Source organism: Streptomyces sp. NBC_00569 (assembly GCF_036345255.1).
Classification (GTDB): domain Bacteria; phylum Actinomycetota; class Actinomycetes; order Streptomycetales; family Streptomycetaceae; genus Streptomyces.
The window spans coordinates 2,513,107-2,570,777 of sequence record NZ_CP107783.1 but is presented as its reverse complement, the minus strand read 5'-3'; the positions used below and the strand labels follow the sequence as shown (position 1 = coordinate 2,570,777).

The 57,671-nt window shown below is 72.3% G+C and carries 45 protein-coding genes and 1 pseudogene (2 of these 46 only partly in view); 18 read left to right on the top strand and 28 right to left on the bottom strand.

Annotation, left to right across the window (positions count from 1 at the left end):
• The 6 genes from OHO83_RS11665 to fabG all read left to right on the top strand — a co-directional run.
• Positions 1–853, top strand: the 3' portion of a protein-coding gene (locus OHO83_RS11665) for an MFS transporter (RefSeq protein ID WP_330279410.1). The gene continues 449 nt to the left of window position 1, outside the view; only the last 853 of its 1,302 coding nucleotides appear in the window; its start codon lies beyond the left edge, outside the window; its stop codon occupies positions 851–853.
• 65 nt (positions 854–918) lie between these two features.
• Positions 919–2,067: an acyl-CoA dehydrogenase family protein gene (locus OHO83_RS11660; RefSeq protein WP_330279409.1), complete on the top strand. Its 1,149-nt coding sequence runs from the start codon at positions 919–921 to the stop codon at positions 2,065–2,067.
• The gene (locus OHO83_RS11655) at positions 2,064–4,217 is read left to right on the top strand and encodes an acetate--CoA ligase family protein (RefSeq protein ID WP_330279408.1); all 2,154 of its coding nucleotides are present in this window, start codon (positions 2,064–2,066) and stop codon (positions 4,215–4,217) included. The genes OHO83_RS11660 and OHO83_RS11655 overlap by 4 nt, the downstream gene beginning before the upstream one ends.
• Positions 4,214–4,615, top strand: a complete 402-nt coding sequence (locus OHO83_RS11650) for a Zn-ribbon domain-containing OB-fold protein (RefSeq protein WP_330279407.1) — start codon at positions 4,214–4,216, stop codon at positions 4,613–4,615. The genes OHO83_RS11655 and OHO83_RS11650 overlap by 4 nt, the downstream gene beginning before the upstream one ends.
• Positions 4,612–5,769 (top strand): thiolase, encoded by a 1,158-nt coding sequence (locus OHO83_RS11645; protein ID WP_266675427.1) that lies wholly within the window; start codon positions 4,612–4,614, stop codon positions 5,767–5,769. Before OHO83_RS11650 ends, OHO83_RS11645 begins: the two co-directional genes overlap by 4 nt.
• 25 nt (positions 5,770–5,794) lie before the next feature.
• On the top strand, positions 5,795–6,532 hold the full coding sequence (gene fabG, locus OHO83_RS11640; RefSeq protein ID WP_266675428.1) for a 3-oxoacyl-ACP reductase FabG: 738 nt from the start codon (positions 5,795–5,797) through the stop codon (positions 6,530–6,532).
• A 192-nt stretch (positions 6,533–6,724) separates the two neighbouring features.
• Here the strand turns inward: fabG and OHO83_RS11635 are convergent, their stop codons facing one another.
• From OHO83_RS11635 to OHO83_RS11615, 5 genes are all read right to left on the bottom strand, one after another.
• A complete protein-coding gene (locus OHO83_RS11635; RefSeq protein ID WP_330279406.1) occupies positions 6,725–8,614 on the bottom strand; it encodes an AMP-dependent synthetase/ligase in 1,890 nt (629 codons plus the stop codon).
• Between the two features lie 152 nt (positions 8,615–8,766).
• Positions 8,767–10,809, bottom strand: coding sequence for a hypothetical protein (locus tag OHO83_RS11630; RefSeq protein WP_330279405.1), 2,043 nt, complete (start codon positions 10,807–10,809; stop codon positions 8,767–8,769).
• Positions 10,810–10,820: 11 nt separating this feature from the next.
• Positions 10,821–12,173: an EsaB/YukD family protein gene (locus tag OHO83_RS11625; RefSeq protein ID WP_266675431.1), complete on the bottom strand. Its 1,353-nt coding sequence runs from the start codon at positions 12,171–12,173 to the stop codon at positions 10,821–10,823.
• A 13-nt stretch (positions 12,174–12,186) separates the two neighbouring features.
• Positions 12,187–12,936: a pentapeptide repeat-containing protein gene (locus tag OHO83_RS11620; protein ID WP_266675432.1), complete on the bottom strand. Its 750-nt coding sequence runs from the start codon at positions 12,934–12,936 to the stop codon at positions 12,187–12,189.
• A gap of 91 nt (positions 12,937–13,027) precedes the next feature.
• The gene (locus OHO83_RS11615) at positions 13,028–14,323 is read right to left on the bottom strand and encodes a CynX/NimT family MFS transporter (protein WP_330279404.1); all 1,296 of its coding nucleotides are present in this window, start codon (positions 14,321–14,323) and stop codon (positions 13,028–13,030) included.
• A gap of 138 nt (positions 14,324–14,461) precedes the next feature.
• Here OHO83_RS11615 and OHO83_RS11610 point away from each other — a divergent pair, with 138 nt between their 5' ends.
• Entirely contained in the window at positions 14,462–15,172 is a 711-nt protein-coding gene (locus tag OHO83_RS11610) for a FadR/GntR family transcriptional regulator (RefSeq protein ID WP_330279403.1), read from the top strand.
• Between the two features lie 72 nt (positions 15,173–15,244).
• Here the strand turns inward: OHO83_RS11610 and OHO83_RS11605 are convergent, their stop codons facing one another.
• The 5 genes from OHO83_RS11605 to OHO83_RS11585 all read right to left on the bottom strand — a co-directional run bounded on the left by OHO83_RS11605 (position 15,245) and on the right by OHO83_RS11585 (position 24,385).
• Positions 15,245–17,869: a glycoside hydrolase family 31 protein gene (locus OHO83_RS11605; protein ID WP_330279402.1), complete on the bottom strand. Its 2,625-nt coding sequence runs from the start codon at positions 17,867–17,869 to the stop codon at positions 15,245–15,247.
• Between the two features lie 283 nt (positions 17,870–18,152).
• Positions 18,153–20,945, bottom strand: coding sequence for an NHLP bacteriocin export ABC transporter permease/ATPase subunit (locus tag OHO83_RS11600; protein WP_266676772.1), 2,793 nt, complete (start codon positions 20,943–20,945; stop codon positions 18,153–18,155).
• A gap of 67 nt (positions 20,946–21,012) precedes the next feature.
• Complete coding sequence (locus tag OHO83_RS11595) at positions 21,013–23,268, bottom strand: NHLP family bacteriocin export ABC transporter peptidase/permease/ATPase subunit (RefSeq protein WP_330279401.1); 2,256 nt, start codon at positions 23,266–23,268, stop codon at positions 21,013–21,015.
• On the bottom strand, positions 23,253–24,056 hold the full coding sequence (locus OHO83_RS11590) for an HlyD family efflux transporter periplasmic adaptor subunit (protein WP_266675436.1): 804 nt from the start codon (positions 24,054–24,056) through the stop codon (positions 23,253–23,255). Before OHO83_RS11590 ends, OHO83_RS11595 begins: the two co-directional genes overlap by 16 nt.
• Positions 24,057–24,157: 101 nt before the next feature.
• A complete protein-coding gene (locus OHO83_RS11585) occupies positions 24,158–24,385 on the bottom strand; it encodes a type A2 lantipeptide (RefSeq protein ID WP_116507716.1) in 228 nt (75 codons plus the stop codon).
• 398 nt (positions 24,386–24,783) lie between these two features.
• On the opposite strand from OHO83_RS11585, the gene OHO83_RS11580 reads away from it, so the two are divergent.
• Positions 24,784–25,398, top strand: a complete 615-nt coding sequence (locus OHO83_RS11580; RefSeq protein WP_266675437.1) for a hypothetical protein — start codon at positions 24,784–24,786, stop codon at positions 25,396–25,398.
• A gap of 57 nt (positions 25,399–25,455) precedes the next feature.
• Positions 25,456–25,752, top strand: coding sequence for a hypothetical protein (locus tag OHO83_RS11575; RefSeq protein ID WP_266675438.1), 297 nt, complete (start codon positions 25,456–25,458; stop codon positions 25,750–25,752).
• A gap of 59 nt (positions 25,753–25,811) precedes the next feature.
• On the opposite strand, the pseudogene OHO83_RS11570 reads toward OHO83_RS11575, so the two are convergent.
• The 3 genes and pseudogenes from OHO83_RS11570 to OHO83_RS11560 form a co-directional block, all read right to left on the bottom strand.
• Positions 25,812–26,949 (bottom strand): annotated as a pseudogene (locus tag OHO83_RS11570) (lactonase family protein).
• A 102-nt stretch (positions 26,950–27,051) separates the two neighbouring features.
• Positions 27,052–28,395: an MFS transporter gene (locus OHO83_RS11565; protein WP_266675440.1), complete on the bottom strand. Its 1,344-nt coding sequence runs from the start codon at positions 28,393–28,395 to the stop codon at positions 27,052–27,054.
• A gap of 99 nt (positions 28,396–28,494) precedes the next feature.
• Positions 28,495–29,334: a hypothetical protein gene (locus OHO83_RS11560; RefSeq protein ID WP_330279400.1), complete on the bottom strand. Its 840-nt coding sequence runs from the start codon at positions 29,332–29,334 to the stop codon at positions 28,495–28,497.
• A gap of 56 nt (positions 29,335–29,390) precedes the next feature.
• Between OHO83_RS11560 and OHO83_RS11555 the strand changes: the two genes are divergently transcribed.
• From OHO83_RS11555 to OHO83_RS11540, 4 genes are all read left to right on the top strand, one after another.
• Positions 29,391–30,719 (top strand): 6-phospho-beta-glucosidase, encoded by a 1,329-nt coding sequence (locus OHO83_RS11555; RefSeq protein ID WP_266675442.1) that lies wholly within the window; start codon positions 29,391–29,393, stop codon positions 30,717–30,719.
• Between the two features lie 102 nt (positions 30,720–30,821).
• On the top strand, positions 30,822–33,905 hold the full coding sequence (locus tag OHO83_RS11550; protein WP_330279399.1) for an alpha-mannosidase: 3,084 nt from the start codon (positions 30,822–30,824) through the stop codon (positions 33,903–33,905).
• Between the two features lie 182 nt (positions 33,906–34,087).
• The gene (locus tag OHO83_RS11545) at positions 34,088–36,145 is read left to right on the top strand and encodes a phosphocholine-specific phospholipase C (RefSeq protein WP_330279398.1); all 2,058 of its coding nucleotides are present in this window, start codon (positions 34,088–34,090) and stop codon (positions 36,143–36,145) included.
• A gap of 134 nt (positions 36,146–36,279) precedes the next feature.
• Positions 36,280–37,260, top strand: coding sequence for a phospholipid scramblase-related protein (locus tag OHO83_RS11540; RefSeq protein WP_329433369.1), 981 nt, complete (start codon positions 36,280–36,282; stop codon positions 37,258–37,260).
• 29 nt (positions 37,261–37,289) lie between these two features.
• Here OHO83_RS11540 and OHO83_RS11535 read toward each other — a convergent pair whose 3' ends face one another.
• Positions 37,290–38,759, bottom strand: a complete 1,470-nt coding sequence (locus tag OHO83_RS11535; RefSeq protein ID WP_330279397.1) for an MFS transporter — start codon at positions 38,757–38,759, stop codon at positions 37,290–37,292.
• A gap of 334 nt (positions 38,760–39,093) precedes the next feature.
• On the opposite strand from OHO83_RS11535, the gene OHO83_RS11530 reads away from it, so the two are divergent.
• A complete protein-coding gene (locus OHO83_RS11530; RefSeq protein ID WP_266675447.1) occupies positions 39,094–39,684 on the top strand; it encodes a TetR/AcrR family transcriptional regulator in 591 nt (196 codons plus the stop codon).
• 68 nt (positions 39,685–39,752) lie between these two features.
• Here OHO83_RS11530 and OHO83_RS11525 read toward each other — a convergent pair whose 3' ends face one another.
• Complete coding sequence (locus OHO83_RS11525) at positions 39,753–40,784, bottom strand: hypothetical protein (RefSeq protein WP_330279396.1); 1,032 nt, start codon at positions 40,782–40,784, stop codon at positions 39,753–39,755.
• Positions 40,781–41,827 carry a phosphatase PAP2 family protein gene (locus tag OHO83_RS11520; protein WP_266675449.1) on the bottom strand — a complete coding sequence of 349 codons (1,047 nt, stop codon included), beginning with the start codon at positions 41,825–41,827 and terminating at the stop codon, positions 40,781–40,783. The genes OHO83_RS11525 and OHO83_RS11520 overlap by 4 nt, the downstream gene beginning before the upstream one ends.
• A 149-nt stretch (positions 41,828–41,976) precedes the next feature.
• Here OHO83_RS11520 and OHO83_RS11515 point away from each other — a divergent pair, with 149 nt between their 5' ends.
• A complete protein-coding gene (locus tag OHO83_RS11515; protein WP_330279395.1) occupies positions 41,977–42,597 on the top strand; it encodes a TetR/AcrR family transcriptional regulator in 621 nt (206 codons plus the stop codon).
• A gap of 194 nt (positions 42,598–42,791) precedes the next feature.
• Here OHO83_RS11515 and OHO83_RS11510 read toward each other — a convergent pair whose 3' ends face one another.
• Entirely contained in the window at positions 42,792–43,853 is a 1,062-nt protein-coding gene (locus tag OHO83_RS11510) for a DUF2510 domain-containing protein (RefSeq protein ID WP_266675451.1), read from the bottom strand.
• A gap of 174 nt (positions 43,854–44,027) precedes the next feature.
• Between OHO83_RS11510 and OHO83_RS11505 the strand changes: the two genes are divergently transcribed.
• Positions 44,028–46,700: an ATP-binding protein gene (locus OHO83_RS11505; RefSeq protein WP_266675452.1), complete on the top strand. Its 2,673-nt coding sequence runs from the start codon at positions 44,028–44,030 to the stop codon at positions 46,698–46,700.
• A 19-nt stretch (positions 46,701–46,719) separates the two neighbouring features.
• Here OHO83_RS11505 and pcaDC read toward each other — a convergent pair whose 3' ends face one another.
• Genes pcaDC through OHO83_RS11470 form a run of 7 tightly spaced genes read right to left on the bottom strand, consistent with a single transcriptional unit; the run spans position 46,720 to position 53,202 of the window.
• Positions 46,720–47,874: a bifunctional 3-oxoadipate enol-lactonase/4-carboxymuconolactone decarboxylase PcaDC gene (gene pcaDC / locus OHO83_RS11500; protein WP_266675453.1), complete on the bottom strand. Its 1,155-nt coding sequence runs from the start codon at positions 47,872–47,874 to the stop codon at positions 46,720–46,722.
• The gene (gene pcaB, locus OHO83_RS11495; protein ID WP_266675454.1) at positions 47,871–49,217 is read right to left on the bottom strand and encodes a 3-carboxy-cis,cis-muconate cycloisomerase; all 1,347 of its coding nucleotides are present in this window, start codon (positions 49,215–49,217) and stop codon (positions 47,871–47,873) included. The genes pcaDC and pcaB overlap by 4 nt, the downstream gene beginning before the upstream one ends.
• On the bottom strand, positions 49,214–49,792 hold the full coding sequence (gene pcaG, locus OHO83_RS11490; RefSeq protein ID WP_266675455.1) for a protocatechuate 3,4-dioxygenase subunit alpha: 579 nt from the start codon (positions 49,790–49,792) through the stop codon (positions 49,214–49,216). Before pcaG ends, pcaB begins: the two co-directional genes overlap by 4 nt.
• Entirely contained in the window at positions 49,789–50,559 is a 771-nt protein-coding gene (gene pcaH, locus OHO83_RS11485) for a protocatechuate 3,4-dioxygenase subunit beta (RefSeq protein ID WP_266675456.1), read from the bottom strand. Before pcaH ends, pcaG begins: the two co-directional genes overlap by 4 nt.
• Positions 50,560–50,576: 17 nt before the next feature.
• Positions 50,577–51,779, bottom strand: a complete 1,203-nt coding sequence (locus OHO83_RS11480) for a thiolase family protein (protein WP_330279394.1) — start codon at positions 51,777–51,779, stop codon at positions 50,577–50,579.
• Positions 51,776–52,420 carry a CoA transferase subunit B gene (locus tag OHO83_RS11475; protein ID WP_266675458.1) on the bottom strand — a complete coding sequence of 215 codons (645 nt, stop codon included), beginning with the start codon at positions 52,418–52,420 and terminating at the stop codon, positions 51,776–51,778. The genes OHO83_RS11480 and OHO83_RS11475 overlap by 4 nt, the downstream gene beginning before the upstream one ends.
• The gene (locus OHO83_RS11470; RefSeq protein ID WP_266675459.1) at positions 52,420–53,202 is read right to left on the bottom strand and encodes a CoA transferase subunit A; all 783 of its coding nucleotides are present in this window, start codon (positions 53,200–53,202) and stop codon (positions 52,420–52,422) included. The genes OHO83_RS11475 and OHO83_RS11470 overlap by 1 nt, the downstream gene beginning before the upstream one ends.
• Before the next feature lie 281 nt (positions 53,203–53,483).
• Between OHO83_RS11470 and OHO83_RS11465 the strand changes: the two genes are divergently transcribed.
• On the top strand, positions 53,484–53,945 hold the full coding sequence (locus OHO83_RS11465) for a MarR family winged helix-turn-helix transcriptional regulator (RefSeq protein ID WP_116507668.1): 462 nt from the start codon (positions 53,484–53,486) through the stop codon (positions 53,943–53,945).
• Between the two features lie 29 nt (positions 53,946–53,974).
• On the opposite strand, the gene OHO83_RS11460 is transcribed toward OHO83_RS11465, so the two are convergent.
• From OHO83_RS11460 to OHO83_RS11450, 3 genes are all read right to left on the bottom strand, one after another.
• Positions 53,975–54,922: a DUF3048 domain-containing protein gene (locus OHO83_RS11460; protein WP_266676774.1), complete on the bottom strand. Its 948-nt coding sequence runs from the start codon at positions 54,920–54,922 to the stop codon at positions 53,975–53,977.
• A gap of 79 nt (positions 54,923–55,001) precedes the next feature.
• Positions 55,002–55,145 (bottom strand): hypothetical protein, encoded by a 144-nt coding sequence (locus OHO83_RS11455; protein WP_266675460.1) that lies wholly within the window; start codon positions 55,143–55,145, stop codon positions 55,002–55,004.
• Positions 55,146–55,260: 115 nt separating this feature from the next.
• Positions 55,261–56,322 carry an ATP-dependent DNA ligase gene (locus tag OHO83_RS11450; RefSeq protein ID WP_330280761.1) on the bottom strand — a complete coding sequence of 354 codons (1,062 nt, stop codon included), beginning with the start codon at positions 56,320–56,322 and terminating at the stop codon, positions 55,261–55,263.
• An 80-nt stretch (positions 56,323–56,402) separates the two neighbouring features.
• Between OHO83_RS11450 and ligD the strand changes: the two genes are divergently transcribed.
• Positions 56,403–57,428, top strand: a complete 1,026-nt coding sequence (gene ligD, locus OHO83_RS11445) for a non-homologous end-joining DNA ligase (protein ID WP_266675461.1) — start codon at positions 56,403–56,405, stop codon at positions 57,426–57,428.
• Between the two features lie 40 nt (positions 57,429–57,468).
• Here ligD and OHO83_RS11440 read toward each other — a convergent pair whose 3' ends face one another.
• A protein-coding gene (locus tag OHO83_RS11440; protein WP_330279393.1) for an OmpL47-type beta-barrel domain-containing protein crosses the window boundary here: on the bottom strand, positions 57,469–57,671 show its 3' end. 1,999 nt of this gene lie beyond the right edge of the window; the window shows 203 of its 2,202 coding nt (coding positions 2,000–2,202); its start codon lies beyond the right edge, outside the window; its stop codon occupies positions 57,469–57,471.

Genomic DNA, 57,671 nt, shown 5'->3' with positions numbered 1-57,671 from the left:
GGGCTCGCCCACCGGCCAGATCCTCGCCGTCCTCGCCTTCACCGCCGTCTCGCAGCTCCCCGACGCCGCCTTCGTGACGTGGGGCTGGCGTCTGCCCTTCCTCGCCTCCGCGCTGCTCGTGATCGTCGGCCTGATCGTGCGGATGCGCATCCAGGAATCCCCCGAACTGCTGCGGCTCAAGCAGACCGAACAGGTCGCACGACTGCCCCTCGTCGAGCTGCTGCGCACCCACAGGACGACGGTCGCGCTCGGGCTCGCGGCCTCCGTCATCGCGTACGTCGCCTCGTACCTGAAGAACACCTTCGCCCTGTCCTGGGCCACCAACGACCTCGGCATGTCCCGCGACAGCATGCTCACGATCATCCTGCTCGCCACCGTCGCGCAGTTCGTCGCCCAGCCCTTCGGCGCCGTCCTCGGCAGCCGCTGGAACACCCGCAAGGTCGTCACCGTCCTGCTGATCCTCGAGATCCCGGCCATGCCCGTGCTGTTCTGGCTGATCTCGACCCGCAGCTTCGGCCTCACCCTGCTCGGCATGGTCATCGCGACGCTGCCGCACGTCATGTTCTACGCACTCCTCGCCGGCATGCTCGCCCAGGCGTTCCCCGCCCGCGTCCGCTACACCGGCATCTCGGTGTCGTACTCCGCGGCCGGGATGCTCTTCGGCGGCGGCACGCCCCTCATCGGGCAGGCGCTGCTCACCGCCACCGGATCGATCGTGCCCGTAGTGGCCTTCGCCGTCCTGATGGTGCTGCTCTCGCTCTTCGGCGCCCGCGCCCTGCTCGCGCGCACCGCGGCAGCCGAGGAGCGGGAGGCCACGACGGCAGACGCCACGCAACAGCCCGCCGCGCTCTGACGGTCAGCACGCTGACGGGCGGCCGAATACCGAGCCGGACACCCCCCGACACAAGGGAGACAGCCATGGATTCCGATGTCTTCGAGGACATCCTACGCACCGTGAAGGACTTCGTCCGCGGTGAAGTCGTGCCGCTGGAGGAGGAGATCGAGCAGAGCGACGCCATACCCGAGCGGCTGCGGAGCGGCGCCGCCGACATGGGCCTGTTCGGCTGGGCGCTGCCAGAGGAGTACGGAGGGCTCGGCCTCGACATGCGCCAGGACGTGCGCCTGGCCATCGAACTCGGCTGGACCACACCGGCGTTCCGCTCCATGCTCGGCACCAACAACGGCATCGCGGGCAAGGCCCTGGTGAACTTCGGCACGCCCGAGCAGCAGAAGCGCTGGCTGCCCGCGCTCGCCGCCGGTTCCGCGGTCGCCTCGTTCGCCCTCACCGAGGACGGCGCCGGCTCGGACCCCAGCGGCGTACGCACCCGCGCCGTCCGCGAGGGCGACGGCTGGGTCCTGTCCGGCGCCAAGCGGTTCATCACCAACGCCGACCACGCCGACCTGTTCGTCGTCTTCGCGCGGACCGACCCCGACGCCGAGGCCCACCGCGGGATCTCCGCCTTCCTCGTGGAAAGCACGGCGCCGGGCGTACGGATCGGGCCGCCGGACCGCAAGATGGGCCAGCGCGGCGCCCACACCGCACCGGTCTACTTCGACGACGCGCGGGTCCCCGCCGACGCCGTCCTCGGCGGCGAGCCCGGCACCGGATTCCGTGCCGCGATGGCCTCGCTCACGCGCGGCCGCCTGCACATCGCGGCCCTGTGCGTCGGCCTCGCGGCCCGCGCACTCGACGAGGCCGTGCGCTACGCCGTCACCGCCGAGCAGGGCGGCGAGTCCATCGGCCGCTTCCAGCTCGTCCAGGAACTCCTCGCCGAGTCGCACGCCGAACTCCTCGCGGGCCGCTCCCTGGTGCTTGCCGCCGCCGAGGCGTACGACGCGGGCACCGACACCCGCGTGGGGCCCTCCAGCGCCAAGCTGTTCTGCAGCGAGATGGTGTGCCGGGTCGTCGACCGCGCCGTCCAAGTGCACGGCGGCAGCGGCTATATGAGCGCCTCGACCGTCGAGCGCCTCTACCGTGACGCGCGCCTCTTCCGGATCTACGAGGGCACCAGCGAGATCCAGAAACTCATCATCGGCAAGGGGCTGCTGCGGGAGGCCGGGGCATGAGCGCGCAACCGTCCCGCACGGACCTCGTCGACACCCTTCTCCACCCCCGCTCCATCGCCGTACTCGGCGCCTCCGACAACCCTCGAAAACTGTCGGGCCGCCCCGTCGACTACCTCAAGCGCTTCGGATACGCGGGCCGCATCCTGCCGGTGAACTCCCGCCGAGCCACCGTCCAGGGCCTGCCCGCCCACGCCACCCTCGACGCGATCGACGGCGACATCGACCTCGCGATGGTCATGCTCGACGCCGCCCACGCGGCCGAGGGCATCCGAGCGTGCGGTCGCCGCGGCATCAAGGTGGCGATCGTCGCCGCGGCCGGCTACGCCGAGACCGGCGAACAAGGCGCGGTGCTGCAACGGGAGTTGAAGTCCGCCGCGGAGGAGAGCGGCGTCCGCGTCCTCGGGCCCAACTGCCTCGGCCTCATCAGCGTCCACGACCGGGCCGTGCCCACCTTCACGTCGGCGCTCGACGAGAACATCGAACTGCGCCCGGGCCCCGTCGCGTTCGTCAGCCAGAGCGGCGCCTTCGGCTCGTTCATCTTCAGCGAGGCGCGCCAGTACGGCATCGGCCTCGCCCACTACGTCAACACCGGCAACGAGGTCGACATCTCGGTGTCCGAACTCCTCGGCGCGTTCGCCGCGACCGACGAGTCGAAGGTCCTGCTCGCCTACCTCGAAGGCGTCAGCGACGGCCCCGGACTCCTCGACGCGGCCCGCGCCGCGCACGCGGCCGACAAACCCGTCATCGCCGTGAAGGTGGGCCGCTCCGCCGCCGGTGCCCGCGCCGCCCAGTCGCACACCGCGTCACTGGCCGGCGAGGACCGCGTCTTCGACGGCGCGGCACGCCAGTTCGGCCTCACCCGCGTGAGCGGCGTCGAACCCATGCTGGACGCCGCCCAGATCTTCGCCACCGGCCGCCGCGCCAGGGGCCGCCGTCTCACCACCCTCTCCCTGTCGGGCGGCGCCGGAGTCCTCATGGCCGACGAGGCCGCCACCCACGGCATCGCCGTCGACACCTGGGACGAGGAGTGGCAGCGGCGCATGGCCGGCGTCATCCCCCCGTTCGGTTCGCCCCGCAACCCCGTCGACCTGACCGCCGCGCTCGTCAGCGAACCCGACATGCTGCGCCGCGCCCTCGACGTCGCCCTCGAACACCCCGGCACCGACATGATCGGCGTGCTGCTCGGTAACGCCGACGGCGACATCGACGAGCTGACCGACGCCATCGCGAAGGCGCACGGCTCCACCGACCAGCCGCTCGTCGTCGTCTGGACCGGTGGCAACGGCAGGGCGCGGCAGCGGCTCCGCGAGGTGGGCGTGCCCTGCTACAGCGACCCGGGCCGGGCCGCCGCGGCCCTCGGGCACCTCGCCGACTTCAGTCTCCGCCCGCCCCTTCCGACGGGCGCACGCCCCACGGGCACCGACCCGCGGGCCGCCCGCGCGATCGTCGAAGAGGCCCGCGCCCACGGCCGTACCCGGCTCGACGAGTACGAGTCCGCCCGGCTCATCGCCGCCTACGGACTCCACTGCGCGCAGGCCCGCACCGCGCGCGACCCCGAGGAAGCCGTACGGGTCGCGGCGGACCTCGAAGGGCCCCTGGCCGTCAAGCTGCTGTCGGCGGACATCGCCCACAAGAGCGACATGGGGGGCGTGCGGCTCGGCCTGACCACGCCGGACGGCGTGCGTGACGCCGCGCGGGACATCCTCGCCGCCGCGGCCCGCGAGGGCGTCGGCGACGCGCGGCTCCTCGTGCAGCGCATGGCGGGCGGCGACCGCACCGAGCTGATCCTCGGCATCCAGCGCGACGCCGCGTTCGGGCCCGTCGTGGTCGCCGGGTTCGGCGGTGTCCTCGTCGACGTACTCGACGACAGCCAGGTCGCCGTGGCCCCCGTCGACCACGCGGGGGCGGTGCGCATGCTGCGCTCGCTGCGCGCGGCACGGGTCCTCGACGGGGTGCGCGGCGCGTCCGCTCGCGACGTCGACGCCGTGGCGGACGCCCTCGTCCGCCTGTCCTGGCTCGCCACCGACCTCGCCGACGACCTCCTCGAACTCGACGTGAACCCGCTGCTGTGCGGCGCGGACGGCGACGGCGCCGTCGCCGTGGACTGCCTCGCCCTGCTGAGCGCCCCTTCGGAACAGGACGCACGATGAACCCACCCGCCCCCCGTGGAGTCGCCGTGACGCCGGAGCACCGGTCCCCGGCCCTCGCCCACCGCGCCGGCCTTGGCCGCGGCGAACTGTGCTACCAGCGCTGCGCGCACTGCGCGGCCGCCGTCTTCCCGCCCCGCACCCTCTGCCCCGACTGCGGTACGCAGAAGCTGGGCTGGGAGCTCAGCACCGGTGACGGCACCGTGTACGCGACGACCGTCGTGCGCGGCCGCGACGGCGCCCACAACGTCGTACTCGTCGACCTCGACGACGGCTTCCGCATGATGTCGCGGGTCGAGGGGCCCGCTCCGGAGGACGTCGCGATCGGCGACCGCGTCCGGTTCCGCACGACAGCGGACGGCGACACCGCCGTCTTCGAGCCGAAGGAGGACGCCCGATGACCCAGTCGCTGCGCGGCAGGGCCGCCGTCGTCGGCGTGGCCGAGTCCGACCTCGGCGAGGTCGCCCCCGGACTCACCCACCTCGACCTCGTCGGCCAGGCCACCGCCCGCGCCCTCGAGGACGCCGGCATCGCCAAGTCGCAGGTCGACGGCCTGTTCACCGCCTCGTCATACCTGCCGATGGCCGCCATGGACACCGCCGAGTACCTCGGTATCCGCCCCCGCCACCTCGACGGCACGAACATCGGCGGCAGCTCCTTCGTCTCCCACCTCCTGCACGCCGCTGCCGCGATCGAGCAGGGGCTGTGCACCACCGCGCTGATCGTCTACGGCAGCACGCAGCGCTCCGACGGCGGCCGCCTCGTCTCCCCGACCAGGCCGGACCCGTACGAGGAGCCGTACGGCCCCCGCTACCCACTGAGCATGTACGCGCTCGCGACCTCGCGGCACATGTACGAGTACGGGACCACGCGGGAGCAGCTGGCCGATGTGGCGGTCGCGGCGCGGGCGTGGGCGCAGCTCAACCCGGCCGCCTTCGAACGCAGGCCGCTCACCCGCGAGGACGTCCTCGGCTCCCGCATGATCAGCGACCCGCTGACCGTACGGGACTGCTGCCTCGTCACCGACGGCGGCGGCGCCCTCGTCGTCACCTCGGCCGAGCGGGCCCGCGACCTGGCCGCCGTGCCCGCCTATCTGCTCGGCGGGGGCGAGGCCACCTGGCACCGCAACATCTCGCGGATGCCCGACCTCACCGTGACGGCGGCGACCGAGTCCGGACGCCGCGCCTTCGACATGGCGGGGCTCGCCCCGGGCGACGTGGACGTCGTCGAGCTGTACGACGCGTTCACCATCAACCCCGTCCTGTTCCTGGAGGACCTCGGGTTCTGCGCCAAGGGGGAGGGCGGTCCCTTCGTCGCCGACGGCGGCATCGCGCCCGGCGGCAGGCTCCCCGTCAACACCAACGGCGGCGGCCTCTCGTACGGCCACCCCGGCATGTACGGCATCTTCACCGTCATCGAAGCCGTACGCCAACTGCGCGGCGACTGCGACGAACGCCAGGTCGACGGGGCCCGCGTCGCCCTCGCCCACGGCAACGGAGGTGTGCTCTCCAGCCAGGTCACCGCGCTGCTCGGCACCGCCGAAGCCCTCAACTGACGTACCCGACAAGGAGATTCATCCCATGCTGCACGGCAGGAGCGCCCTGGTCACCGGGGCTGCCAAGGGGATCGGCCTCGCCATCGCCACGGCCTTCCACAAGAACGGCGCGCGCGTCGTCATCGCCGACATCGACGGCCCCGCGGCCGAGGCGAGCGCCCGCGCCCTCGACTCCACCGGCACCCAGGTGGCCGCCGTCACCTGCGACGTCACCGACGCCGACGCGGTGAAGGCCGCCGTCCGCGGCTGCGTCGAGCGGTTCGGTTCCCTCGATGTGATGGTCAACAACGCGGGCATCACACGGGACGCCACCCTGCGCAAGATGTCCGAGGCCGACTTCGACGCGGTCGTCGACGTCCACCTCAAGGGGGCCTGGCTGGGCACCCGAGCGGCCGCCGAGGTCATGCGCGAGCAGGGAAGCGGCTCGATCGTCAACATCTCGTCGATCTCCGGCAAGGTCGGCATGGTCGGACAGACGAACTACAGCGCGGCCAAGGCCGGTCTCGTCGGCCTCACCAAGGCCGCCGCGAAGGAACTCGCCCACCGGGGCGTGCGGGTCAACGCCGTCCAGCCAGGCCTGATCCGCACCGAGATGACGGAGTCCCTGCGCGAGGACATCTGGAACGCCAAGCTCGCCGAGGTGCCGATGCGCCGCGCCGGTGAGCCAGAGGAGGTCGCCGGAACGGTTCTGTTCCTCGCGTCCGACCTGTCGTCGTACACGACGGGCTGCGTCCTGGAAGTGGCGGGAGGACGCTTCATCTGACACGCCTTCGTCTGACGCGTGGCTCGCGGGGCGCGCCGTCAGTCCGTGGCGCTCTCCGGTGACACGGCCCGGGCGAGCGGCTCGGGGACGCCCTGCTGCACACGGTCGCCGAGCTGCGTCACGCCGCTGGAGATGCCGTACCCGGTGAGGGTGGGGCAATGGAGCCGTGGTTGACGTCTGACACGGGCGAGGTCAGCGGCGACCGAACGGCTCCCGTGCGAAGGACGCCGCAGCGCGGGGCGTGTACAGCCGCTCCACGTCCTGCGCGTACGCGGCGAGGATCGCGCTCCTGCGCAGCTTCAGCGACGGCGTGAGCAGGCCCGTGTCGGGGGTGAACTCGCGCGGCAGGATACGGAATTCACGGATCGACTCCGCCCGCGAGACCCGGGTGTTCGCCCGCGAGACGGCACGCTGGATCTGGGCACGCAGCTCCTCGTCGTCGGTCAGCGTGCACGGCTCGGCGGGGGTCCGGCCCTTGAGGCGCTGCCAGTGGTGCAGGGCCTGCGGGTCGAGGGTGATGAGCGCGGCCACGTACGGCCTGTTGTCGCCGACGACGACGCACTGCGAGATCAGCGGGTGCCCGCGCAGCTCCTCCTCCAGGACCAGCGGTGACATGCTCTTGCCGCCGCTGGTGATGATGACGTCCTTCTTGCGGCCGGTGATGACGAGATAGCCGTCGTCGAGATGCCCGAGGTCACCGGTCGCGAACCAGTCACCCTGGAGCGCCGCCCCGGTCGCCTGAGGGTTGTTGAGATATCCGCTGAACACGACGTCGCCGCGGACCCAGATCTCGCCGTCGCCCGCGATGTGCACGGAACACCCGGGAAGCGGCCGGCCCACCGTGCCGAAGCGGACCGCGCCGACCGGCTGAGCGGTCACCGCCGCCGTGGTCTCCGTCAGCCCGTAGCCGTCGTAGACCGTGATGCCGGCGCCCGCGAAGAACAGGCCCGTCTCGCGGGACAGCGGCGAACCGCCCGACACCGCGTGGCGCACCCGGCCGCCGAGGACCGCGCGCAGCTTCGCGTACACCAGCCGCTCGTACACCGCGTGCCGCAGCCTGAGCCGCGGCCCCGGCCCCTGGCCGCGGCCGAGCGACTGCCGCTCCGCCGCCTCCGCGTACCGCACCGCGACCTGCGCCGCCCTGCGGAACAGCGTGCCGTGGCCCGCCTCCTGCGCGGCCGCACGGGACCTGGCGAGGACCGTCTCGAAGATGTAGGGGACCCCGAACAGGAAGGTGGGCCGGAACGAGGCGAGCGCGGGCAGGAGGCTCTCGGGGGAGAGGTCGGGCTGGTGCGCCACGTGCACACCGCCCCGCACCGCACCGACGACGACCATCAGGCCGTAGCAGTGGGACAGCGGCAGGAACGCGAGCAGCGACGGGGGTTCGCCGGGACCCCCCAGGAGGCTGCTCCAGCCGGCCAGCAGGTTGTCGCACTCGGACGCGAGGTTCGCGTGCGTGATGACACAGCCCTTGGGGCGGCCCGTGGTGCCGGACGTGTAGCAGATGGCCGCCGGGTTCCCGGGGGCGACGGCCGCGCGCTGCCGGTGCACGTCCTCGTCGGCCACGCCCGTCCCGTCCTCCTCGAGCGCCGCCACGCAGCCGCTGTCGAGCTGCCAGATCCGGGTGAGCGCCGCCTGAGAGCCGTAGGCGGCGGCCACCGTCATCGCGTGGTTCTCGTTCTCCACGACGATCCCCGTCGCGCCGGTGTCCTGGAGGATCCACCGGACCTGCTCCACGGACGACGTGGGGTACACGGGGACGACCTCGGCGCCGACGGTCCACAGCGCGTACGCGAGGAGCGTCCACTCGTAGCGGGTTCGGGACATGAGGGCCACGCGGTCACCGAGCCGGATCCCGTTCGCGAGGAATCCGCGGGCGACCGCGAGCACGTCGTCACGGAAAGCGGCCGCGGTGACGGGAATCCAGGAGATGTCGCGGCGGGCGCCGCCGCCCCGGCCGTTGTCGCTCGGGCGCGAGAACTGGAGGCGTCTCGGGTCGCGCTCGGCGGTCGTGAACACGGAGTCGGCGAGCCCGCCCGAGCGCGGTGGCTCGACGAGACGCGGGACGGTGAACTCGTGCATGGGTCCCCTTCCGTGGCGGCGGACCAGGACTGAACCATTGGCAGCGCAAGCTACCCCGCCGGACGGGTTGTGCCTAGTGCCTCCCCTCCCGATCATGCCGGGCTCGCGGAGTACAGGCCGGGCCGGGCGGTCCGCCGACCGCCGCGCCGCCGCTACCTCGCCGCGGCCGCCCGCTGCACCGCCTCGGCCGCCAGCCCCGTGGCCGCCCGGCGCGTCGCCTCCGACAGGAGCGCCGTCCGGATCGGGCCTCCCGCGGCCAGATGACGGTCGTACGGCAGGTGCACGACCGCGACCCCCGTCTCCCGCAGATGCGCCGTCGCCGCCTTCAGGTCGAGCGTCATGTCGGGCGCGCTCGACGTGAGCGCGACGACGGTGGCGGCCAGGGCCGCCTTCGGCAGCTGCGCAAGCCAGTCGAGCACCACGCGCGTGCCGCCCACGCCCTCCACCGTCATCGGGGCGACCACCACGCGCGCGTGCGCCGTGTCCATCGCCGTACGCGCCACCTCGCCCGGCAGCGTCTCGCAGTCCACGACCGTCACCGCGAAGTAGCGCCGCAGCGCGAGCGACAGAGTCCTGTACGTGCGCACGTCCAGCGGAGCGCCGACGCGGCCCTGGCTCGCCGGGAGGAGCCAGCCGCCGTCGGTGACCGGCACGAGATAGCCGGTGACGTCGGTGAGCTGCATCGACGGTTTGAGGATCTGCGCGAGATCCGGGCACGACCAGCGCACCGACTCCGCGCCAAGACGCACCGGCAGCGTGCCGAGTGCGGCGTCCGCCTCCAGCGCGAGCACCGGGTCGTGACGGTAGTGGTTGAGGGTGCGGGCGAGGAGGGCGGACACGGTGGTCTTGCCCACGCCCCCGCGGATCGACGTCACGGCGACCACCCGGCCGTTGGCCACCGGCTGCTGCAACTCCCGTGCGAGACGCGTCTCTTCGGACACCTCCTGCGCGGCGGACGAGGCGAGCCGGCGCAACGAGCGCCCGGTACGCCGCGCCACGGTGTCCCCGTGCTGAGCCCGCCCGAGTGCCCCCGCGAGTCGCGGGTCGACGGTGGGGACGGATTCGGGGGTGACGGCGGGGAGGCGGGAGTTCCGCGAGCGGGAGTGGGGGGCGACTGCGGGCGTGTGCGGCTGGGGTGCGGGCGCGGGTGCAGGCGCGTAGGGGGCGGGGAGCCCTGAGGGGGCCGGCGCGGACGGCAGGGGTGAGGACGGGGTGGACGGGGGCGGGGCGGGCGCCGGGGTGTGGACGGGGGCGCTGGGGGCGGGTGGCGTGGCGTCTGTGACGTTGGCCTGGGGTGTGGGGGTGGGTGTGCTGGGGGTCGGGGTGTGGGTGGTGGTGACCGGGGCGGGTGGCGTGGCGTCTGTGATGTCGGCTCGGGGGGTGGGGGTGGGCCCGCCGGGGCCTGGGGTGTGGGTGGCTGTCACTGGGGCGGGCGGCGTGGCGTCTGCGACCGGGGCGGGTGGCGTGGCGTCTGTGACTGGGGTGGATGGCCGCGCGTCCGTGACTGGGGTGGAAGGCCGCGCGTCCGTGATCTCGGCCGGGGGTACCGGTGTTGGTGTGGCCTTCGTCTTGATCTCGATGGACACGTTCGGTATCGCGGAGGAGCCCGTGCTCATGGGGCGGGTCTCCGGCGCCGGGGGCTCTGCGGCCGCCGGTGCGTCGCCGGGGCCGTCGGTTGACGCCTCCGGGACCGGTGCCGCATCCGTGACGTCGGCCTTGAGCAGAGACGTCGGCGCGCCCGGCGCCGGGGCAGGCGCGGGCACCGCAAGGGTGGCGTTCGCGTCCGTCGGTGGCGTCGGTCGCTCCGCTCGGCCTGCCGCCATGCGCGCCGCCAGTGACGCCGCCCGGCGCGGGGCCGGGGCGGACGCCTGACGCGGCTCCGGGGTGACCGTCCGGGGAGTCGGCTCATCCGTGGCGTCGCCGTCCGGGTCGAGCGGCGGTGACGGCGACGGGCCGGGGCCCGCGTCCGGTGAAGGGGCCGTGTTGGGCCGTCGGCGCGGAAGCCGGGCGCGCCCGGGCGCGGGCGGTGGCGCCACCGAGGTCTCCGCCTCGCCACCCGCCCCGGAGTCCTGCCCCGCCGGCCCGGAACCGGGCACCTCGGACGCGGTCATCCCGCCGCCCTCCCCGCCCAGTTGTGCCTGGGTCTGCCTGAGCAGGTCCCGCAGGACGTTGTTCTGCCAGTCGTTCTGCGTCATTCCCCGAGCCCTTACGCGAAGGTGCCGAGCAGACGCCCGTACACACCGAACACGCCGATCACCAACGGGAGCAGCGCGATCACACCGACCGATTCGAGTACGTCGCCGACGCGGCGCAGCCGGACCCGCACAAGTTCCGCGGGCCGCACGGCCGACACCCCGAGCGACATCAGCGCGAGCAGGACCAGCGCGGCCGGCGGCCCCGCCGCGCCCGAGCCGTCGTCGAGCCACACCCACGCGAGCCGTACGGCCACCACCGCTCCGGCGCCGAGCAGCGCGACCACTTCCCCGGTCAGGGGAAAGGCCCGCGCGCGCAGCGCCAGTACGAGCGCGACGGCGACCGCGAGCAGCACCGTCCACACCGTGGGAGCCCGCAGCGCGCACACCGCGGCGACGGCCGCCGAGACCGCGAGGACGCCGGAGGCGAGAGCGAGTTCGCGATGGGTGGCGGCCAGCGCCGTGGACACCTCGTAGCGGCTGACCGAAGCCCCGCCGGACCGGCGGTCGTCGAGACCCGACAGGCCCGACGCGTGGAGCGAGAGACGCGGGAGCAGTCCCAGCGCGACCACGGAGGCGACCGCTACGAGCGCACCCGCGCGAGCCGACTCCTGCGCCGTGCCGCCACCCGACTGCAGGGCGAGAGCGGCCTCCCAGCAGATCCCGCACCCGGCAACGGCCGCCGCGCCCACCACACCGCTCCGGCCCACCGGCGAGAACAGCCCGAGCAACAGCAGTGCCCCGGCCAACACCCCGCCCACGCACGCCAGGCGCGCCGCACCCGGCCAGCCGTACGCGTCGGCGAGCGTCCAGGCGCCGAGTACACCGACCGCACCGGCCGTCGCGATCAGCGTCGTCGCGAGCCCCTTGTGCCCGGCCCGCCCGAAGAGCGCCCCGGCGAGCGCCGCGAGGGAGGCAGCCGCGAGCGACGTGCCGCTGACGGCGGACAGCGCGTCCGCCTGGCCCTGACGTGCCAGGAGCCCGGCGAGCACGGCCCAGACGACGGTGGCCGCACCGGCCACCACCCTGCGCGCGGCGGGCCGCCAGCACCAGGTGCGCAGGTCGATGTCGGCGTGAGCCGCAGGCACGGACACCGACTCCTCTACGGGTACGAGGCGCAGCACCGCGCCGTCGGACACGCCCGCGGACTCCAGCGTGCTGTCGGCTTCGAGCGCCGACCCGTCGGCGGCGACGAGGCGGTGGCGCGAGGTGCGGGGGAAGCTGTCGTCTTCGAGGAGCCGCAGCACTTCCGGCAGGAGCACGCCGAGCGGCTCGCGGGACGGCAGGACGAGTTCGACGCGTCCGCGCGCACCCACCAAGGTGACTCGGCTCAGCGCCGTACGGCTCAGTGGCCCCGTCGATATCACGCGGTCGAACCTATCATCGGGCCGAAGACGTGCTGGTCGGCGTGGTGGACGGGGTTCCGGTGGGCGGAAACGGCCGGTTGTGCAGGTTCCCTGAGGCTGTGTCGGCGCGTGCGTCGGTGCGGGGGGCCGGACGGGAACCGAGGACCTGGACGGCCGCGCCGCGGCTGTTCAGCCACTTCTCGAGTGCGGGGCCCGCCAGTTCGTGCGGCGGACCGCTTCCTTCGAGGCGTGCGGGGCCGAAGACGGTGCCGGTGAGGCCCTCGACGCGCGTGCGGTCGTCGAGGACCGCTTTGAGGGACGTTTCGCGCACCGAGGCGCCGGTGAGGTCGGCGCCCTCCAGACGCGCGTCGAGGAACGAGGCACCGTTGAGCCGCGCGCCGCGGAAAGAGGCCGCCCGCGCGTCGACCCCGTAGAGCTCCGCGCTGCCGAGGCTCGCCGCCACGAGGACCGCGCCCCTCAGGTCGGCCTCGTCGAGGATCGCCTTCGTCAGGCAGGCGCGGGAGAGATCGGCACCTTCCAGGACCGCCCCTTCCAAGTGCGCGCGATACAAGTCCGTGCCGACGAGCCGGGCGCCGCGCAACACGGTCCCCGTGAGCAGCCCCACGGCCAGATCGAGGCCGGAGAGGTCGGCGTGGGACAGGTCGAGTTCCGCCACATCGAGCAGTGAATCGCCTTGCCGCGCCCACGACCTGAGAACGGCGGCCGCCTCGGGGTTGGCGGGCGCGACGCGGACACGACGTCGCGAATCGGCTGTGGCGGACACCCTCACCCCTTCCTCCGTGCGCTCGCGCGGACACACTGGCGGACATCGTACGAGCAGCCCGAGTCGCACGAGCAAACCCCCTGGTGCGGGGTCAGCGGCCGGAGCTCGGCGCGTTCTCCTGGCCCGAGGGGGAGGGCGCTCCTGCGGTGGGGGTGTGTGCCGTGTGCTCGTCGTCGAGTTGGCGGTCGCGGCCCGCGCCGACGCCCGCGATGCCCATCGGTACGCACAGCGCCGCGAGCAGCAGCATCGGTGCCGTCCAGCCGTCGGTCGCGTCGTGCAGGGCGCCGAGCACGAACGGGCCCGCGGCGGCGAGCAGATAGCCGACACCCTGCGCCATGCCTGACATCTGCGCGGCGCGGGTGCTGTCCGGGGAGCGCAGGACGATGACGGCGAGTGCGGTGCTGATCAGGAGGCCGCTGCCGAAGCCCTGCATGAGCATCCACGCGTACGCACCGCCGACGGGTGCGAACGCGAGGCCGACGAGCGACGCACCGAACAGGACCGTGCCGCACAGTGCGAACGGGACCTGATGGCGGGCGCGGCCCACGAGCGCCGTGAAGGTGAGCGAGCCGACGATCCCGACCAGGCTCATCAGCGACAGCATCCAGCCGGCCTCCGTGCTCGACATGCCCTCGCTCGTCAGCATGGCCGGGATCCACGCGGCGCACGCGTAGTACACCAGCGACTGAAGTCCCATCAGGAAGGTGATCTGCCAGGCGAGACGTGAGTGGCGCAGCGGCCGGCGCGAGACGTCGGGCGCCCCGGCTCCCTTGTTCGTGACGGGAGTCGGGGCCTCCTGGCGCCCGGCGCGCAGCTGCGGGAGCCAGACCAGGAACGCCAGCGCCGACAGGACGGCCCACACTCCGATGGAGCCGCGCCAGCCGAAGCCGACGGCCTGCCCGAGCGGAACGGTGACGCCGGCCGCGAGGGCCGCCCCGCAGAAGAGGGCGACCGAGTACAGGCCCATCATCAGGCCGGTGCGCTGGTGGAAGTGGCGCTTGATCACGCTCGGCACGAGCACGTTGGAGAGGGAGATGGCGGCCCCGAGGAGCACCGTGCCCGCGAACAGGGCCGGCAGACCCGGCGCGAGGCGCAGCGCGATGCCCGCCGTGAGAAGGACCATCATCGCGCCGAGCGCGCGGCTCATACCGATCCGGAGCGACAGGCGCGAGGCGAACGGCGCGAGCAGGCCGAAGCACAGGATCGGCAGCGTGGTGAGGAGCCCGGCGAGCGGGGCGCTCAGGCCCGTGGAGTGACGTATCGCGTCGAGCTCGGGCGACACGGAGACGACCCCGGGGCGCAGGTTCACGGCGATGAGGAGGACGCCGGTGGCGAGGAGGGCCGTGGGGGCGGCGGCGGGGGTGGTGGGGGCGTCACTTCGGGGCATGTGCTCCAAAATAACATCCCATGTTTCACGCTCTATGTTTCGAAATCTTGCACATATCGCTATAAAACGCCTGTACTGCGCCAAACAAATATGGGATATTTAAGAGCCCGTCTCGTCCCGCCTGAAAGGCCCACCGTCTTGCCCGAAGCAGCGTCCGGAACCACCCTGGTCCAGCGGACCATCGGCAGGATCCAGCAGGCGATCGAGAGCGGCGCCTGGCCCGTGGGCCGGAAGATCCCCGCCGAGGGGCAGCTCGTGGAGTCGCTCGGGGTGGGGCGGAACACCGTGCGCGAAGCGGTCCGCGCGCTGTGTCACACCGGGCTGCTCGAAGCGCGCCGCGGGGACGGTACGTACGTACGCGCGGCCAGCGATCTGAACGCGGCGCTCCAGCGACGGCTGCGCAGGGCCGAGCTCGGCCATGTCCTCCAGGTGCGCCTCGCCCTCGAACGTGAGGCCGCTCCCGCCGCGGCCAGGGAGCGCGGCGAGGAGGACCTCGCCAGGATCATCTCGGCACTGCTCGCGCGGCGCCGGGCCAACGAGGGGGACGATCGGGCCGAGATGGTCGAGCGTGACCTGGAGTTCCACCGTGCCGTCGTCGCCGCGAGCGGCAACCCGCTCATGACCGACCTCTACGAGAGCATCACGGAGGCGGTCCGCGACAGCATCGCCGCGCTCCACCCCAGCTGGCCGCCCGAGGAGCCCGGCGCGAACGCGCACGACGACCTCGCGGACGCCATCGCCCGCCGCGACCCGGAAGCGGCGTCGCGCGCGGCATGGCAGCACACGCGCACCGTGGAGGAGGCCCTGTCGCGCATCGTGGCGAACAACCCTGGCGCCAGCGGGAGTTGACCGCCATACGGGGTGATGGCCGAGGGCGGGCCCGCACTGCGGACCCGCCCCCACTTCACTCCGTACCGCGGATCAGCGCCGCAGCGACACCGTGAAGTCGCGGTCGAGGGACTGACGCGCGGTCTTCACCGTCGTCACCCCCGTGTCCGCGTCGTAGTACCAGCCGGACCCGGCCGCGGCGAGCGCGTCCGCCGAGGCGACGCGGGGCAGCGCGCGCCCCTCCGCCGACACCCGGTGCGGCGCGCTCTCGCCGTGGACGGTGAACCGGTAGGCGCGGGCGTCGGGCTTGTTCTTGTAACTGCCCTTGCTGGCACCGACGTTGACCTCGGTCATGTGCCTGCCCTGGTCGACGGTGACGCGCTGTGTCGCCGACGCGCCCTTGGCGAACTCGCGGGTCACCCCGTCGTCCTCGTACAGCGTGTAGGAGGAGCGGCCCTGCGGATACACGTCCCAGTCCAGCTCGTGGACGTCACGGGACTTGTACGACGTCGTGCCCTTCGGCCACATCGGCACGACCGCACCGGACTTGACGAAGAGGGGGAGCGTGTCGATGGGCGCGTGGTAGCCGTCGAGCGTGGTCGGACCGTGGTACGTCTTGCCCGTCCAGTAGTCCGTCCACGTGCCCTTGGGCAGGTAGATGCCGTCGCGGGTGTCCGAGTCCTTGTAGACCGGGGCGACCAGGAAGTCGTCGCCCGCCAGGTACTCGTACTTGGCGTTCGCGCCCAGCGTGGCCGGGTCGTCCGGGTACTCCAGGTAGAGCGGGCGCACGCCGCCGACGCCGGTCTTCGCCGCCTCGGAGGACAGCGTGTACAGGTACGGCAGCAGGCGTTCGCGCAGCTGGAGGTACTTGCGGTTGATGGACGTGTAGGGCTCGCCGTCCACCCACGGCTGCTGGTTGATCTTCTGCCCGGTGGTCATGTCCCTGGCCCAGCCGTCCATCGTCATGATGGCCGGCAGGAACGTCTTGGCCTGGAGGTCACGCGCGTACATCTTGGCGTCGTGGCTGTAGATGCTGCCCACGTCTCCGGTGTTGTACGCGATGCCCGACATCGTGGCGCCCGCGTACGTCGGGATCTGCCAGCGCACATAGTCCCACGACAGCTTCTGGTCGCCGCTCCACAGCACGCCGCAGCGCTGCGCGCCCGCCCACGAGACGGGCATCCAGACGAAGCCGCGCGCGTCGCTGTTGTCCTCGATGCCGGCCTTCGCCTTGTCGCAGGCGTCCAGGGACATGCCGTAGCCGTTGCCGACCCAGGCGACGTCGAGCTTCGCGACGCGCTGACCGGCCTTGACCTGATCGGCGAGCTTGTCGATGCCGTCCTGGGTCCACAGGCCCATCTCGGCGCCCCGGTCCTGGAGGCCCTTCGCGGTCTCGGCGAGGTTCTCGTAGCCGCAGCCGTAGCCGTCGTTGACGAGCATCCAGCCGAGCGGCAGCTGGTGGTCGACGTACCCGTCCGCGACCTTCAGCGAGTCGAGGGTGTGGCGCTCGCCCTGGTTGGCGTTGTGGAGATAGCAGTCGGCGTCGCCGGGTTCGAGGCCGTACACCGGCGGCATGAACGGCTTGCCGACCAGCGACGTGTAGCCGCCGATCACCTTCTTCGCGTCACCGAGGAAGTAGTACGCGTCGAGGCGGCGCTCCTGCTGGCCCGCGTGGACCGAGGGGCCGAAGTCGTAGACGCCCGGGGCGAAGGTGTTGCGGTAGACGCCGTAGCCCGCCGAAGAGAGGTAGAACGGCTGCGAGTTGTTGTAGCCGCCCTCGTTCCAGTTGGTGTTGTTCGCGACGTAGACCGTCTTGTCACGGTGCGAGAACGAGCCGTTCTGCTCGCCGCCGCCGAAGAACTGCTCGTCCTTGGCGCGCTCCAGGCTCTGCCGCATGCCGCCGGTGGACCAGCGCAGGGGCTTGTCCTCCTGCCAGATCCGCGTCCTGTTGTCGGCCTTGTAGAGGCCGAAGCGCAGGGGCTTCTTGTAGACGCGCAGGACGGCGCCGGCGGAGCGGATCCCGTAGTACGCGCCGGCGTCGAAGGACGACGTGTGCTTGTCGAGGGCGGGCTGCTTGCGCACGATCTGCGAGCCGGCCGGGTCGCTGAACGTGCCGGACGGGTCGGCCTGGAGGCGCAGTTGACCGCCTGTCAGGAAGTCGGCCCGGGCCTTGAGGGTGCCGGCCCCGATGGTGTAGCTGCCGTCCTTGCCCGTGAAGGAGGTCAGGTCGCCCGCGTCGGTCGTCTCGGGCAGATACGCCTTGCCGACGAAGGAGTTGTCGTGCACGTCGTAGGGGACGACCACGACGTGGTACGTGCCGTTCGCCTTCGGGATCACCGTGGCCTCGGGGTCGGCGGTGCCCGCGCTGGCGGCGACCTGCTTGCCCGCGTCGTCGAACACGTACATGTCGAAGTCGTCGGTGGGCTGCTTCGCCCACTCGATCGAGACGGGCACGCCGCCCTCGGGGTTGTCGTCCCAGTAGCCGTCAGGGACCGACACCTTGAGGTCGAAGCGGTCGCACACCTTGTTGTCGGGGTCGTCCGCGGCGGCCGGGCACTTGCCGGGATCACCCACGGTCCCCGCGGCGTACACGGGGCTCTGCCAGGTCACGCTCTTGTGGCCGTCGTCCAGGACGCCGCTGCCGGGGGTCGCCGCCCTCGCCTGCTGGGCGGGGGCCCCGAGGAGGGTCGCGCCGAGGAGTGCGGCCGTGCCGATCACCGCCAAGGTGCCCGCGCGGGACGGTCGTTGCCGTCTCAGCCGTCGTTGCCGCAGTCTTCGCAATCCGTGCAAGGTGCATCTCCGCTCAACCCGAGTGACCCGTGGAGCCCGGCCGGTCGATGTTTACCAGTGCTTGAACTATTGCTGTTTCGAGCAACTTCGAGCACGAAGGTTCACAGGGTTCGGAGGTTCTGTCAATGTCCTTGCACGGGCTGCGTCCTGGCGCGGGCTGCGTCCTCACGGAGGCGTGCGGCCCTGGCGCGAGCCGCGTTCCCCGTGCGAGCTAAGCCATCTGACGCCGTACCAGCTCGTGCAGCCGCCCGTTCGTGTCCGCGAGCAGCTGGGCCGGCGGTCCCTGCTGGACGACGCGGCCGTCCGCCATGACGATCACCCGGTCCGCGTCCATCACGGTGGACAGGCGGTGGGCGATGACGATGCGCGTGGCGTTCAGGGCGCGGGTGCTGTCGATGACGGTGCGCTGGGTCTCGTTGTCGAGCGCGCTCGTGGCCTCGTCGAAGAACAGGATGCGCGGCCGGCGGATCAGCGCCTGCGCGATCATCAGGCGCTGGCGCTGGCCGCCGGAGATGGCGCCGCCGCCGGCGATCATCGTGTGCAGCCCCATCGGCATCCGCTTGATGTCCTCGGCGAGCCCCGCCATCGCCGCCGCCTCCCACGCCTCCTCCTGCGTGAACACCTCGGCGCCGCAGATGCAGTCCAGGATCGAACCGGTCAGCGGCTGCGCGTTCTGGAGGACGACGCCGCACTGCCGGCGCACCGCGGCCTGATCCAGCGCGCCGAGGTCCTGACCGTCGTACAGGACACCGCCGGAGACCGGCTTGTCGAAGCCGATGAGGAGACGCAGGAGGGTGGACTTGCCGCAGCCGCTCGGCCCGACGACCGCGACGAACTCGCCCGGCCTGATGGACAGGTTCACGTCGTCGAGCACCAGCGGCCCGTCGTCCGTGTACCGGAAGGACACACCGCGCGCCTCGATCTCGCCGGTCAGCTCGCCCGGCTGGGTGCTGGCGGCCCGCACCTCGGGAGCCTCGTCGAGGACGGGCTTGATCTGCTCGAACATCGGCAGGACGGCCGCCGCGGAGATCAGGGCGCCCGTGAGCTGCGTGACCGACGACAGCAGCATCGTCACCGCGGTGCTGAACGTGAGGAAGTCGCCCGCGGAGAGGGTGCCGCGCGCGGGGCCCGCGAGCAGCATGAACATCACGAGCGAACACAGGGGCAGATAGACCGCGTTGAGGACCGTCGTCAGGTTCTTGATGCGGCCCGCGCGCCGCTGGAGCTCGCGGCTGCGCGCGAACTCCCCCGCCCACGAGGCGTACGCGAAGCTCTCCGCCCCCGCCACCCGCAGCTTCGGCAGACCGCGCAGTGTCTGGAACGCCTGGTTGTTGAGCTTGTTGCCGAGGACGACGAGACGGCGCTGCCAGCGCAGCTCCCACAGCCCGAGCGTGAGGAACACGCCCGCGATCACCGCGAGCATGGCGAGCGCGGTCAGTGCCAGCGGGACGCTGTAGAGGAGGAGCAGGACGAGGTTCATCGCGCCGATCGTGCCGGACTGCACCACCACCGGACCCACACCGGACATGAGACGGCGGATCGAGCTGATGCCCATGGCGGCGCTCGCCAGCTCACCCGTCGAACGCGACGCGAAGAACCTCGTCGGCAGCCTCAGCAGGCGGTCCCACACGGCGGGTTGGAGCGCACTCTCGATCCGGCCCTCCATGCGCAGGATCGTCAGATTCTGCAGCAGCATGAACGCGGCCGACACGATGCTCGTCACCATGACCGCGACGGAGACCTGCACGATGAGGTCCGTCTGGGCGTTCGGCACGTACACCCCGAGCACCCGCCCGGTGGCGACCGGCACCAGGGCTCCGATCGCGACCGTCAGGAGCCCGGCGAGCAGCAGATTGCGCACGTCGGCCCGGGTGCCGCGCGCGCTGAAGCGCAGCAGCCGCAGCGGGCTCAGCGCCCGGTCGGGCAGCGGCCGGTACAGCATGACGGCCCGCGTTTCGAACTCTTCCGCGTTGTCCTCGTCCACCCGGGTCCGCCGCCCGCTCGACGGATGCACGGCCTCGTACCCGCCGCGCCGCCACAGCAGTGCGACCGGGGTGCCGGACGCCGCGCGGTGACCCACCAGGGGACCCGCGTTCTCGCGCCACCAGCGTCCGTCGAGGCGGACCGCGCGGGTGCGGATCCGTGAGGCGACGGCGACCTGCTCGACCGGGTCGACGCGGTCGCTGACGGCGCCGCTCCGCTCGGGCGCCGTGAGGGTGATCCCGGCCGCGCCCGCGACCAGCTTGCACGCCGCGTACGTCGCGTCGTCCCCGTTCCCCGAGGAGGAGCCGCGTCGCGGACCTCCCTTGCCCTGACGGCCGATGGACGCCAGCAGCGTCCGGTCGGCCTCCTCGCGGACGGTCTCGCCCGCCTTGATCCCGGCCGCGGTCCGGGTCTCGTGCGCGCTCTCCAGGCGTTCGATCCACCGGTCGAGCGCCGACAGCAGACGGAACTGCTGGTTGACCATGCGCTGCCACATCGAGCCGTCGACGAGCAGCTCGCCCACGGTGTCCGTGCTGTACGACGCCCCGTACTGCACACTGCCCGGCAGGATCGGCAGCCACAGGATGTCGTCGTCGCCCACGGAGTCGTCACCGGCCGTGCGGCCGTCGAGCGGTGCCTCGAACAGGACGCGCTGACTGCGCCCCACACCCAGGGCGAAGGCGTGCTCGAGGAGGCTGAGGGCCGCGTCCTGGGTGTCGTACTGGCTGAGGTACTGCTGGTCGTACGACCACGAGGCGTCGCCGTAGTCGGGGCGCTGGAGTTCGCGCAGGCCGATACGGCGCAGCAGGCAGCCCTGCAACGGGCGGCCCACCAACGTGTGCTGGGGTCCCTCGACCGGACCGAGCAGCAGCGTGCCCGCCTCCAGGCGGCCCAGGAAGTGCCAGTGCCCCTGGGCGGCCGCGTCGACCGCGAACAGGTCGAGCGCGCCCTGGACGACCAGCCACAGGACCTGCGGTCCTTCGAGGTTCAGGCTGCGCATGCCGGCGCAGTCCACCGGCATGCCCAGGGAGCCGAACGAGGCGGTCACCTGGTCGCCGGCCGCGTACTCCTGATCTGCGTACGTCACGTCAGTGCTCCTTGACCAGCTCGGCATACGGCCCGCCGGCGGCGACGAGCGCCTCGTGCCGGCCCCGCTCCACGATCTGGCCGTGGTCGAGGACGACGATCTCGTCGCTGTCGCGGACGGTGCTGAGGCGGTGCGCGATCACGACGCAGGCGCAGCCGCGGCGCCGCAGGTTGTCGATGATGAGCTGTTCCGTCTCGGCGTCGAGCGCGCTGGTCACCTCGTCGAGCACGAGGATGCTCGGCCGGCGCACCAGGGCCCGCGCGATCTCCAGGCGCTGTCGCTGACCGCCGGAGAAGTTCCGCCCGTCCTGCTCGACGCGGCCCTGGATGCCCCCGGGCCTGCGCGCGATCACGTCGTACAGCGCCGCGTCCTTGAGGGCGTCGATGACGGCCTCGTCCGGGATCGACGGATCCCACAGGGCCACGTTGTCACGGACCGTGCCCTCGAAGAGGAACACGTCCTGGTCGACGAAGGACACCGACGCCGACAGGGCGCCGCGCGGGATGTCCTCCAGACGCTGCCCGTCGATCCGGATCGTGCCCTCCCACGGGCTGTAGAGCCCGGAGATCAGCCGGGACACCGTCGACTTGCCGCTGCCCGAGCCGCCGACGAGCGCCACCTGCTGACCGGGTCCGACCGCCAGCGAGAAGCCCGTGAGAAGTGGCTTGTCCAACGGGCTGTACCCGAACGTGATGTCGTCGAGCGTCACGTGTCCCTTCAGGCGGCGCGTGCTCGCCGCCGCGTCGGGCCGCGTGTACAGGGCGTCCGCCGGGAAGCTCTCCACGTCCTTGAGGCGCGCCACGTCGGCGGCGAAGTCCTGGATGCGTCCCGCGACACCGTTGAGGCGGGTGATCGGCGCGGTGAACCGCGTGACGAGCGCCTGGAACGCCACGAGCAGACCCACCGACAGATGCCCCTCGACCGCGCGCAGGCCGCCGATCCACAGGATCAGGGCACTGTTGAGCGTCGCCAGGGTCGGCGCCACGATGCCGAGCCACGCGCTCGGCACCCCGAGCCGCTGCTGCTCCTCCAGGGTGGTCGCGTGCTGCCCGGCCCAGCGCCGGAAGTACCCGTTCTCGCCGCCCGTCGCCTTCATCGTCTCGATGAGCTGAAGGCCGGTGTACGAGGTGTTGGTGAGCCGCGCCGTGTCCGCGCGCAGCTTCTGCGTACGGGTGGCCCGCAGCCGGATCACGATCCGCATCGCGACGACGTTCCCGAGCGCGATGCCCACCCCGACGAGCGTGAGCTGCGGGTCGTACGTCCACAGCAGCGCCGCGTACAGGAGCACCACGACACCGTCGACGCCCGCCGCGGTCAGGTCGCGCGCCAGCGTCTCGGAGACCGCGTCGTTCGACTGGAGGCGCTGCACCAGATCGGCCGGACTGCGCTGCGCGAAGAACGTCACCGGCAGCCGCAGCAGATGACCGAAGAACCGGGCGCTGCTCAACGTCGACGCGATGACGCGCCCGCGCAGCAGATTGGCCTGCTGGAGCCAGGTGAGCACGGCCGTGAGCGCCACCATCGCGCCCATCGACGCGAACAGCGCGCCGAGGAGCGAGGTCTGGTCACCGATGAGGAACATGTCGATGTACGTGCGGCTCAGCGCGGGCAGCGCCGCGCCGACCGCGACCAGCAGGAGGCTCGCGAGCAGCGCCGCGAGCATCGTGCCCGTCGTGCCGCGAAGACGCGCGGGCAGCGCCCGCAGGACACCGGGCCTGCGCCCGCCCGGGCGGAAGCCGTCGCCGGGTTCCAGGACGAGGACGACGCCCGTGAAACTGGTGTCGAAGTCCTCGGAGGGCACGAACCTGCGGCCCTTGTCGGGGTCGTTGATGTGCACGCCGCGCCGCCCGAAGCGCCGGCCCATGCCGTCGTAGACGACGTAGTGGTTGAACTCCCAGAAGAGGATGGCGGGCGCCTCGACCTCGGCGAGCGCGGCCGGCTCCATCTGCATGCCGCGCGCCGTCATCCCGTAACTGCGGGCCGCCTTGAGGAGGTTGCTGGCCCGCGAGCCGTCGCGCGAGACGCCGCACGCGATGCGCAGCTCCTCCAGCGGGACGTGGCGGCCGTGGTGCGCCAGGACCATCGCGAGGGACGCGGCGCCGCACTCCACGGCCTCCATCTGGAGGACGGTGGGTGTGCGCACGGTGCGGTGGCGGCGGCGCGGCGGCTTCGGCGCGGGGCGCGCGCGGCGGCGGCCGTGTCCGGCCGGGGGCAGCTGCTGCTGGACTGCGGGGGAGGGGCTCACGGGAGCAGCCAATCGATCGGGCGCTGCTCGGCGAGGTGCACGGCGCCGGAGGCCGGGGTCATCGAGTCGAGCGCGTACGGGGGGCCGCCCTTGGACGACCACGCGTAGCCCGACTTGGTGGAGGGCGACGCGACGAGCTTCACGAGGACCGCGACCGTCGGGCCGCCCTTCGTGAACTGCGCGGCCAGTTCCTTGTCGCCGAGGAACGCCTCGACCCGCTGACCGCTCTGCGCCCCGCGCCCGACCGCCTGCACGTGGCCGCGCAGCATGCCGTACTGCTGGGACGGCGCCGACTGGACGGTGAGGTCCACGTCCGCTCCGACGGGCACGGTGCCCGCGCGGTCCGCGGGGACGTACAGCATCGCGAGGAGGGGGTCCTTGGTGCCGGTCTTCTCGACGGTCGCCACGTCGGAACCGGTGGTGACGACCGCGCCGATCCGGGCGACGAGTGTGGTGACGCGGCCCGCGTCGACGGTCCGCACATAGCGGTCGCCCTGCGGTGTACTGACCTTGAGGAGCGGGGAGTTCGCGGCGAGGTGCTGCCCCTCCTTGGCGAGCACACCCGTGACCTGACCGGTGACGGGGCTCTGGAGGACGTAGCTGCCCTGCGCGTGGGTGAGGACGCCGGGGACCCGCAGCGTCGAGGAGAGCGACCCGGTCACCGCCCACACGGACGCGGCCGCCATCACGACGAGCGTCACGGCCAGCGCGAGTACGCCCTGGGGCCTGGCGAGCCGCACGGGAAGGTCGAGTTCCTCGGGCGACTGCAGTTTGGACAGGGCCTGTTGACGGAACTGCACGACGTACTTCCCTTACGTGTCTTCCTGTCCGGCGAGGTGCCGGGAGTGCCCAAGGGCCCCGGAACCGGGGGGAGGTTCCGGGGCCCTGGCAGAGCCGTGGCTCAGAGACCAGCGGTCAGGCCGGTGGCCAGGCCGGTGACGGCGGCGGTGTTGACGCCGGTCAGGCCCTCGACGGTGCCGGTCAGGCCACCGACGACGCCGGAGACGGGGACGATCGAGTCGGCCGTGCCGGTCAGGTTGGCGGCGAGACCGCCGACGAGGCCGCCCGACACGTTGTCGAGGTCGGCGTCGGAGATCTCGAGGGTCTCAACCTGGGGGGTGGAGTTCATGATGTGAGCTGCCCTTCTCATTGGTAATTCTCAGAATGCGTGAATCACTTGCGCAACTCCCGCAGTGCGGAGGATCAAAGCACGATGACGCCTCGCACATCCAATCGGAAGGTCCCCGGTCAGAGGCTGTGTGGGCACGTAATTACCGCCGCGTGCAGGAGCGTTCACATCGTGGGAGCAGACCCTTCACAGGATCCACAGGTCCGAATTTCCGAGCGGCCTCCATCAATTTCTGCAAAATGGACACTCCTGCATTTATGGCCGGAGCCGCATTCGAGGGTTGTGCGCATTCACAGCGCACCGTGACCGGACTGCGCATTCGGTGTGCAGGTTTGCTGGAGGGGTGCGCGGGACCGCAGGGGGGTTGTCTCCCGGGCCCCGCCGTGAACAATGGGGCGATGCTGGAGTTGTCGCAGGACACAGGCGTGACGCTGCCCGGCGGTGCGGCGGCGGTGCGGTTCGGGATGACGCCCGACGAAGTGCTGTCCGAACTCACCGAGGGCGCGATCACGCGCAGGCGGCAGTGCATGACGCTGACGCGCGAGCAGTACCCGGAGCTGCGGCACGCGCACGACGCCTGGCTCAACGGGCTTCTCCACGAACCGGACTGGGCCTTCGAGGCGGAGTTCGACGGCGTCACGCTCGGCTTCCGGGGCGGCGGCCCCGGCGCGGCGGACCGGCTGTCCCGGCTCGACGTCACCACCACGGTCCCCGCCCCCGCGACGCCGGTCGCCTGGGACGACATAGACCTCTTCGGCTACCCGGCGGGCGAGGTCGCCGAGGCCCTGCCCGAGGCCACACGGCTGCCGGAGCGCCCGGCGGCGGGAGCCGGCCGGACCGCCATCGGACTGGTCGTCGAGACCGCGGGACTGCGCCTGTCCCTGCTGACGCCCGCGGCCGCCGGCCAGCGCGTGGTGCTGCTCGGGCCCGACGCCCGGTCCTGGCAGGCGTGTTGCGACGGCGCGTGGGAGTGCGCGAAGGAAGGGGACGCGCTCACCGGGATCATGCGGTGACCTGACGGCCGTCGTCGCGTACGACCCGAAGCCGAACACGACCCAGCTCGTCCCCGCGTGGAACGTGCGGGCCTCGTACGCCCGCAGCCGTGGCGCGTCGCGATGCCTGCCGACCCGCCCGGCGAATGGAGCGCCCGCGCCCCGCTGCTCGACCCGGCGGCCGTCACGAAGACGGGCGGCCCCGCGAGGGGCCTGCGACGCGGCCCGGTCCGCCACAAGGTGTCGCCGACATCGCCGACCGGCGCCGGCCGGGATGCCGGGCCCCGGGCCTCCCGCTCCTCGTCACGGGAGCCGCCGTCGCCTGCCTGGACCTGGTGGGCCTGGTCGGCTGACCCGGTCGGCGCCGGGTCCTGAGGGTGACCGGCCGCGAACGGCCCCTCGCACGGCCGTCCGTGCTACTCCCGGACCACGCGCTACAGCGGCAGCGCGCAGACGGCGATCGGCGCGGCGAACGCGGGACCTTCCGCCGGGGTGAGCCCGCCGCCGCAGTGGTCGACGTGGAAGACCGTCACGGACCCCGACTTCTGGTTCGCGGCGAACAGCAGCTGCTCGTCGGGCGAGAAGGCGATGTGGCGCGGGAAGTCGCCGCCGACGGGGACCGTGTCGAGCAGGCGCAGCCGCGCGCCGTCCGCCTCGATCGCGTACCGGGTCAGGCTGTTGTGCCCGCGGTTGGCGAGATAGGCGAAGCCGCCCTCGGCGGTGACCAGGATCTGTGCCGGATAGCTGGTGCCGGACCCGGTGCCGGTGGGCTGCGGTTCACCGGGGGTGAGGCGTCCTGTCGGCGGGTCGTACGCGCAGACGACCACCGTGTTGTCCACCTCGTTGGCGAGGTAGGCGAAGGCCGCCCGGGTGGAACGTGAGGTGGCGGGGGCCCGCGCCCGGACGCAGCGACGCGTACGACACCTGCGTGAGCGTCCCGGCCGTCGTGTCGAGGCGGTACGTGTAGACGGTGTCGTTGCCCAGGTCGACGGCGAGCACGTGCCGACCGTCGGGGGACGTGATGATCTGGTGCGCGTGCGGGCCCTCCTGGCCGGGGCCGGGCGCGGGCTGCGAGTGGGTGACGAGGTCAGTGCGTTCACCGAGCGCGCCGGAGGCGGCGACGGGGTGTACGGCGACGTTGCCCGAGAGGTAGTTGGCGCTCAGCAGCCACCGGCCGCTCGGGTGCACCGACAGATGGCAGGGGCCCGCGCCGCCGGTGCTCTGCCGGCCGAGCACGCGCCGGTCCGCGAGCCGGACCGCCGTCACACCGCCGTCCTGCGCCTCGTCGACCGCGTACAGGGTGTGGCCGCGCGGGTGCAGCGCCAGATATGAGGGATCGTCCACTTCGCCGATCGTCCCGGCCCCGGTGATCCGGCCGGTGCGCGCGTCGTACGTGGCGAGCCCGATGCCGTTGCCACCGCCGTCCTGCGAGGTGTACGTGCCGAGGAGCAGGGGGCGTCCCGCGCGCGGCGCCCTGGCCTGCGCGGGACCCGCCGCCGCCGTGACGACACCGCCGGCCGCGACGGCCGCGATCCCGCCGAGGAAGCGGCGGCGGCCGGTGCTGCTGCTCATTCCTGGTACCTCCGGTGTCAGAGTGACGTGGCGGCTCCTACCCTGGTGTGCGCCCCCTCAACTGGCAAGAGACGCAACCATGGTTGCGTCCTGTGCAACGCTTCAGCGGTCGAGCTCCTTGTGCGCGCTCTCCGGCAGCCGCAGGTAGACCACGGACGACACCAGGCAGAGCGCGGCGACGTACCAGGGGAAGAGCCCGGCGTGCCCGGTCTGCTTGAACAGGGTGCCGACATAGGGGGCCGTCCCGCCGAAGACGGCGACGGTCAGCGAGTACGGGAAGCCGATGCCCGCCGCGCGCACCCGCGCGGGGAACACCTCGGCGTTGACCGCGGCCGAGATCGAGGTGAAACCGGTGAGCAGCACCATCCCCGCGCACTGCACCAGGAGCAGCGAGGCGAACGAGCTGCCGAGCGAGCGCAGCAGCGGCACACTGAGCAGCGCGAAACCCAGGCCGAAGAAGAGGAGCAGCGGCTTGCGCCCGAACCGGTCCGAGAGCATTCCGCCGACCGGCTGGAGCAGGGCGAAGAACGCGAGCGCGATGGTGCCCGCGACGAGGGCGTCGGCCTTGTCGATGCCCGCGTTCAGCTCCGCGTACGTGGGCAGATAGGACGTCCACGTGTAGTAGGCCAGTGTGCCGCCCGCGGTGATGCCGCAGATCAGGAGCGACTCGCGCGGGTGATGGCGCAGGGCGTCGAAGAGTCCGGGCCGCTCGGCCGCGCGCTGCTCGGCGCTGCGCGTCTCGTAGGCGCCGCGCCGGATCCAGAAGCCGACCAGGCTGAGGAGCGCGCCGAGCACGAACGGCACGCGCCAGCCCCAGCCGTCCATCTGCCCGTCGCCGAGCGTGCTCACCAGCGCCGCCGCGACTCCGGACGCCGCGAGCTGCCCGGCGGACGTCGAGACGTACTGGAAGGACGAGAACAGGCCGCGCCGTCCCGGGCCCGCCGACTCCACGAGGAAGGTGGTCGAGGCCGCGAACTCGCCCCCGACGGAGAGGCCTTGGAGCAGGCGCGCGAGGACGAGCACGACGGGCGCGAGGACGCCCGCGGCCGCGTAGGTCGGGGTGAGCCCGACCAGCAGGCTGCTGCCGCCCATCAGGAGGATGGTCACGGTCAGCGCGGCCCGGCGGCCGTGCCGGTCGGCGACCGCGCCCATGAGGAGTCCGCCGACCGGCCGCATGAAGAACCCCACGGCGAACACCGCGAACGTGGAGAGCAGCGGCACGAGGGAGTTGCCCGAGCCTTTGGGGAAGACCTGGCCCGCGATGTATGTGGCCAGAAAGGTGTAGGCGTACCAGTCGTACCACTCGACGGCGTTGCCGACCGAGGCGGCGAGGAGCTGGCGCAGCGGGCGGCGCGGGGGAGCGGTGGTCAGGGCCCCGGCCGCCGGTTCCGACGGGTCCGAGGGGCCGGACGGGGCCGGCGGGGAGGGGGACGAGCGATCTGTCATGATCGCGACCATCCCCCGAACCCCGCCGTCCCACACCTCGGCCCTCGCGGTCCGAGGCCACGGTCGGCTCAGCTCTTGCGGTACGGGATCACCGTCGGCTCAGCCCTTGCGGTACGAGATCACCGTCGTCGTCACCAGGCACGGTGAGGGCGGCACCATCTCCACGCGCAACGTGCCGCGCGCCGAGTCGTAGTCGACGCCCTCGGCCTCGAACGTGCCCGAGCAGATGCTTCGCTGCGGGATCGCGAACGCAGCTGTGACGTGCCCGGCGACCGGAGAGCCGTCGAGCGGGCGGTCGAGGGCGACCTCCAGGACCGCCTTCGTCGAGCCGTCGGACGAGCACACCAGATGCGTGGCGTCGGTGAAGTCGCAGCCCTGGATGTTGTCGACGGGCTTGTCGAGACTGATCTGCCCGGCCTGCGGGAGGTTCGCGCCGGGCGTGGGCGCGGACGGGTTGAGCACGGGCGCGGGGAACACCTGCAGCCGGTTCATGGTGCCCCACTCGCCCGCCACCAGCCACTGCCCGTCGGGTGACACGGACGCGAACGAGTTGTTGAGCAACTCACCCGCATCCAGGGCGTGCTTGTACGTGGTGCGCCGCCCGTCGGGGGCTGTCACCGCGAACATCTTCTTCGTCGCGCCGTCGCCGCCCTGGTACGCGTCGAACGTGTAGCCCTGTGCCACGTCCGGGTCGCCTATGTGCGACCAGCCCGCCGTGCGCAGATCGAGCGGTACGGAGGCGAGGCCCCGGTACAGCAGCGAGCCGTCGGCGTGGCTCGCCAGGCCCTGGCTGCCGGTGAGCGAACTCACCCGCGCGGTGCCGGTCTCGGTCCAGGTGGGCGCGGCCGTCGCCGTGCCCGCGCCGAGCGACAGGGCGCCCAGGGTCGCGGCCAGAGTGAGCAGTTGGCGTCTCGTGCGTCGTTGCGTGGGGGGTTTCATGCGGCCTCCGCCGGTCGAAGATCGGGTCGCGGACCAGGCTGCCCTACGATCGGCGCATGAGGCTGACGATTCTCGGCGGTGGCGGATTTCGAGTGCCCCTGGTGTACGGAGCGCTGCTTGGCGACCACGCCGAAGGCCGGGTCACCGAGGTCACGCTGCACGACACCGACCCGGACCGGCTGCGGGCCGTCACCGGCGTACTGGCGGAACAAGCCACCGGCGTCCCCGACGCGCCCGCCGTGCGCGCCACCACCGACCTCGACGAGGCGCTGCGCGGCGCCGACTTCGTCTTCTCCGCGATCCGCGTCGGCGGCCTCGCGGGCCGCGCGGCGGACGAGCGGGTCGCCCTCGCCGAAGGGGTGCTCGGCCAGGAGACGGTCGGTGCCGGCGGCATCGCGTACGGCCTGCGGACGGTGCCCGTCGCCGTCGACATCGCGCGCCGCGTGCGGCGACTCGCCCCCGACGCCTGGGTCATCAACTTCACCAACCCGGCCGGCCTGGTCACCGAGGCCATGTCGCGGCACCTCGGCGACCGCGTCATCGGCATCTGCGACTCGCCCGTCGGACTCGGCCGCCGCGTGGCGCGCGTCCTCGGCGCCGACCCGGGCGAGGCCTGGATCGACTACGTCGGCCTCAACCACCTCGGCTGGCTGCGCGGACTCAGGGTGAACGGCCGCGACGAGCTGCCCCGGCTGCTCGCCGACGAGAAGCTGCTCGGCTCCTTCGAGGAGGGCCGCCTCTTCGGCACGGACTGGCTCCGCTCCCTCGGCGCGATCCCCAACGAGTACCTGCACTACTACTACTTCAACCGCGAGACGGTGCACGCCTACCAGGAGGCCGAACGCACTCGCGGCGCGTTCCTGCTCGACCAGCAGGCCGCCTTCTACTCCGACCCGTCGTACGCCAGTTGGGACCGCACCCGGGCAGAGCGCGAGGCCACGTACATGGCGCACAACCGTGAGGCGTCCGGCGCGGGCGAGCGGGACGCCGCCGACCTGGAGGAGTCGGGCGGCTACGAGAAGGTGGCGCTCGCCCTGATGCGCGCCATCGCCCGCGACGAGCGCGCGACGCTGATCCTCAACGTGCGCGGGCGCGGCGCCCTGCCGTCCCTCGACGACGACGCCGTGGTCGAGATCCCCTGCCTCGTCGACGCCAACGGAGCGCACCCCGTGAGCGTGGCGCCGCTGCCGGGCCATGCCACGGGTCTCGTCTCCTGCGTCAAGGCCGTCGAGCGCGAGGTGCTCGAAGCGGCCGAAGGCGGCTCGCGCGCCGCCGCCGTCAAGGCGTTCGCCCTGCATCCCCTCGTCGACTCCGTGACCGTGGCCCGCCGCCTCCTGGAGGGATACACGGCGGCCCACCCCGGCCTCGCCTACCTGACCCGCTAGGGGGTGTCCGGCGGGCCGGGGTCGGGTAGGTCGCGGCGAGGTGCCGTGTCAGGCGTCGCGCCCCCGCCGTGATCCGCCGGACCCCCTAGTAGAGGAGCAGGTATGCACGACGAACTCCGCCGCATCGAGCAGCGCGTCGCCCGCGTCCACGACCAGCGCGTCAAGCCCGCCGTCCACGGTGCCAGGGTCCCGCTCGCCCTCCAGGCATGGCAGGCGCCCGGCGAGCCCGTCCCCTTCGCCGAGGCGAAAGCGGCCGCGTACAAGCCGTTCGGCGTCGGCACCCCGTGGGGGCCGCCCTGGGGCACCACGTGGTTCACGGCGCACGGCACCGTCCCCGCCGAGTGGGCGGGCCACCGCGTCGAAGCCGTCTTCGACCTCGGCTTCGTCAACGAATGGCCCGGCAACCAGGCGGAGGCCCTCGTCCACCTCCCCGACGGCCGCCCCCTCAAGGCCGTCAACCCGCAGAACCAGTACGTGCCCGTGGCCCGCCCCGCCCAGGGCGGCGAAGAGGTCGAGTACCTCATCGAGGCCGCCTCCAACCCGGACATCCTCGCCGACCGCTTCGCCTACCCGACCCCGCTCGGCGACCCGCGCACGGCGGGCGACGAGCCGCTCTACACCTTCAGGAGCGCCGACCTCGCGATCCTCGACGAGGACGTCTTCCACCTGTCGCTCGACCTCCAGGTCCTGCGCGAGCTGATGCTGGAACTGAGCGAACACGAGCCACGCCGCCACGAGATCGCGCACACCCTCGAAGCGGCGCTCGACACCCTCGACCTCGACGACGTCTCCGGCACGGCCGCCGCCGCCCGGGCCGTCCTCGCCCCCGCCCTCGCGAAGCCCGCGCACGCCGGCGCCCACACCCTGTCCTCCGTCGGCCACGCGCACATCGACTCGGCCTGGCTGTGGCCGATCCGTGAGACCAAGCGCAAGACGTCCCGCACCTTCTCGAACGTGACGGCGCTCGCCGAGGAGTACGACGAGTTCGTCTTCGCCTGCTCGCAGGCCCAGCAGTACGCCTGGGTCAAGGACAACTACCCGCACGTGTGGGACCGCATCAAGGAGGCCGTCGCCAAGGGCCAGTGGGCGCCCGTCGGCGGGATGTGGGTCGAGTCCGACGGCAACCTGCCCGGGGGCGAGGCCATCGCCCGCCAGCTCGTCCACGGCAAGCGCTTCTTCATCGAGCACTTCGGCGTCGAGACCAAAGGTGTGTGGCTGCCCGACTCGTTCGGCTACAACGCCGCGTACCCGCAGCTCGCCAGGCTCGCCGGAAACGAGTGGTTCCTCACGCAGAAGCTGTCCTGGAACCAGACCAACAAGCTGCCCCACCACTCCTTCTGGTGGGAGGGCATCGACGGTACGCGGATCTTCACCCACTTCCCGCCGGTCGACACCTACAACGTCGAGTTCTCGGGCCGTGAGATGGCGCACGCCGTCCGCAACTTCCAGGACAAGGGACGCGGCACCCGCTCGCTCGCCCCCTTCGGACACGGCGACGGCGGGGGCGGCCCCACCCGCGAGATGCTGGAGCGCGCCCGCCGGCTCGCGGACCTGGAGGGTTCCGCGAAGGTCGTGGTCGAGCACCCGGACACCTTCTTCGCGCAGGCGAGCAAGGAGATCCCCACGGACCAGGTGTGGTCGGGGGAGCTCTATCTGGAGCTGCACCGCGCGACGTACACGTCGCAGGCCCGCACCAAGCAGGGCAACCGCCGCAGTGAACACCGCCTGCGCGAGGCCGAGTTGTGGGCCACGGCCGCGGCTCTGCGCGCGCCGGGGTACGCGTACCCGTACGAGAAGCTCGACCGGCTGTGGAAGACGGTGCTCCTGCACCAGTTCCACGACATCCTGCCCGGGTCGTCCATCGCCTGGGTGCACCGGGAGGCCGAGGCGGAGTACGCGCGCGTGGCGGGCGAACTCGAAGCGATCACGGCGGAAGCGGTGGCCGCGCTGGGCGCTTCAGGGGAGGGCGTGCCGCACGTCTTCAACACCAGCCCGTACGCCCGTACCGAAGTGGTCCGCACCCCGGCCGGTGAGCCGGTCCGCACCCATGTGCCCGCAGGCGGGTCGGCGCCCCTGGCCGACGCCGCCCCCGAACACCCCGTCACCGTCACGGACGGCCGCACCCTCGACAACGGACTCGTGCGCGTCGTCGTCGGCCCCGACGGGACGCTGGCCTCCGTGTACGACCTGACCGCGGAACGCGAGGTCCTCGCCGGTCCCGGCAACCTGCTCCGCCTCCACAGTGATCTGCCCAACTACTGGGACGCCTGGGACATCGACAAGCACTACAAGAACCACTACCGGGACCTTCTCGACGCCGAGTCCGTGACGGTGAGTGAGGAGGGGCCGCTGCGCGCCGCCGTCCGGGTGGAGCGCGCCTTCGGCAAGGGCTCCCGCATCACGCAGACCGTGACCTTGCACGCGGGCAGCAAGCGCGTCGACGTCGAGACCGAGATCGACTGGCACGAGACCGAGAAGATCCTCAAGGCCGCGTTCCCCGTCGACGTCCGCGCCGACCACTCCAGCGCCGAGATCCAGTTCGGCCACGTCAAGCGCCCCACGCACACCAACACCAGCTGGGAGGCGGCCCGCTTCGAGGTGTACGGCCACCGCTGGGTCCACATCGGTGAACCCGGCTACGGTGTCGCGGTCCTCAACGACTCCACGTACGGCCACGACGTCTCGCGCACGACCCGCGACGACGGCGGCACGACCACCACGGTCCGTCTCTCCCTGGTGCGTGCCCCGCGCGTCCCCGACCCGGAGGCGGACCAGGGCGCGCACCGCTTCACCTACTCTCTGCTGCCCGGCGCGAGCATCGCCGACGCCGTCGCCGAGGGGTACGCGCTCAACCTGCCGCTGCGCGTGGCCGGTTCGGGCGGTGCGGCCGAACCGGTGGTGTCGGTGGACGGCGACGGTCTGACGGTGGAGGCGGTGAAGCTCGCCGACGACGGCTCGGGCGATGTCGTCGTGCGGCTCTACGAGTCGCTCGGAGGCCGGGCGGCGGGCACGCTGCGCACGGGGTTCCCGCTAGCGGGCGTCCAGGTCACCGACCTCCTGGAGCGGCCGCTGGCCGAACAGCCGGACCAGGTGCGGCAGTCGGCGGACGGCGGGGACACGGTGCGGGTGGCACTGCGGCCGTTCCAGATCGTGACGCTGCGGCTCGCGGTGGGGGAGCGGGGCTGAAGTCGCGCACGGGGAGGGCCGCTTGGTTCTCCCCGTCGGGCGAGGCACCTTGAGACTCGGTGATTGTTTCTGACGCATACGGCGAACTTTCATGCAAGTGTCATCACCCCTTCCCCTTCGGCGGGTCCTCTTGGAACACTCTGTTCGCTTCCGTCCCCACACACCCAAGAGGCCCCACACCCATGCCTGAACTCAACCGGCGGCGCTTCCTGCAGATAGCGGGCGCGACCGCGGGCTTCACCGCCCTGTCGAACAGCATCGACCGCGCCGCGGCCATCCCGGCCGCCCGCGTCAAGGGCACCGTCCAGGACATCGAGCACATCGTCGTCCTGATGCAGGAGAACCGGTCCTTCGACCACTACTTCGGCACGATGAAGGGCGTCCGCGGCTTCGGAGACCCGCGTCCGGTGACGCTCCCCAGCGGCAAGCCCGTGTGGAACCAGGCGAGCGGCGGCAAGGAGGTCCTGCCCTACCACCCCGACGCGGCGGACCTCGGCATGCAGTTCATCGCGGGCCTCGACCACGACTGGGCCGGCGGCCACAGCGCCTTCGACAACGGCAAGTACGACAACTGGATCGCCGCCAAGGGCACCGGCACGATGGCGTATCTGACGCGCCAGGACATCCCGTTCCACTACGCGCTCGCCGACAAGTTCACGGTGTGCGACGACTACCACTGCTCGTTCATGGGGGCCACCGACCCCAACCGCTACTACATGCTGTCGGGCCACGTCGGCAACGACGGCACCGGCGGCGGGCCCGTCCTCGGCAACCAGGAGGCCGGTTACGGCTGGACCACGTACGCCGAGCGTCTGGAGAAGGCCGGAGTCTCCTGGAAGGTCTACCAGGACATCGGTGACGGCCTCGACGCCGCCGGGAGCTGGGGCTGGATCGACGACGCCTACCGCGGCAACTACGGCGACAACTCGCTCCTCTACTTCAACAACTACCGCAACGCCAAGCCGGGCGACCCCCTCTACGACAAGGCCCGCACCGGCACGAACGCCAAGGCGGGCGACGGCTACTTCGACGTCCTGAAGGCCGACGTCAAGGCCGGGAAGCTCCCGAAGATCTCCTGGATCGCCGCGCCCGAGGCGTTCTCCGAGCACCCCAACTGGCCGGCGAACTACGGTGCCTGGTACATCTCGCAGGTCCTCGACGCGCTCACGTCCAACCCGGACGTGTGGAGCAGGACGGCCCTGTTCATCACGTACGACGAGAACGACGGCTACTTCGACCACGTCGTGCCGCCCTACGCCCCCGCCTCCGCGAACCAGGGCCTGTCCACCGCCGACACCACGCTCGACTACTTCAAGGGCAACGCGAGCTACGCGGCGGGCCCCTACGGCCTCGGCCAGCGCGTCCCCATGATCGTCGTCTCGCCGTGGTCCACGGGCGGCTACGTCTGCTCCGAGACGCTCGACCACACCTCGATCCTGCGGTTCATGGAGAAGCGCTTCGGCGTCAAGGAGACCAACATCTCGCCGTGGCGCCGCGCGATCTGCGGCGACCTCTCCTCGGCGTTCGACTTCTCCCTCACGAACACCGCCCCGGCGCAACTGCCGAGCACCGCCGGGTACGTGCCGCCGGACCACGACCGGCACTCCAGCTACGTGCCGAAGCCGCCGGCCACGCCCGTGCTGCCCAAGCAGGAGTCGGGCTCCCGGCCCGCGCGCCCGCTGCCGTACGCGCCGTACGTCGACGGGGTCTCCACGCCGTCGACCGGCAAGTTCCAGCTCACGTTCAGCGGCGGTCCCTCCGCGGGCGCGGCCTTCCAGGTCAGGTCGCAGAGCCGGACCGACGGCCCCTGGACCTACTCCACCGAGGCCGGCAAGTCGATCTCGGACGCCTGGAACTCCGCCTACTCCGCCGGGAAGTACGACCTCACGGTGCACGGCCCGAACGGATTCCTGCGCGCCTTCAAGGGCACGAACACCGTCGCCGAGCCGGGACTCTCGGCCCGCCACGACGCGAGCTCGGGCAACGTGACGCTCACGCTGACGAACCCCACCGGCGCCGATGTCCGCCTCACCGTCACCAACGCCTACGGCGGACAGCCGCAGACGTACACCGTGCGGGCCGGTGCCACCGTCACACAGACCGTCGACCTGCGCGCGACCAAGCGCTGGTACGACCTGAAGGTGACCGCCGACAGCGACAGCACGTATCTGCGTCGCCTCGCGGGCCATGTCGAGAACGGGCAGGCCGGCGTGAGCGACCCCGGGATCCTGACGGCCTGACCTTCGGGGGCGCTTCGATCCCGTAGGCGCTCGAAATTCGCGCCGCCGCCCGTTCCGTACCGGTTCGGGCGGCGGCGTACGTCACATCTGTCCGGACTGGATACCGCCACAGGATGGCGCGATAGTGTGCCCGGGTGACGACGCAATCGAACACCCCTGCAGGCTGGTACCCGGACCCCCAGGGCGCGCCCCAGACCCTGCGGTGGTGGGACGGCGCGCAGTGGACCGAGCACACCAGTCCTGTGCAGCAGCCCGCCGGCCAGCAGGTCCCGCACCAGGCGCAGCAGCCTCAGCAGCAGCCCGTGCAGCAGTCGGCCCAGGGCCAGTTCGCCCCTCAGCAGCAGCCGCAGCAGTCTGTGCAGCACCAGCAGCCCGGGCAGTACCAGCAGCCCCAGCAGGCCGCCGGTCCGTACGGGCAGCAGGCCCCGCAGCAGCAACAGAGTTACGTCGACCCCGCCAAGGTGCAGCGCCAGGTGCAGCACCAGGCCGGTGTCGCGCCCACCGCGCAGGGCGGCGGCAGCCTCTTCACCGAGCCGGTCCTGGTGGTGAACCAGAAGGCCAAGCTGATCGAGCTGACGAACGAGTACACCGTCATGGATCAGAACGGCGGCCAGATCGGCTCCGTCGTCCAGGTCGGCCAGAGCACGCTCAAGAAGGTCGCGCGCTTCGTCTCCAGCCTCGACCAGTTCATGACCCACAAGCTGGAGATCCGCGACGCGTACGGGCAGCCGCAGCTCGTCATGACGCGGCCCGCGAAGTTCATGAAGTCGCGTGTCGTGGTGGAGCGTCCGGACGGCTCGCCGGTCGGTGAGATCGTCCAGCAGAACATGATCGGCAAGATCAACTTCGGGATCAACGTGAACGGCCAGCAGATCGGCGCCATCAAGGCCGAGAACTGGCGGGCCTGGAACTTCTCGATCGTCGACCACGCCGACAACGAGGTCGCCCGCATCACGAAGACGTGGGAGGGACTCGCCAAGACGATGTTCACGACCGCGGACAACTACGTCCTCCAGATCCACTACCAGCTGCCCGAGCCCCTCCTGAGCCTCGTCGTGGCGACCGCCCTCACCGTGGACACCGCCCTCAAGCAGGACGCGCGCGGCTTCGGCTGACCGGGCCGGCGCCCCCTGGGAGCGCCGGTTCACCGCGGCATCGGCTGCTCCAGGTTCACCTGCTCGTCCGCCCCGGCCGTCGTCCCGTGCGCGGCCGGGACACGCGGTCCGCGGGCGCGGCGTGTGGCCGGGACCAGCAGCGCCGCGAGCGCGGCGGCGAGGCACAGCGCCGCGAGCAGCGTGAAGCCGTGGGTGTACCCGGAGGCGTAGGGGAGTCCCGACGCCTGGAGGTGCCCCGTGACCAGGCTGCTCATCACGGCGGCGCCGATCGAGCCGCCGATGGTGCGGATGTTGGCGTTCATGCCGGTGGCCGCGCCGGTCTGCGCGGCCGGGACGTTCTGCACGATCAGGTTCGCCATGGACGCGAACGCGAGCCCGATGCCGAGCCCGAACACGCCTGCCGCGAGAGCGACCTGCCACTGTTCGGTGTGCCAGGCGGCGAGCATCGCGCAGGAGACCGCGCCGAGCGTGGCGCCGGTGGTGAGCAGCGACTTCGCGCCTACGACGGGTTCGATCCTGCCGCTGAGCACTCCGGCGAGGAACATGGCCACGAGCATCGGCAGCATCAGCAGCCCCGCACCCGTCACGCTCGCCCCGAAGCCGTATCCGGCGGACGAGGGTGTCTGGGCGAAGCCGGGCAGGAACGACCACACCGCGTACATCCCCGCGCCGAAGAGCAGCGCGGCCGTGTTCGTGGTCCACACGGCGGGCAGCCGCATGACGCGCAGGTCGATCAGCGGGCTCGCGGAGCGGGCCTCGGACAGCACCCACGCGACGAACAGGACCACGGCGGCGGCCAGCAGACCGGCGACCTTGATCGACGCCCAGCCCCAGGACGTGGCCTGGCTGATGGGCAGCAGCAGGGCGACGAGCCAGCCGGAGAGCAGCACGGAGCCGAGCCAGTTCACGCGTCCCGTGCCGCGGGTCGGCGACTCGGGCACGTAGCGGTGCGCGATCAGCGCCGTGACCGCGACGACGGCCGCGGGCAGCCAGAACAGCCAGCGATAGTCGAGCGCGCCCACGATCGGCCCGGCCGCGACCATGCCCACACCGCCGCCCGCCGCGATGACGGCGGACAGGTTGCTGATGCTGGGGCTGACCCGGTGGCCGGGGAACTCGTCGCGGATGATGCCGAACGACAGTGGGAAGAGCGCGCCGCCGATGCCCTGGACGACACGGGCGACGATGAGCACGGTGATGCTCGGGGCGAGGGCCGCCAGCAGACAGCCCACGGTCAGCGCGACGAGCGCGACGACCATGGTGCGCTTCTTGCCGACGAGGTCGCCGACCCGGCCGAGTATCGGTGTGAAGATCGAGGCGGACAGCAGATAGGCGGTCATCACCCAGGTCGAGGTGGCCTGGCTGGTGTGCAGTGCGTGCTGGACGGTGGGCAGCGCCGGGGCCACCAGCGACTGCATCATCGAGAAGACGCCCGCACCGGTCGCGAGGACCGCGAAGGTGAGGCGGTTGGAGCTTCTGGGCGCCGGGCTCGGCGCCATGGAGATCCCGGATGTCGGATTCCCGGGCAGAGGGTTCCTGGTCGTACGACGAGAGGGCGTGCGATTCCGGTTCAAGGCGGTGTCTCTCTGAACGGAAGGTGGCCGGGCACACCTGCGTGACCTGCGGCAAGGGCCGCGGTCCGCGGGTGCGCACGAGCTGGGAGGATGTGGGATCCGGCCGTTCCGGCCGGTCTGCCCGCAGCGCTGTGCGGCGGGGCGCGGGGTGCGTCGACTGTTAAAGTGGAGGCACCCCTCGACTTGGATAACGATAGCGGAGGGAAGCCTCCGGTACAACCTCGGCAGCTCGCGCTGCCTCACCCCGGGAGTGGCACGCATGACGGACAGGGAACTCGTCGGCGGGATCGTCGCGGCACAGCGCCCGCGCCGCGCGGACGCGCGCCGCAACTTCGACGCGCTCCTGGCCGCGGCCCGCGACGCGTTCGCCGAGAAGGGCGCGGAGGCGTCGCTCGAGGACATCGCCCGCCAGGCCGGCGTCGGCATCGGCACCCTGTACCGCAACTTCCCCACGCGCAGGCACCTCTTCGAGACGGTCTACGCGGGAGAGGTCGACGCCCTGTGCCGGCTCGCCGACGAACTCGCGGACGCCCCGCCGTGGGACGGGCTCGCCACCTGGCTGCGCCGCTTCGTGGACTACACCGTCACGAAGCGCGCCATCCGGGACGCGCTCAGCGGGGAGTCCGACATCTTCGTCGCCTGCCGCCGCGCCATGCTCGACGCCGGCGAACCGCTGCTGCTGCGCGCGCAGGCCGCCGGGGAGGTCCGCTCGGACATGTCGTTCGACGACCTGCTCCGACTGGTCTCGGGCGTCACCGGCGCTGCCTACGTGGACACCGAGCAGCGCGACCGGGTCTTCGGGATCACGCTCGACGGGATGAGGACGCGTCCCGCGCCCGGCAAGCCGTGACGCGGAACCCGTAAGCCGGAACCCGTAAGCCGGAAGTGGTCATGCGGAACCCGTAGAGGGGTTCGCGCTCAGGATGCCTGGAGCGCGCCCGGCGTCTGCTCCGGCTGCGTCGGGATCGACGGCAGGACGACCACCGTGCCGGGCAGCACGGGCATCGGGGGAAGACCCTGAAGGTCCGGCAGAGTCGCGATCGGCCCCGTCCCCGCCACCCGGGACGGCAGCTCGGGCCGGTGTTCCGCCGCGATGAGCGACGGTTCCGGTCGGGACTCCGGCGTCTTCGGCGACGTACGCGTGAGGAGCAGGACCCCCCGGCCCGCGAGCGTCGCGCCCGCCGCCGCGAGCAGGATCCCCGTGATCCCGCCCTGGAGCCGCTCGCCGAGCAGCGTGACGCCGATGATCGCCGCGGCCACCGGGTTGGAGAGGGTGACCATCGCGAGCGGTGCGCCGAGGCCACCGCGGTAGGCGATCTGGGACAGGAGCAGGCCACCCGCGGCGAACGCCGCGATCAGGAGCGCCATGACGATCACCTTGACGCTGAGCAGTGGCCCCGTCCGGTCGGTGACCGCGACGGTCACGGTCTGGGCGAGCGCCGAGGCGATGCCCGAGGCGAGACCGGAAGCCGTCGCGTGCCGCAGTCCCGGCTTCGCGCCGCGACGCGACAGGAGTCCGATCAGCGCTGCCGTCGTACCGGCGACGGTCAGCGCCTCGCCGAGGCTGAGCGTGTCGTCGGGGGCCGGGCCCGAGGCCGTGAGCAGGAGCGCGCCGAGCCCGGCGAGCGTGAGCGCGGTGCCGCGCCACTCGACGGACAGGACGCGCCGCCCGGCCATGCGCGCCCCGAGCGGCACCGCCGCGACGAGCGTCAGCGCGCCCAGCGGCTGTACGAGGGTGAGGGGGCCGTACTTGAGCGCCGCCACATGCAGCAGCGCGGCGGACGCGTTGAGCAGGACCGACCCCCACCAGGCGCCGGTGCCGAGCAGGCGCAGGACGCCGGCGTCGGTCCCCGCGGTGCGTGACGCGAGGCGTTCCTGGGCGACGGCGGCGGCCGCGTAGGCGACCGCCGAGACGAGGGAGAGCGCGACGGCGAGGAGGGTGGCGTTCACCGGAGTGCTCCCGTCGCCGTGAGGGCCGAGCGACCCGGACCCGTCGCTCCCGACGGGGCCGGCGCGTCGACGGCGGACGCCGAGCCCGCGGTCACCGACACCGGGATGCGTGCGAGCACTTCGGACGCGGAGAGGGATCCGCCGCGCTGGTGCGCCGGGGTCCACGGGGCGGGCAGCGCCTCGCCCATGGTCTCCGCCGTCGCCATGAGCGAGGGGGCGGAACGCGGGGCGGGCAGCAGGCGCCGGCCGACGGACTGTCCGGGCTTCGCGGCCGGTGTGGTGCCGGGCAGCCGGATCACCGCGAGCGCGATGCCCAGGAGGGCCGTCGCCACGATCGTGTCCAGCCAGTAGTGGTTCGCCGTGCCGACGACGACGAACAGGGTGAGCGCCGGGTGCAGCAGCCACAGCCAGCGCAGCCGGGAGCGGGTCGCGGCGATGAGGCCGACGGCGACCATCAGGGCCCAGCCGAAGTGCAGGGACGGCATCGCGGCGAACTGGTTCGCCATCGAGTCGGTCTGCGGCGTCGCGCCGTAGACGGTCGGCCCGTACACCTGCCCGGTGTCCACGAGGTGCGCCGCGGCCAGCATCCGGGGCGGTGCCAGCGGGAAGGTGAGATGCAGCACAAGGGCCGCGGTGGTGAGGGCGGCGAGTATCCGGCGCGTCCATATGTAGTGCCGGGGCCTGCGCAGATACAGCCAGATCAGAAAGGCGGCCGTCGCCGGGAAGTGCACCGTCGCGTAGTAGGTGTTCGCGATGTGCACGAGGTCCTCGCTGTGCAGCAGCACATGCTGCACAGCGCCCTCGCCCGGCAGGTGGGCGGCGCGTTCGAGGTCCCACACGCGGTGCGCGTTGTGGAACGCCTCGCCGGTGTGGCCATTGGCCAGTTGCCTGCCGAACTTGTAGACGAGGAACAGTCCGACGACCAGCAGGAGCTCCCGGACCAGGGGCGGGCGGGCGACGGCGCCGGCCTGGTGGCCGACGGCGTCCGTCTCGCGGCCGGCTGTGTCCGGCTCCGGTTCGGCAGGCTCGGTAAGGGAATTCATCCCCCGGCCCCTTTTCATGACGACTGGGTGGTGCGGTGATGCGGAGGTGAGCACGGCGTGAACCGCGCTCATCGATACGCCAGTGTACCGAAACGCTGGCGTACCGGTACACTGGCGTATCGATAGCGAAGATCGCGAGGAGAAGAGCCATGACGTCCCAGGAGCAGGCAGGCACATCAGTGACCACTTCGCGCCGCTCCAAGATCACTCCAGAGCGCGAGCGGGAGTTCTACGACGCGGTCCTCGACCAGCTCCGTGAGAACGGCTACGAGGCGCTCACCATGGAGGGCGTCGCGGCCCAGGCGTGCTGCAGCAAGTCCACGCTCTACCGGCAGTGGAAGACGAAGCCGCAGCTCGTGGCCGCCGCGCTGCGGGCGGGGCGCTGCGTGAAGTTCGCCAGTGTCGACACGGGTACGCTCGCCGGTGACCTGCGCTCGGCCGCCCGCGCGGCGGCGCAGCAGGCGGGACGTGACACCCAGCTCGTCCAGGCCCTGGGCCACGCGGTCCTCAGCGACGAGGAACTCCAGGGGGCGCTGCGCGAGGCCCTGGTCGAGCCGGAGCTGGCCGCGCTCGGGGAGATGATCGACCGGGCCGTGGCGCGCGGCGAGATCGCCGCGGACCATCCGGCCCTTGAGTTCCTGGCCGCCCAGCTGCTCGGGGTGCAGCGCATCCGCCCGGTCCTCGAGGGCCGGTACGCGGACGCGGACTACCTCACCCGCTTCGTCGACGCCGTGGTGCTGCCCGCACTCGGCCTGGGCGAAGCCACCTGAACGGGAGACCGCCGTCTGTCGGGATGACCTGACGGCGGTCTGCCCGCGCCGCACCGTGGGGACGGGCGCGGCGCGCACCCCCGGGCCGGGCTGGTCCCTCCTTGAGCGGAGGGGGACCTGCCCGGCCCCTGGGCTTTCTCCCCGATGACGCCCCCGAGTGGTTCACGGGGTTCCGCACGTCCTCCTACGGGGTCCTACACGTTCTGCCCGTTGCCGCCGCCCTCGGCGATCGCGGACTTCTTGATGCCCTTGGTGATCTTGTCCATCGACGTCACGTCCGGCGCCTTGTCGTTCACGTCGATGCCGAAGCGGACGACGACGAGCGACTTGGGGTCGGCGGGCGCGGGGAAGACCAGCGACTCGACGTAGCCGTCGTCGCCCTTGGCCGTGACGACCTGCCAGCGCACCAGGTAGCCCTTCTGGCCGGCCACGGTGACGGCCTCGGAGGCCAGCTCCTTGTGCGAGGTGATCTTTCCGTAGATCGCGCCGCCGTACGACTCCTGCGCGTTCTTGGAGATGTCCTCCTCGGCCGCGGCCTTTGCGCCCGTCGCCTTGAGCTTCAGCGCCTCGGCCGACGCCGAGAACGCGCCGCCGCGCACACACTGCTGCTTCGTGTCGCCGGGGCAGGCGTACGGGCCGGTCGTCACCCCCGCGTTGCCGCCCTTCGTCGTGCCGCCGGTCCAGCCGTCGAGCACGGGCACCGACACCCCGTTGACGAGGTCGGCGGCGAAACCGCCGCCCGAACCCGGCGCCTGCGGAGCGCCGCTCTCCCCGCCGGCACCGCCGGTGCCACCGCTTCCCCCGCTCCCGCCAGGACCGTCACCCGGCGCCTGGGGAAGTCCCGGATCAGCGGAGGGACTTGACGACGAGTCGGCCCGGTCGCTCTTCCCGTCGCCGTCACCGGAGGTCAGCGCGTACACCCCGCCGACGATGCCGCCGAGCACCACCACGGCGACACCGGCGGCGATGGCTATCTTGAGGCCGCGCCTCGGCTTCGGCTCCGGGTACGCGGGGTAGCCCGGGTATCCGGGGTGGCCGAACTGCCCCGGCGGCTGCGAGGTCTGCGGATAGCCGTACGCCTGCGGATGCGCGCCGGGAGCCGCCGGCGCGTACGCGGGCGGGCCGGGCGCGGCGCCGGTCTCGGCGGCACGGGTCTGCTCCGTCCACACACTGCCGTCCCACCAGCGTTCGGTGCGGGGGCCTTCGGGCTTCTGGCCGGGATCGGGGTACCAGCCGGGGGGAGTCACCTGGGTCATGGGCGCCACAGTATGAGGCGTGCGTGAAAGGGGCATGAGAGGGGGCGGGTCCCGTTCCGGAAGGGCCCCTTCCCACTTATGGCGAAGACCTGCGCGGACCCCCACCCACAACCCCCCGGCTGCGGCTACTCTCAACATCTGTACGTCGATTGAGCGACTTCGGGAGAGTGCGGGATGACGCAGAGTCGGCCTGACGGAGCCGCCTCGGCCGCCCTGTGGGAGCGGGACAAGGAGATCGCGGTCGTCGAGCGGGCGCTCGCCGAACTCTGCGGGGACGCGGCGTCGTCGGGCAGCCTCGTCGTGTTCAGGGGCGAAGCGGGCATCGGCAAGACCGCCCTCCTCGAAGAGGTGCGCCGCATCGCGGCGGGACGGGCCATGGTCTGGTCGGCCCGCGGCGGCGAGACCGTCACCTCCGTCCCCTTCAACGTCGTACGCCAGTTGCTGCAGCCCGCCCTCCTCGCGCTCTCGCAGGAGGAGGCCCGCGAGTACTTCGGCGACTGGTACGAGATCGCGGGCCCCGCGCTCGGCATAGCCGAACCGGGCGGCCGCCAGGCCGACCCGCAGGGTGTGCGCGACGGACTCGTCGCGGCGGTGTCCCGGCTCGCCCGGCTGCACTGGCCGCTCGTCCTGCTCGTCGACGACGCGCAGTGGGCCGACGAGGAGACGCTCCACTGGCTCGCCGCGTTCGCCGAACGCCTCGACGACCTGCCCGTCCTCGTCGTGGTCGCCCACCGCGACGGCGAGGCCACCGCCGTCTCCACCGGCCACCTCGAAGCCGTCGGCGCCGCCGCCCGGCCCCGGACCACCCTGTCCGCGCTCACCCCCGACGCCACCGCCGGACTCACCCGCGCCACCCTCGGCGAGCACGCCGACGCCCCCTTCTGCCGCGAGGTGTGGGCCGTCACCGGCGGCAACCCGTACGAGACCGTGGAGCTCCTCGCCAAGGTCCAGGACAGCGATCTCGAACCCGCGGAAGGCTCGGCCGGCGAGCTGCGCGCCCTGAACAAGTCGGCGCGCGGCCGCGGCCTGGTCGACCGCCTCGAAGGCCTCGGCACCGACGCGACGCGCCTGGCCTGGGCCGCCGCCATCCTCGGCACCCGGATCGCCCCCGAACTCGCTGCGCGCCTCGCCGGGATGACACCCGGCGAGGCGGGCCGCTGCGCCGAGCGGCTGCGCGGGGCCCGCATCCTCACCGACGCGACGTACGAAGACGGCGCCGCGGGACTGGAGTTCGTGCACCCGCTGATCGCCAGCGCCGTGTACCGCTCCATCCCGGCGGCCACCCGCACCGCCATGCACGGGCAGGCCGCCTGGGCCGTCACGGCCTCGGGCCACGGCGCCGCGGCAGCCTCCCGGCATCTGCTCCAGGTCCACCCGGACGACGACCCCGAACTCGTCGAGCAGTTGCGCACGGCGGCCGGTGAACACCTCGCGGTCGGCGCCCCGGAGGCCGCCCGCCGCTGTCTGGAGCGCGCGCTCCAGGAGCCCCCGCTGCCCGACGTACGGTCCGAAGTCCTCTACGAGCTGGGCTGCGCCACCCTCCTCACCTCGCCCGCCGTCACCATCGGCTACCTGCGCCAGGCCCTCGACACCGACCCGGGGCTCGGCGGGGACGCGCGCGTGGACGCCGTGTGCCGGTTGTCCCAGGCCCTCGTCCACAACAACCAGCTGGAAGAGGCGCTGCGCGAGATCGACGCCGAGGCCGCGCGGCTCGACCCGGGCCCGGCCCGCCTCCGCCTCCAGGCCACGCGGTACATGTGGGAGGGCATCCACGCCGGCGAGGAGGACTCCCCGGGTCGCTCCCGCAGCCTCGCCGCCCTCGCGGGCTCCCTGACCGGCCGGGACAACCCCGAGCGGGTCCTGCTCGTCCTGCGCGCCTTCGACGCGATGACGCGCGGCGAGAACGCCGAGGTGGTGGTCGAACTCTGCGACCGCTCCCTCGTCAACGAGCGCCTGGCGCCGGGTCTCGGCTGGACCGACCCCGAGTGGGGCTTCGAACTTCTCGCCATGCTCGGCAGCGCGTATCTCTTCTCCGACCGGCTCGACCGCGCGGAGAGCCTGTTCACCGAGGCCGTACGCGCCTACGAGACCGCCGGCTGGAGCGGGGGCCATTCGGCGCTCGCGCACGCCTTCGTCGGTTACGTGCACCGCAGGCGCGGCCGTCTCACCGACGCCGAGGCCGTCCTGCGCGAGAGCCTGCGCCTGGCCGACCGCGTCGGCCGTGGCCTGCCCATGCACTGGGACGCCGCGTGCATGCTCATCGACACGCTCGTGGCCCGCGGCCGGATCGGCGAGGCCATGGAGATCGCGGACCGCTACTCCTTCGGCCCGCCCTACCCCTCCACGATCGTCCTGCCCGACGCGCACTCCGTCCGAGGCCGCCTGCTGATCGCCGCGGGCCGCACGGAGGAGGGCGTCAGCGAGCTGGAGGCGGCGGCCAAGGCGGCCACCGCCCGCGGCGGACACAACACGATCATGGCGCCCTGGGCCTGTGACCTGGCCCGCGCGCTCGCCACCGAGGACCCCGAGCGCGCCAGGGAACTCGCCGCCGACGCCCGGCTCCAGGCCGAGCGCTTCGGTACGGACACGGCGATCGGGGAGGCGCTGCGCTGCGAGGCGGCCCTGGAGACCGGCCAGCGCTCCCTGACCCTGTACGCCAAGTCGGTCACCTACCTCGAAGCGTCACCCTGCGCGTACGAACACGCGGCGGCCCGCGTCGAGTACGGCATCGCGGCCCGCTCGGTCGCGGAACTCACCCGCGGCCTCACCCTGGCCAGGTCGTGCGGCGCCGACGGCCTGGCCGCCCGCGCCCGCGAGGTACTCGACACGGGGCGCGGCCTGCGCTGACCGTCGGCGTGCGCGGGGTTCAGCCCTCGGCCGGGTCCTCTCCGCTCTCCTCGGCGAGGACCCGCTGGGCCACCGCGAACGCCGAATTGGCCGCGGGGACACCGCAGTACACCGCGGTCTGCAGCAGTACGGCGCCGATCTCCTCGGGTGTCAGGCCGTTGCGCAGCGCGGCGCGTACGTGCATGGCCAGCTCGTCGTAGTGGCCGTGGGCCACCAGCGCGGTCATCGTGATCATGGAGCGTTCGCGGCGTGCCAGCGTCGGGTCGGTCCAGATCTCGCCCCACGCGTAGCGCGAGATGAAGTCCTGGAAGCGGGCCGTGAAGGGGCTCTGCCGCGCCTGGGCGCGGTCGACATGGGCGTCGCCGAGCACCTGCCTGCGCACCTCCATCCCGCGTTTGGCGCCTCCGCCGAGCTGGGCGCGCAGCGCCGTGATCACGGGTTCGGGGCACTGGGCGGGGGCGAGGTGCGAGGCGCCCGCGATCTCGACGAGTGACGAACCTGCCACCGCGTCGGCGATCTCGCGCAGATGCGCGGGCGGCGTCGCCGGGTCCTCGCGGCCCGCGATCAGCAGCGTGGGAGCCGTGATCGAGGAGAGGTCCTCGCGGATGTCGAACGCGGCGAGCGCGTCGCAACAGGCCGCGTACGCCGCGGGGTCGGCGGTGCGGTGGTCCTCGACCAGGGCCGGCACGGTGAACCCGGGGGTGAACCAGCGCCGGTCGGCGGTCTCGGCGACCGGGCCGAGCCCCTCGCGGCGTACCAGCGCGGCCCGCTCCTCCCAGGGCTTCGAGCCGCCGAAGTGCGCCGACGAGCAGATCACCGCGAGGCTCGTCACCCGCTCCGGGTGGTGGACCGCGAGGTGCAGGCCCACCGCGCCGCCGAGCGACACCCCCGCGTACGCGAAGCGCTCGATGCCGAGGGAGTCGGCGAGGTCCAGAACGAGGCCGGCCAGGTCGGCGACGGTCGCGCCGGGGCCGATCAGCGCGGCCGGGGACCTGCCGTGCCCCGGAAGGTCCCAGCGCACCACCCGGTGGGTGACGGACAGTTCGGGCGCGACCGCGTCCCACAGCGCGGTGGACGTGCCGAGCGAGGGGCCCAGGAGGAGCGGGGGAGCGGTGGCGGGACCTTCGGCGCGGTGGTGAAGGAGCGTGCCGTGGTCGGGGGATGTATTGCTCAACGTCGCTCCAGAGCGCGGTCGGTGAGGGCTCCGGCGGAGCCGGTGTAACGGACGGGGTCGGTGAGGTCGGCCAGGTCGACGCCCTTGAGGTCGGGTTCGTCGGCCAGGATCCCGGCCAGTGTCCTGCCCTCGGTGCGGGTGCGCCGCGCCGCGTCGGTGAGCAGGGACTTCGCGCGGGCACGCCCGAGCAGGGGCGCGAGCTCGGCGGCGAGGCGCTCCGAGACGATCAATCCATGGGTGGCGAAGAGGTGTTCACGCATCACGTCCGCGTGGACCTGGAGCCCTTCGGCGAGCTCGGCCGCGTCGCGTGCCGCGCCGCCCACGAGCCGCAGGAGGTCGCGCAGCGGCTCCCACTCCGCGTGCCAGGCGCCGGCCGGACGCTCGTCCTCGGCCGCCATCGACGCGTACAGCGTCGCGGCGAGCGCGGGTGCGCGACGGGCGGCCGCGGCGACGAGCGTGGCCCTGACGGGGTTCGCCTTGTGCGGCATCGCGGAGGAGCCGCCGCCCGCGCCCTCGCCCAGCTCGCCGATCTCGGTGCGGGACAGCGTGAGGACGTCGGCCGCCGGCTTGCCGAGTGCGCCGGCCGTGAACGCGAGCGCGCCCGCGAGGTCGGCGACCGGGGTGCGCAGGGTGTGCCAGGGCAACACGGGTGCCACCAGGCCGAGTTCGGCCGCGTACGCCTCGGTCAGCTCCCCGGCGTGCGTGGCGCCGAACACGCCGAATGCCGCCAACGTGCCCGCCGCGCCGCCCAGTTGGACGGGCAGTGAGGTCCGTACGGTGCGCAGCCGGTCGCGTGCGTCGAGGACGAGGGAACGCCAGCCCGCCGCCTTCAGGCCGAACGTCGTCGGCACGGCGTGCTGCGTGAGCGTACGGCCCGGCATGACGGTGTCCCGGTGCGCGGTGGCGAGCCTCCCGAGCGCACTCTCCGTGCGCGCCAGGTCGCCGAGCAGCCCGTCCAGCGTCCGGGCCGCGACCAGCATGAGCGCCGTGTCCAGGATGTCCTGGCTGGTGGCGCCCCGGTGGACGTACGGCGCGTGCTTCCCGGCCACCGCGGCCGTCAGGTCGGCGACCAGCGGGATCACCGGGTTGCCCCCGGAGCGGGCGCGCAGCGCGAGGTCACGGGCGTCGAAGCGCCCCTCGTCCGCGGCGGCCCGTGTCACCTCGTCCGCCGCGGCCGCGGGCGCCAGGCCCAGGGCGGCCTGCGCCCGGGTGAGTCCGGCCTCCGCGTCGAGCAGGCCGCGCAGCACCGCCGCGTCCGAGGTGGCCGACTCGGCGGGGGAGCCCGCCCGGCCGGGGGAGAGCAGCCCGGCGTCGGGATCGGCGTCAGGATCGACGTGTGTCACTGGAACTCCAGGAAGACCGTTTCGCCTTCGCCCTGAAGGCGGATGTCGAAACGGTACGTGCGGTGCGCGCCTTCCTGCGGCTGCGCGAGCAGCGTCGCGCGCCGCTCCGCCGGCAGGGCGTCGAGCAGCGGGTCCGCGCCGTCGGCGAGGTAGGCGCGGGTGAACAGGTGGTGCAGCAGCCCGCGCGCGAACACGCACACGCTGACGTACGGCAGTCCCGCGTTGCCCGGCGGCAGCGTGAACAGCGCGTAGTGCCCGTCGGCGTCCGTGGCGACCCGGCCGAACCCGGTGAAGTCCGTGCCGTTGCGGCCGAGATGCCCGCCGGTCGTGGTGTCACGGCGCAGCGAGCCCGGCGCCCCGGCGAGCGAGCCGTCGGGGCCCGCCTGCCAGAACTCGAGGATGGCGTCCGGCACCGGGGCGCCCTGGCCGTCGAGCACATGGCCGTGCAGGGCGATCGTGTCGGGATGCCCCTTCGGCGCGACCTGCTCGCCCTCGGGGAAGGGCAGGGCGTAGCCGTAGAACGGGCCGACGGTGTGCGACGGCGTGGGGAGCAGCTTCTCGGGCACGGAGGTCATCGGCCTTCCTCGATCCAGGTGGCGGAGGGACCGTCGAGGACGATGTCCCACTCGTAGCCGAGGGAGAACTCGGGCTGCGACAGGTCGTGGTTGTACGCCGCGACCAGACGGTTGCGGGCTGACTCGTCCGTCACCGAGCGCAGGATCGGGTCGTAGCGGAACAGCGGGTCGTTCGGGAAGTACATCTGCGTCACGAGCCGCTGCGTGAACGCGTCGCCGAACAGGGAGAAGTGGATGTGCGCGGGGCGCCACGCGTTGGTGTGGTTGCGCCACGGGTACGCGCCCGGCTTCACGGTGGTGAAGGAGTACCGTCCCTGATCGTCCGTCAGGGTACGTCCCACACCGGTGAAGTTGGGGTCGAGAGGCGCCGGGTGCTGGTCGCGCAGATGCGCGTACCGGCCCGACGCGTTGGCCTGCCAGATCTCCACGAGCTGGCCGCGCACGGGGCGGCCGTCGCTGTCGAGCAGCCGTCCGGACACGGTGATGCGCTCGCCGAGCGGCTCACCCGCGTGCTGACGCGTCAGGTCCTGGTCGATGTCGGTGATGTCCGTGGGGCCGAAGACGGGCCCGGACAGCTCGACCGTCTCCGGGTCGCCGCCGTTCACGGCGACGAGCGGCTGCTGCGGGTGGCGCAGCAGCGAGCTGCGGTACGGCGCGTAGTCACGCGCCGGGTGGTGCTGGACGGGCGCGCCGCCCGCGCGTGCCTTGTCGTACGCGCTCTGGAGGTCCGCGACCTCGACGTCGATGTCCGACTGGGTGAGTGCCATGGTGGGTTCCTGAGTCCTTAGCGTTCGAGGACGAGCGCGAGGCCCTGTCCGACGCCGATGCAGAGGGTGGCGACGCCGGTCCCGGAACCGGCGGCCTTGAGCTGGTGCGCGACGGATCCGGCCAGCCGCGCGCCGGACGCGCCGAGCGGGTGGCCGATCGCGATGGCGCCGCCGCGCGGGTTGAGGATCGCGGGGTCGAACTCCGGCCACTCGGCGACACAGCCGAGGACCTGAGCGGCGAACGCCTCGTTCAGTTCGAGCGTGGTCAGGTCGCCGAAGCCCTTGCCCGCCCTGGCGAGCGCGCGCTCGACCGCCTCGACGGGGCCGAGCCCGAAGTAGTGCGGGTCGATCGCGGCGACCCCGGACGCCGTCACCCGGGCGAGCGGCTCGCGGCCGGTGGCCTTGAGCCCCTCCTCGTCGACGAGGAGCAGCGCGGCGGCGCCGTCGTTGAGCGGCGACGCGTTGCCCGCCGTCACCGTCCCGTTCCCGGTCCGGAACGACGGCTGGAGCTTGGCCATGGCCTCCAGCGACGCACCCTCGCGCACACACTCGTCGCGCGCGACGACGAGCGGGTCGCCCTTGCGCTGCGGGACGGCCACCGGCACGATCTCGGCGTCGAACAGCCCGTTCTTCTGTGCGGCGGACGCCTTCTGATGGCTGCTCAGCGCGTACGCGTCCTGCTGCTCACGCGTGATCGCGTGCTTGTCGGCGATCAGCTCGGCCGACTCGCCGAGCGGCACGGTCCACTGCGGCTCCATCCGCGGGTTGACCATGCGCCAGCCCAGGGTCGTCGAGTACAGCTCCGCGTTGCCCGCGGGGAACGGCCTCTCGCTCTTGGGCAGCACGTAGGGGGCGCGGGTCATCGACTCGACACCGCCGGCCAGGGCGATGGAGACGTCGCCGAGCGCGATGGCCCGCGCGGCCTGGATGACGGCTTCGAGGCCGGAGGCGCACAGCCGGTTCACGGTGACACCGGGCACGGAGGTGGGCAGCCCGGCGAGGAGTCCGGCCATGCGGCCGACGTTGCGGTTCTCCTCGCCCGCGCCGTTCGCGTTGCCGAAGTAGACGTCGCCGATCAGCGCCGGGTCCAGCTCCGGTGTGCGTGCGAGCAGTTCACGGATGACGTGCGCGCCGAGGTCGTCCGGGCGGACCGGGGCGAGGGAGCCGTTGTACCTGCCGACCGGCGTGCGGACGGCATCGACGACGTAGACGTCCTTCATCGGGCCTCCTCCGGGATACGGACCTTGGCCGCGGTCCTCGCGGTGACGTCGTCGGCGGTGACGCCGGGGGCCAGCTCGACGAGTGCGAGCCCGTCGGCGGTGACGTCGAGGACGCAGAGGTCGGTGATGACGCGGTTGACGCAGGCCTTGCCGGTCAGGGGCAGCGTGCAGTCCTCGACGATCTTGGGCGTGCCGTCCTTGGCGGTGTGCGTCATGGCGACGATGACCGTCCGCGCGCCGTGGACGAGGTCCATGGCCCCGCCGATGCCGGTGATCATCTTGCCGGGGACGGCCCAGTTGGCGAGGTCGCCCCGGGCGGAGACCTGCATCGCGCCCAGCACGGCGACGTCGATGTGCCCGCCGCGGATCATGCCGAAGGAGAGCGCCGAGTCGAAGTAGGAGGCCCCCGGCAGGACGGTGACGGTCTCCTTGCCGGCGTTGATGAGGTCGGGGTCGACCTCGTCGTCCGCCGGGTAGGGGCCGACACCCAGGATGCCGTTCTCGGATTCGAGGATCACCTCGACGCCGGGCGGCAGGTGGTTCGGGATGAGGGTCGGCAGGCCGATGCCGAGGTTGACGTACTGGCCGTCGCGCAGCTCGCGGGCGGCGCGGGCGGCCATCTCTTCGCGGGTCCAGGCCATCAGCTGCTCACCGTTCCTCGTGCCGAGGGCGCGGAGACGGTGCGCCGTTCGATCTGCTTGTCGGTCGCCTGCTCCGGCGTCAGCGCGACGACGCGCTGGACGAAGATGCCGGGCAGGTGCACGGCGTCGGGGTCGATGTCGCCGGGTTCGACGAGTTCCTCCACCTCGGCGATGGTGATGCGGCCGGCCGTCGCGGCGAGGGGGTTGAAGTTGCGGGTGGACCTGTTGAACACGAGGTTCCCGTGGCGGTCGCCCTTGGCGGCGCGCACGAGGGCGTAGTCGGTACGGATGCCGTGTTCGAGGACGTAGTCCGTGCCGTCGAAGGTGCGGACCTCCTTGGGCGGGGACGCCAGCGCCACACCGCCCTGACCGTCGTAGCGCCAGGGGAGTCCGCCCTCGGCGACCTGGGTGCCGACGCCGGCGGGCGTGTAGAAGGCGGGGATGCCGGCGCCACCGGCCCGCAGGCGCTCGGCGAGCGTGCCCTGCGGGATCATCTCGACTTCGACCTCGCCGGACAGGTACTGCCGGGCGAACTCCTTGTTGGCGCCGATGTACGACCCGGTGACCCGGGCGATCCGCCCGGCCGCGAGCAGCACGGCCAGGCCTGAGTCCATTGCTCCGCAGTTGTTGGAGACCACGCTCAGGCCCGTGGTGCCGCGCTCGTGGAGCGCGCCGATGAGCACGTTCGGGACGCCGACAAGACCGAATCCGCCGACCGCGAGGGACGCCCCGTCCCCCACATCGGCGACCGCTTCCGCGGCCGTCGCCACCACCTTGTCCATCCGAGCCAGCCTCTCCACGTACGTCAACCGATCACTCGCCACCCAATTACTCAGCACACTGAGCATTTATGTGACTGGCGCTTACGGTGCCACCGCATGACCGGACCGTCAATAGTTCGGGGTAGGGACGGTTGGCATGGGGGAGTCGACTCGACACGGGCCGCCCTATGGTCGAGTATTGATCAGTACACACCCGAAAAGCGGGCCATGGATCGGGCGCCCCGCACCACGCGGGGGCGGCGCGACCCACATGCCCTGCCGACTCAGACCGGAGGTCCGCGATGGCCGCGGTGGATCTGACCACCCACCCGGGGCACCTGGCCCGGCGCCTCCAGCAGGCGCACTACCTGCTCTGGAACACGATGGTCTCCGAGGAGATCACCTCACCGCAGTTCGCCGTCCTGAACGCGCTCGTCGCCGAGCCCGGTCTCGACCAGCGCACCGTGGGTGAGCGCGTCGGCCTCGATCGCTCGACCATCGCCGAGGTCATCAGCCGCCTCAGCCGCCGCGGACTGATCGACAAGGTGCGCGACCCGCAGGACGGCCGCCGCTCCCTGCTGCGTCTCACCGACGAGGGGACGCGCGTCCACCGCAAACTGACCGTGCGCACGGCCCGGATGAACCAGATCTTCCTCGCCCCGCTGTCGGCCGACGAGCAGGCCGTCTTCTTCGACCTGATCCAGCGCGTCTCGGACGCCGCGGAGGGGCTCCGCAACCCGACGGAGCCGCTCGCGAAGGCCTGACGGCGGCGTCCGGGGGCGAGCCGGGGTTCTCACCGCTCGGCGAAAAGGATCCACACCTGTCCGGGCGCGAACGTCATGCGCCTGTCGCCGGCCGCCGTCGTGAACTGTGTGCCGTCGGCCGCCGAACGCCGCTCCCACCGCACGTCGTAGGACCGCCCGTCCCGCAGCACCGTCGCCTTGCCCGCGCCCACGGTGTCGGAGAACGGTGATGTGTTTCCCGACCGGTCGTGGAACCGCGAACTGCGGACGTCCACGTACTGGACCACGACGTTCGAGGCGTTCAGGGCACCGCCGTCCGTGGTGCGTGCCCGGGTGCCGTCCATCGACACCTGCCAACTGTGGCTCTGCGCCGACCAGTTGAAAGTGAAGCGGGCCGCCGGGAAGCGCACCGCCAGGGCGTTCTTCGCCTGTCCGCCCGCAGGGGCCGCGCCGAACGTGACCCCGGCCGCCGCCAGTGCGTCCGCCTTCGGCGTCACGCCCAGCTTGTCGGGGCGGAGGTAGAGGTTGTGCGGCGCCGGCCTGTCGCTGCCGCGGAAGTACGCCGAGGCCGGCGCCTTGCCGGGCGGGAGCGCGGTGAGCGGGGCCTCGGCGATCAGCGGCAGGAGCTTCGACTGGGCGCCGGAAAAGGCGAGTGCGGGGCGGTCGAACTGCCGCAGCAGTTCGAGATCGGTCTCACGAGCGCTGCGCACGGGGCCGACCACGGGCGGCAGCCGGGTCGCGTACACGGCCATCAGCCGGCTCAGGCCGCTCTCCACCTGCTCGGCGTAGATGATGTCCGCCCGGCCGATACCGGTCTGCGGGCGCGCCGGACCCACGTTGTCGATCTTCACCGCGAGGACGGGGCCACGGGCTCCCTCGCCGGTGGGGCTCGCGGAGTGGCCGTCCGGCGGATGCCCGTCGCCCACGGTGCACCCGGCGGCCGTGGCGGCCAGGACCGCCGCGACGATCACGGACCGTCGCACACGCGTCACCCGCATCCGTCGTATTCGCACGTGTGGGTGATACCCACCCAGGGGCGGATCGATCAGTTCAGGTCAAACATGTTCGAAACAGTGCTCAGTGCTGGGCGGTGAGATGGTCCGCGATCAGGTCGCCGGAGTGCTGGATGTGCGCGTACATGAGGCGGCGGGCGGCCTCGGCCGGTGACGGCCGACGGCGCTCCCGTCGCCGGGAGTGACTGTTCGCCTGGCCCGACGGCACCCGGCGGCGCCTCAGGCGCAACCCTCAAACGCCCCCATCAACCACACCTCTCAACAACAGCCTTCAACAACAGCCCTCGACAAGAGCCGTCCGCAACAGCCCTCAGACCCGGCCCTCAGCCCAGCACATCCGCCAGGTCGTACCGGACCGGCTCGTCCAGCTGTGCGTACGTGCAGCTCTCGGGCGTCCGGTCCGGGCGCCAGCGGCGGAAGCGGGCCGTGTGGCGAAAGCGCGCGCCGTTCTCCATGTGCTCGTACGCCACCTCGGCGACGAGCCGCGGTTCGAGCGGCACCCACGAGAGGTCCTTCTTGCCGGTCCAGCGGCTCGTCGCCCCGGGCAGCCGGGCCTTCTCGTGCGCGGACTCCTCGGTCCACGCGGCCCACGGATGGTCCTGCGCGGACTCCAGCCGCAGCGGCTCCAGCTCCGCGATCAGCTCCGTACGCCGCTTCATCGTGAACGCCGCGCACACGCCCACGTGCTGGAGCACGCCCGCGTCGTCGTACAGGCCGAGCAGCAGGGAACCGACCACCGGGCCGCTCTTGTGGAAGCGATAGCCGGCCACGACGCAGTCCGCGGTCCGCTCGTGTTTGATCTTGAACATCAGGCGTTCGTTCTCGCGGTAGCGCAGGTCGAAAGGCTTGGCGATCACACCGTCCAGGCCCGCGCCCTCGTACTGCTCGAACCACTTCTGCGCCAGCTCGGCGTCGGTCGTCGACGGGGCCAGGTGGAGGGGCGGCGTCGCGCCCGACAGTGCCTCGGCCAGTCGGGCCCGGCGGTCCACCATGGGCGCGTCCATCAGCGACTCGTCGCCGAGGGCCAGTACATCGAACGCCACGAAGGACGCCGGGGTCCGCTCCGCCAGCGTCCTGACCCGGGACGCGGCCGGGTGGATGCGTTCGGTGAGCGCGTCGAAGTCGAGGCGGCCGTTCCGGGCGATCACGATCTCGCCGTCGAGGACACAGCGCTCGGGCAGCCGGTCGAGGAGAGCGGCGACCAGCTCGGGGAAGTAGCGGGTCAGGGGCTTGCCCGTGCGGCTGCCGATCTCCAGGCCGGCGCCGTCCCGGAACACGATCGCGCGGAAGCCGTCCCACTTCGCCTCGTACTGCATCCCCGGCGGGATCTTCGCGACGGACTTGGCGAGCATCGGCTTCACGGGCGGCATCACCGGCAGATCCATGACCATGAGCCGATTCTGACGCGATACGCCCGCACCCGCCCGGTATGCGCAAGTCGGCCGATGCGCCTAGCGTGACCCGCATGGGCAAGTCGAACGGCGCGGCGGTGGAGCTGGAGGCGGGGGAGCGGACGGTACGCCTGTCCAGCCCCGACCGGGTCATGTTCCCGGAGCCCGGCTACACCAAGCTCGACCTCGCCCGCTACTTCCTCTCCGTCGGCCCCGGCATCGTGCGCGCCCTGCGCGACCGCCCCACCACCCTCCAGCGCTACCCCGAAGGCCTGGACGGCGAGTCCTTCTACCAGAAGCGCGCAGCCAAGAACCTGCCCGACTGGATTCCCACCGGCACCATCACCTTCCCCAGCGGGCGCCACGCGGACGAGATGTGCCCCACCGAGATCGCCGCCGTCATCTGGGCGGCCCAGTACGGCACCCTCACCTTCCATCCCTGGCCCGTCCGCCGCGCGCACCCCGACCACCCCGACGAGCTGCGCATCGACCTGGACCCGCAGCCCGGCACCGACTACACCGACGCCGTCCGCGCCGCCCACGAGCTGCGCTCCGTCCTCCATGACGTCGGCGGCCTGCGCGGCTGGCCCAAGACGTCCGGCGGCCGCGGCATGCACGTCTTCGTGCCGATCGCCCCGCACTGGACCTTCGTCGAGGTGCGCCGCGCGGCCATCGCCTGCGGCCGCGAGCTGGAGCGCCGTATGCCGGACCACGTCACCACAGCCTGGTGGAAGGAGGAGCGCGGCGAGCGCATCTTCGTCGACTTCAATCAGACCGCACGCGACCGCACCATCGCCTCCGCCTACTCGGTACGGCCACGGCCGAACGCCCCCGTGTCAGCGCCCCTGCGCTGGGACGAGGTCGACGACGCGCGCCCGGCCGACTTCGACATCGGCTCCATGCCGGCCCGCTACGCCGAAGTCGGTGACGTCCACGAGGACATGGACGAGCACGCCTACCGGCTCGACGCGCTCCTCGAACTCGCCGACCAGGACGAACGGGACCGCGGCCTCGGCGACATGCCGTACCCGCCCGAGTACCCGAAGATGCCGGGCGAGCCCAAGCGGGTACAGCCGAGCCGGGCCAGACACGAGGACTGACCCGGCTCTACACGCTCAACTGCTGTACAAATAGTGCCTGTTACAGCTCCTTGATGCGGATGTCGCGGTACGAGATGACGTCCGTCGTGCTGTGCACCTGGAGCCCGACATAGCCGGAGGAGAACCGCCGGCCGTCCGTGCCCGGGTCGTCCCCGCGCGGGGGCTCGAAGACCTGACCGCCCGTGTTGTCGAACTCGTTGATCAGGACGCCGTTGCGCAGGATCGAGAAGTGCTGGCCGACCA

Coding starts and splice junctions, on each gene's coding strand:
- OHO83_RS11660 (WP_330279409.1), top strand. CDS start 919: ATGGATTCCGATGTCTTCGAGGACATCCTACGCACCGTGAAGGACTTC.
- OHO83_RS11655 (WP_330279408.1), top strand. CDS start 2,064: ATGAGCGCGCAACCGTCCCGCACGGACCTCGTCGACACCCTTCTCCAC.
- OHO83_RS11650 (WP_330279407.1), top strand. CDS start 4,214: ATGAACCCACCCGCCCCCCGTGGAGTCGCCGTGACGCCGGAGCACCGG.
- OHO83_RS11645 (WP_266675427.1), top strand. CDS start 4,612: ATGACCCAGTCGCTGCGCGGCAGGGCCGCCGTCGTCGGCGTGGCCGAG.
- fabG (WP_266675428.1), top strand. CDS start 5,795: ATGCTGCACGGCAGGAGCGCCCTGGTCACCGGGGCTGCCAAGGGGATC.
- OHO83_RS11635 (WP_330279406.1), bottom strand. CDS start 8,614: ATGCACGAGTTCACCGTCCCGCGTCTCGTCGAGCCACCGCGCTCGGGC.
- OHO83_RS11630 (WP_330279405.1), bottom strand. CDS start 10,809: ATGACGCAGAACGACTGGCAGAACAACGTCCTGCGGGACCTGCTCAGG.
- OHO83_RS11615 (WP_330279404.1), bottom strand. CDS start 14,323: ATGCCCCGAAGTGACGCCCCCACCACCCCCGCCGCCGCCCCCACGGCC.
- OHO83_RS11600 (WP_266676772.1), bottom strand. CDS start 20,945: ATGCCGGTGGACTGCGCCGGCATGCGCAGCCTGAACCTCGAAGGACCG.
- OHO83_RS11585 (WP_116507716.1), bottom strand. CDS start 24,385: ATGAACTCCACCCCCCAGGTTGAGACCCTCGAGATCTCCGACGCCGAC.
- OHO83_RS11580 (WP_266675437.1), top strand. CDS start 24,784: ATGCTGGAGTTGTCGCAGGACACAGGCGTGACGCTGCCCGGCGGTGCG.
- OHO83_RS11565 (WP_266675440.1), bottom strand. CDS start 28,395: ATGACAGATCGCTCGTCCCCCTCCCCGCCGGCCCCGTCCGGCCCCTCG.
- OHO83_RS11560 (WP_330279400.1), bottom strand. CDS start 29,334: ATGAAACCCCCCACGCAACGACGCACGAGACGCCAACTGCTCACTCTG.
- OHO83_RS11555 (WP_266675442.1), top strand. CDS start 29,391: ATGAGGCTGACGATTCTCGGCGGTGGCGGATTTCGAGTGCCCCTGGTG.
- OHO83_RS11550 (WP_330279399.1), top strand. CDS start 30,822: ATGCACGACGAACTCCGCCGCATCGAGCAGCGCGTCGCCCGCGTCCAC.
- OHO83_RS11545 (WP_330279398.1), top strand. CDS start 34,088: ATGCCTGAACTCAACCGGCGGCGCTTCCTGCAGATAGCGGGCGCGACC.
- OHO83_RS11535 (WP_330279397.1), bottom strand. CDS start 38,759: ATGGCGCCGAGCCCGGCGCCCAGAAGCTCCAACCGCCTCACCTTCGCG.
- OHO83_RS11530 (WP_266675447.1), top strand. CDS start 39,094: ATGACGGACAGGGAACTCGTCGGCGGGATCGTCGCGGCACAGCGCCCG.
- OHO83_RS11520 (WP_266675449.1), bottom strand. CDS start 41,827: ATGAATTCCCTTACCGAGCCTGCCGAACCGGAGCCGGACACAGCCGGC.
- OHO83_RS11515 (WP_330279395.1), top strand. CDS start 41,977: ATGACGTCCCAGGAGCAGGCAGGCACATCAGTGACCACTTCGCGCCGC.
- OHO83_RS11510 (WP_266675451.1), bottom strand. CDS start 43,853: ATGACCCAGGTGACTCCCCCCGGCTGGTACCCCGATCCCGGCCAGAAG.
- OHO83_RS11505 (WP_266675452.1), top strand. CDS start 44,028: ATGACGCAGAGTCGGCCTGACGGAGCCGCCTCGGCCGCCCTGTGGGAG.
- pcaG (WP_266675455.1), bottom strand. CDS start 49,792: ATGACCTCCGTGCCCGAGAAGCTGCTCCCCACGCCGTCGCACACCGTC.
- pcaH (WP_266675456.1), bottom strand. CDS start 50,559: ATGGCACTCACCCAGTCGGACATCGACGTCGAGGTCGCGGACCTCCAG.
- OHO83_RS11480 (WP_330279394.1), bottom strand. CDS start 51,779: ATGAAGGACGTCTACGTCGTCGATGCCGTCCGCACGCCGGTCGGCAGG.
- OHO83_RS11475 (WP_266675458.1), bottom strand. CDS start 52,420: ATGGCCTGGACCCGCGAAGAGATGGCCGCCCGCGCCGCCCGCGAGCTG.
- OHO83_RS11470 (WP_266675459.1), bottom strand. CDS start 53,202: ATGGACAAGGTGGTGGCGACGGCCGCGGAAGCGGTCGCCGATGTGGGG.
- OHO83_RS11465 (WP_116507668.1), top strand. CDS start 53,484: ATGGCCGCGGTGGATCTGACCACCCACCCGGGGCACCTGGCCCGGCGC.
- OHO83_RS11460 (WP_266676774.1), bottom strand. CDS start 54,922: ATGCGGGTGACGCGTGTGCGACGGTCCGTGATCGTCGCGGCGGTCCTG.
- OHO83_RS11450 (WP_330280761.1), bottom strand. CDS start 56,322: ATGGATCTGCCGGTGATGCCGCCCGTGAAGCCGATGCTCGCCAAGTCC.
- ligD (WP_266675461.1), top strand. CDS start 56,403: ATGGGCAAGTCGAACGGCGCGGCGGTGGAGCTGGAGGCGGGGGAGCGG.